This window comes from Mesoflavibacter sp. CH_XMU1422-2, assembly GCF_037029245.1.
Classification (GTDB): Bacteria; Bacteroidota; Bacteroidia; order Flavobacteriales; family Flavobacteriaceae; genus Mesoflavibacter; species Mesoflavibacter zeaxanthinifaciens.
The window spans coordinates 232,411-290,081 of the sequence record NZ_JAYMEE010000034.1 but is presented as its reverse complement, the minus strand read 5'-3'; the positions used below and the strand labels follow the sequence as shown (position 1 = coordinate 290,081).

The 57,671-nt window shown below is 32.3% G+C and carries 48 protein-coding genes and 1 tRNA gene (2 of these 49 only partly in view); 37 read left to right on the top strand and 12 right to left on the bottom strand.

Annotated features, from left to right (window positions below; all coding sequences use genetic code 11):
* From mzmL to WA340_RS05355, 10 genes are all read left to right on the top strand, one after another.
* Positions 1-870: the 3' portion of a quorum-quenching N-acyl-homoserine lactonase MzmL gene (mzmL, locus tag WA340_RS05400; RefSeq protein WP_336127732.1), read on the top strand. It extends 3 nt beyond the left edge of the window; only the last 870 of its 873 coding nucleotides appear in the window; its start codon lies off the left edge, out of view; it ends in the stop codon at positions 868-870.
* 6 nt (positions 871-876) lie between these two features.
* Positions 877-1,263: a hypothetical protein gene (locus WA340_RS05395; protein ID WP_336127731.1), complete on the top strand. Its 387-nt coding sequence runs from the start codon at positions 877-879 to the stop codon at positions 1,261-1,263.
* Positions 1,264-1,268: 5 nt separating this feature from the next.
* The gene (gene sufC / locus WA340_RS05390) at positions 1,269-2,021 is read left to right on the top strand and encodes a Fe-S cluster assembly ATPase SufC (RefSeq protein WP_304141047.1); all 753 of its coding nucleotides are present in this window, start codon (positions 1,269-1,271) and stop codon (positions 2,019-2,021) included.
* A 91-nt stretch (positions 2,022-2,112) separates the two neighbouring features.
* Entirely contained in the window at positions 2,113-3,426 is a 1,314-nt protein-coding gene (gene sufD / locus WA340_RS05385) for a Fe-S cluster assembly protein SufD (protein ID WP_304141045.1), read from the top strand.
* Positions 3,427-3,519: 93 nt separating this feature from the next.
* Entirely contained in the window at positions 3,520-4,734 is a 1,215-nt protein-coding gene (locus WA340_RS05380; protein ID WP_304141102.1) for an aminotransferase class V-fold PLP-dependent enzyme, read from the top strand.
* Between the two features lie 51 nt (positions 4,735-4,785).
* A complete protein-coding gene (locus tag WA340_RS05375) occupies positions 4,786-5,265 on the top strand; it encodes a hypothetical protein (protein WP_304141044.1) in 480 nt (159 codons plus the stop codon).
* Positions 5,266-5,344: 79 nt separating this feature from the next.
* Positions 5,345-5,770: a SufE family protein gene (locus WA340_RS05370; protein ID WP_027879150.1), complete on the top strand. Its 426-nt coding sequence runs from the start codon at positions 5,345-5,347 to the stop codon at positions 5,768-5,770.
* Positions 5,771-5,805: 35 nt separating this feature from the next.
* Complete coding sequence (locus tag WA340_RS05365) at positions 5,806-6,126, top strand: DUF59 domain-containing protein (RefSeq protein WP_027879151.1); 321 nt, start codon at positions 5,806-5,808, stop codon at positions 6,124-6,126.
* An 11-nt stretch (positions 6,127-6,137) separates the two neighbouring features.
* On the top strand, positions 6,138-6,641 hold the full coding sequence (locus WA340_RS05360) for a DUF2480 family protein (RefSeq protein WP_336127727.1): 504 nt from the start codon (positions 6,138-6,140) through the stop codon (positions 6,639-6,641).
* A 122-nt stretch (positions 6,642-6,763) separates the two neighbouring features.
* A complete protein-coding gene (locus WA340_RS05355; protein WP_336127726.1) occupies positions 6,764-7,669 on the top strand; it encodes a DUF3078 domain-containing protein in 906 nt (301 codons plus the stop codon).
* A 166-nt stretch (positions 7,670-7,835) separates the two neighbouring features.
* On the opposite strand, the gene hflX is transcribed toward WA340_RS05355, so the two are convergent.
* The gene (hflX, locus tag WA340_RS05350; protein WP_336127724.1) at positions 7,836-9,065 is read right to left on the bottom strand and encodes a GTPase HflX; all 1,230 of its coding nucleotides are present in this window, start codon (positions 9,063-9,065) and stop codon (positions 7,836-7,838) included.
* Positions 9,066-9,144: 79 nt separating this feature from the next.
* Here hflX and WA340_RS05345 point away from each other — a divergent pair, with 79 nt between their 5' ends.
* The 14 genes from WA340_RS05345 (at position 9,145) to WA340_RS05280 (ending at position 31,691) form a co-directional block, all read left to right on the top strand.
* Positions 9,145-10,110, top strand: a complete 966-nt coding sequence (locus WA340_RS05345) for an endonuclease/exonuclease/phosphatase family protein (protein WP_304141039.1) — start codon at positions 9,145-9,147, stop codon at positions 10,108-10,110.
* Positions 10,111-10,119: 9 nt separating this feature from the next.
* Positions 10,120-12,897: a helix-turn-helix and ligand-binding sensor domain-containing protein gene (locus WA340_RS05340; protein WP_304141038.1), complete on the top strand. Its 2,778-nt coding sequence runs from the start codon at positions 10,120-10,122 to the stop codon at positions 12,895-12,897.
* A 222-nt stretch (positions 12,898-13,119) separates the two neighbouring features.
* Positions 13,120-16,137 (top strand): SusC/RagA family TonB-linked outer membrane protein, encoded by a 3,018-nt coding sequence (locus WA340_RS05335; protein ID WP_336127722.1) that lies wholly within the window; start codon positions 13,120-13,122, stop codon positions 16,135-16,137.
* 14 nt (positions 16,138-16,151) lie between these two features.
* Positions 16,152-17,684, top strand: coding sequence for a RagB/SusD family nutrient uptake outer membrane protein (locus WA340_RS05330; protein WP_304141036.1), 1,533 nt, complete (start codon positions 16,152-16,154; stop codon positions 17,682-17,684).
* 11 nt (positions 17,685-17,695) lie between these two features.
* Positions 17,696-18,763: a LamG domain-containing protein gene (locus WA340_RS05325; RefSeq protein ID WP_336127718.1), complete on the top strand. Its 1,068-nt coding sequence runs from the start codon at positions 17,696-17,698 to the stop codon at positions 18,761-18,763.
* Between the two features lie 112 nt (positions 18,764-18,875).
* Entirely contained in the window at positions 18,876-20,258 is a 1,383-nt protein-coding gene (locus WA340_RS05320) for a glucoamylase family protein (protein WP_336127716.1), read from the top strand.
* Positions 20,259-21,611, top strand: coding sequence for a glucoamylase family protein (locus tag WA340_RS05315; RefSeq protein ID WP_336127714.1), 1,353 nt, complete (start codon positions 20,259-20,261; stop codon positions 21,609-21,611).
* 11 nt (positions 21,612-21,622) lie between these two features.
* The gene (locus tag WA340_RS05310; RefSeq protein ID WP_336127712.1) at positions 21,623-22,414 is read left to right on the top strand and encodes a prolyl oligopeptidase family serine peptidase; all 792 of its coding nucleotides are present in this window, start codon (positions 21,623-21,625) and stop codon (positions 22,412-22,414) included.
* Positions 22,407-24,743 (top strand): beta-glucosidase BglX, encoded by a 2,337-nt coding sequence (gene bglX / locus WA340_RS05305; RefSeq protein ID WP_336127710.1) that lies wholly within the window; start codon positions 22,407-22,409, stop codon positions 24,741-24,743. Before WA340_RS05310 ends, bglX begins: the two co-directional genes overlap by 8 nt.
* A 150-nt stretch (positions 24,744-24,893) precedes the next feature.
* Positions 24,894-25,781 (top strand): alpha/beta hydrolase, encoded by an 888-nt coding sequence (locus WA340_RS05300; RefSeq protein ID WP_336127708.1) that lies wholly within the window; start codon positions 24,894-24,896, stop codon positions 25,779-25,781.
* A 101-nt stretch (positions 25,782-25,882) separates the two neighbouring features.
* A complete protein-coding gene (locus tag WA340_RS05295; RefSeq protein ID WP_336127706.1) occupies positions 25,883-27,592 on the top strand; it encodes a sulfatase family protein in 1,710 nt (569 codons plus the stop codon).
* A gap of 1 nt (position 27,593) precedes the next feature.
* A complete protein-coding gene (locus WA340_RS05290; protein ID WP_336127704.1) occupies positions 27,594-29,447 on the top strand; it encodes a family 43 glycosylhydrolase in 1,854 nt (617 codons plus the stop codon).
* Between the two features lie 2 nt (positions 29,448-29,449).
* The gene (locus tag WA340_RS05285; protein WP_336127702.1) at positions 29,450-30,292 is read left to right on the top strand and encodes an endonuclease/exonuclease/phosphatase family protein; all 843 of its coding nucleotides are present in this window, start codon (positions 29,450-29,452) and stop codon (positions 30,290-30,292) included.
* 19 nt (positions 30,293-30,311) lie between these two features.
* On the top strand, positions 30,312-31,691 hold the full coding sequence (locus WA340_RS05280; RefSeq protein WP_304143907.1) for a sugar porter family MFS transporter: 1,380 nt from the start codon (positions 30,312-30,314) through the stop codon (positions 31,689-31,691).
* Between the two features lie 59 nt (positions 31,692-31,750).
* On the opposite strand, the gene WA340_RS05275 is transcribed toward WA340_RS05280, so the two are convergent.
* On the bottom strand, positions 31,751-32,083 hold the full coding sequence (locus WA340_RS05275; RefSeq protein ID WP_304143910.1) for a single-stranded DNA-binding protein: 333 nt from the start codon (positions 32,081-32,083) through the stop codon (positions 31,751-31,753).
* A 177-nt stretch (positions 32,084-32,260) separates the two neighbouring features.
* Between WA340_RS05275 and WA340_RS05270 the strand changes: the two genes are divergently transcribed.
* From WA340_RS05270 to WA340_RS05250, 5 genes are all read left to right on the top strand, one after another.
* A complete protein-coding gene (locus WA340_RS05270; RefSeq protein ID WP_106680328.1) occupies positions 32,261-32,911 on the top strand; it encodes a fused MFS/spermidine synthase in 651 nt (216 codons plus the stop codon).
* A gap of 40 nt (positions 32,912-32,951) precedes the next feature.
* A complete protein-coding gene (locus tag WA340_RS05265) occupies positions 32,952-33,488 on the top strand; it encodes a GNAT family N-acetyltransferase (protein ID WP_304143913.1) in 537 nt (178 codons plus the stop codon).
* Complete coding sequence (locus tag WA340_RS05260) at positions 33,485-33,832, top strand: hypothetical protein (protein WP_027879173.1); 348 nt, start codon at positions 33,485-33,487, stop codon at positions 33,830-33,832. The genes WA340_RS05265 and WA340_RS05260 overlap by 4 nt, the downstream gene beginning before the upstream one ends.
* Before the next feature lies 1 nt (position 33,833).
* Positions 33,834-34,919 carry a DUF2891 domain-containing protein gene (locus tag WA340_RS05255; protein ID WP_304143916.1) on the top strand — a complete coding sequence of 362 codons (1,086 nt, stop codon included), beginning with the start codon at positions 33,834-33,836 and terminating at the stop codon, positions 34,917-34,919.
* A 62-nt stretch (positions 34,920-34,981) separates the two neighbouring features.
* Positions 34,982-35,671, top strand: coding sequence for a hypothetical protein (locus WA340_RS05250; RefSeq protein ID WP_027879175.1), 690 nt, complete (start codon positions 34,982-34,984; stop codon positions 35,669-35,671).
* On the opposite strand, the gene WA340_RS05245 is transcribed toward WA340_RS05250, so the two are convergent.
* On the bottom strand, positions 35,668-36,135 hold the full coding sequence (locus WA340_RS05245) for a CBS domain-containing protein (RefSeq protein WP_027879176.1): 468 nt from the start codon (positions 36,133-36,135) through the stop codon (positions 35,668-35,670). The genes WA340_RS05250 and WA340_RS05245 overlap by 4 nt on opposite strands.
* Positions 36,136-36,245: 110 nt before the next feature.
* Between WA340_RS05245 and WA340_RS05240 the strand changes: the two genes are divergently transcribed.
* Positions 36,246-38,549, top strand: a complete 2,304-nt coding sequence (locus WA340_RS05240; protein ID WP_336127699.1) for a M28 family peptidase — start codon at positions 36,246-36,248, stop codon at positions 38,547-38,549.
* Between the two features lie 77 nt (positions 38,550-38,626).
* Positions 38,627-39,334: a hypothetical protein gene (locus tag WA340_RS05235; protein ID WP_336127698.1), complete on the top strand. Its 708-nt coding sequence runs from the start codon at positions 38,627-38,629 to the stop codon at positions 39,332-39,334.
* A 69-nt stretch (positions 39,335-39,403) separates the two neighbouring features.
* Here WA340_RS05235 and WA340_RS05230 read toward each other — a convergent pair whose 3' ends face one another.
* The 4 genes from WA340_RS05230 to WA340_RS05215 all read right to left on the bottom strand — a co-directional run bounded on the left by WA340_RS05230 (position 39,404) and on the right by WA340_RS05215 (position 46,172).
* Entirely contained in the window at positions 39,404-41,509 is a 2,106-nt protein-coding gene (locus WA340_RS05230) for a M13 family metallopeptidase (protein ID WP_336127696.1), read from the bottom strand.
* 101 nt (positions 41,510-41,610) lie between these two features.
* Entirely contained in the window at positions 41,611-45,051 is a 3,441-nt protein-coding gene (locus WA340_RS05225) for a T9SS type A sorting domain-containing protein (RefSeq protein WP_336127695.1), read from the bottom strand.
* A gap of 90 nt (positions 45,052-45,141) precedes the next feature.
* Positions 45,142-45,615 (bottom strand): nuclear transport factor 2 family protein, encoded by a 474-nt coding sequence (locus WA340_RS05220; RefSeq protein ID WP_336127694.1) that lies wholly within the window; start codon positions 45,613-45,615, stop codon positions 45,142-45,144.
* A gap of 35 nt (positions 45,616-45,650) precedes the next feature.
* Positions 45,651-46,172, bottom strand: coding sequence for a hypothetical protein (locus tag WA340_RS05215; protein ID WP_027879182.1), 522 nt, complete (start codon positions 46,170-46,172; stop codon positions 45,651-45,653).
* Positions 46,173-46,326: 154 nt separating this feature from the next.
* Between WA340_RS05215 and WA340_RS05210 the strand changes: the two genes are divergently transcribed.
* Positions 46,327-47,283 carry an NAD-dependent epimerase/dehydratase family protein gene (locus WA340_RS05210; RefSeq protein WP_223077693.1) on the top strand — a complete coding sequence of 319 codons (957 nt, stop codon included), beginning with the start codon at positions 46,327-46,329 and terminating at the stop codon, positions 47,281-47,283.
* Between the two features lie 271 nt (positions 47,284-47,554).
* The gene (locus tag WA340_RS05205) at positions 47,555-48,886 is read left to right on the top strand and encodes a vanadium-dependent haloperoxidase (RefSeq protein ID WP_336127693.1); all 1,332 of its coding nucleotides are present in this window, start codon (positions 47,555-47,557) and stop codon (positions 48,884-48,886) included.
* Between the two features lie 80 nt (positions 48,887-48,966).
* Here the strand turns inward: WA340_RS05205 and WA340_RS05200 are convergent.
* Both WA340_RS05200 and rseP read right to left on the bottom strand, forming a co-directional pair.
* A tRNA-Asn gene (locus WA340_RS05200) sits at positions 48,967-49,040 on the bottom strand.
* A 73-nt stretch (positions 49,041-49,113) separates the two neighbouring features.
* The gene (gene rseP, locus WA340_RS05195) at positions 49,114-50,454 is read right to left on the bottom strand and encodes an RIP metalloprotease RseP (protein ID WP_336127691.1); all 1,341 of its coding nucleotides are present in this window, start codon (positions 50,452-50,454) and stop codon (positions 49,114-49,116) included.
* 166 nt (positions 50,455-50,620) lie between these two features.
* On the opposite strand from rseP, the gene WA340_RS05190 reads away from it, so the two are divergent.
* From WA340_RS05190 to feoB, 3 genes are all read left to right on the top strand, one after another.
* Entirely contained in the window at positions 50,621-51,295 is a 675-nt protein-coding gene (locus tag WA340_RS05190; protein ID WP_106680557.1) for an SCO family protein, read from the top strand.
* A gap of 72 nt (positions 51,296-51,367) precedes the next feature.
* On the top strand, positions 51,368-51,601 hold the full coding sequence (locus tag WA340_RS05185) for a FeoA family protein (protein ID WP_336127687.1): 234 nt from the start codon (positions 51,368-51,370) through the stop codon (positions 51,599-51,601).
* Positions 51,598-53,697, top strand: a complete 2,100-nt coding sequence (gene feoB, locus WA340_RS05180; RefSeq protein WP_336127685.1) for a ferrous iron transport protein B — start codon at positions 51,598-51,600, stop codon at positions 53,695-53,697. The genes WA340_RS05185 and feoB overlap by 4 nt, the downstream gene beginning before the upstream one ends.
* Before the next feature lie 132 nt (positions 53,698-53,829).
* On the opposite strand, the gene WA340_RS05175 is transcribed toward feoB, so the two are convergent.
* Positions 53,830-54,651: a ZIP family metal transporter gene (locus WA340_RS05175; RefSeq protein WP_027879189.1), complete on the bottom strand. Its 822-nt coding sequence runs from the start codon at positions 54,649-54,651 to the stop codon at positions 53,830-53,832.
* Position 54,652: 1 nt separating this feature from the next.
* Positions 54,653-55,306, bottom strand: a complete 654-nt coding sequence (locus WA340_RS05170; protein ID WP_027879190.1) for a metal-dependent transcriptional regulator — start codon at positions 55,304-55,306, stop codon at positions 54,653-54,655.
* Positions 55,307-55,409: 103 nt separating this feature from the next.
* On the opposite strand from WA340_RS05170, the gene WA340_RS05165 reads away from it, so the two are divergent.
* Positions 55,410-57,662 (top strand): TonB-dependent receptor, encoded by a 2,253-nt coding sequence (locus tag WA340_RS05165; RefSeq protein WP_336127682.1) that lies wholly within the window; start codon positions 55,410-55,412, stop codon positions 57,660-57,662.
* 2 nt (positions 57,663-57,664) lie between these two features.
* On the opposite strand, the gene WA340_RS05160 is transcribed toward WA340_RS05165, so the two are convergent.
* On the bottom strand, positions 57,665-57,671 hold the end of the coding sequence (locus WA340_RS05160; RefSeq protein ID WP_336127680.1) for a hypothetical protein. The gene runs 404 nt beyond the window's last position; the window shows 7 of its 411 coding nt (coding positions 405-411); its start codon lies beyond the right edge, outside the window; it ends in the stop codon at positions 57,665-57,667.

Sequence of the window (57,671 nt, the reverse complement as noted above, 5' to 3'; positions counted from 1 at the left end):
AAAAAACTAATCATTCTTCTTATTACCCTTTCTTTATTTATTGCTTGTAAAAAAGATAAAAAAGAAACTAATGTAGAGCAAACAGAAACAGAGGTTAAAAAAGAGCCAATCAAAATGTTTATGTTTGATGGTGGTACTGTTCAAGTTAACATGCTTGAAATTTTTTCTCAAGATGATGCTTATAAAGGACAATCAAAAACCTTTGCAGATGCTTTTTATTTAATTCAGCATCCAGACGGTAACTTATTATGGGACGCAGGATTATCTGAAGATTTAATAGGAAAAGAACCATTTACAACTCCAGAAGGCGCTTTTACTGTAAGTAGAAAAACAGGAATTGAAGAACAACTAAAGTCAATAGGCTTATCAACCAATGATGTAAAATATATTGCCCTATCGCATACACATTTTGACCATTCTGGATCTGCATCTAAATTACCAAACGCCATTTGGATCGTTCAAGAAACCGAGTATAACTTTGTAACTAGCGAAGAACAAAAAAAACAAAGTCCAGACAACTTTAACGCGATAAAAAATTTAAAAGCTTTAAAGAAAATAAATGGTAACTATGATGTTTTTGGTGACGGAAGAGTTGTAATAGTATCAACTCCAGGTCATACACCAGGTCATCAGTCTTTATTTGTAGATTTAGAACAAGAAGGACCATTAATGCTTACAGGAGACATGTATCACATGGAAGAAAGCAGAGAAAACTCTAGAGTACCAATCTTTAATCATGATGTTGACCAAACTTTAGCATCAATGGAAGTTTTTGAAACATTTGCAAAAGAAAAAGGAGCACGTGTTATTATACAACATTCATCAAAAGATTATAACAGTTTAAATCCAGCACCAGAACCAATTCAATAGTAAAAAATGAAAAAAATAATTCTTATTTGTACTATCATATTAGCTTTTGGTTGTAAAGACGAAAAGAAAAACACTGAAACCACTTCAACAGATAAAGAAGTTGAAACCAAAAGATTAGTTGGAGAGTTTGTATATTATGCAGATGCAGCAGTTTTTCAAGTAAAAAATGATATTTACGGTGTTATTTTAGATGAAAAATCTGAAGCTTTAAATAAAGAAGCAGAACCTTATAAAAAAGAAGCAACAGATATGGTTATAGCAGATGTAGAGGCACAAATTATCCCAAAAGATAAAAATGAAGAAGGCTGGCCATACAAATTAAAAATAGAAAAAATACATAGTGTTAAAGCACTAGACCCGAATAAAAACGACGTTATTAAATTAGGAAAATAGACAGTATGTTAAAGATAAATAACTTACACGCAAGCGTAGAAGACAAATCTATATTAAAAGGTATTAACCTAGAAGTAAAACCAGGAGAAGTACATGCCATTATGGGACCTAACGGTTCTGGTAAAAGTACATTAGCATCTGTAATTGCTGGTAAAGAAGAATATGAAGTTGAAGATGGAGAAATCTTCTTAGAAGATGAAAATATAAATGAGCTTGCAGCAGAAGAGCGCGCACACAAAGGTGTGTTTTTATCGTTTCAATACCCAGTAGAAATTCCTGGTGTATCTGTAACTAATTTTATGAAAACAGCTATCAACGAATCAAGAAAAGCTAAAGGCTTAGAAGAAATGCCAGCTAACGAGATGTTAAAGCTAATTCGTGAAAAATCAGAATTACTAGAAATAGATCGTAAATTCTTATCTCGTTCTTTAAACGAAGGGTTTTCTGGAGGAGAAAAAAAGCGTAACGAAATTTTCCAAATGGCAATGTTAGAACCAAAATTAGCTATTCTTGACGAAACTGATTCTGGTTTAGATATTGATGCTTTACGTATTGTTGCAAACGGTGTAAATAAATTAAAAAACAAAGATAACGCTGTTGTAGTAATTACGCACTACCAACGCTTGTTAGATTACATCGTACCAGATTATGTACACGTGCTATTAAATGGTCGTATCGTTAAATCTGGAACTAAAGAATTAGCACACGAGCTAGAAGAAAAAGGTTACGATTGGATTAAAGAAGAAGTTGGTTCATAAGCACTTTCTAGCAAATTAAAATTATGTAGAATAATACAGCTTTAAGCAGCATTTAAAATGCGCTGAAGACTGAATACTGAAAACTTAACAAATGAGTTTAAAAGAAAAATTAGTTTCATCTTTTATGGCTTTTGAAGACCATGTAGACGTTGATTCTAAAATACATGATATTCGTACAGAAGCTATAAAGCTTTTTGAAGATAAAGGCTTTCCTACAAAAAAAGATGAAGCTTGGAAGTACACATCTTTAAACAGTATATTAAAACATGACTATAGCGTATTCCCTAAACAAGAAAACGCTATAGAATACAGTGATATAAAACAATATTTTATTCACGATATAGATACTTACAAGATTGTTTTTATCGACGGTAAATACTCATCTCATTTATCTCAAACTACACACGAAGGTCTAGATGTTTGTTTAATGTCTGCTGCGTTAACAAAACCAAAATACCAATTGGTTATAGAAAATTACTTTAACAAAGTAGCAGAAAAAGATGGATTATCATCTTTAAACACAGCATTTTCTCAAGAAGGCGCGTTTATTCACGTCCCAAAAAATAAAGTAGTTAACAAACCTATTCAAATTGTACATTTTTCTACAGGTAACGAGTCTGCACTTATGCTTCAACCTCGTAATTTAATTGTAGTTGACGAGAATAGTCATGTACAAATTATAGAGCGTCATCAAAGTCTTACAGACAACCCTGTATTAACCAATAGTGTTACAGAAATATTTGCCAACAAACGCGCAATTGTTGATTATTATAAAATTCAAAATGATAATCTAAATGCTTCTTTAATAGATAACACTTTTGTAGAGCAAAAGCAAGAAAGTTTTGCTTCTGTTCACACCTTTAGTTTTGGTGGTAAATTAACCAGAAATAACCTTAATTATTATCAAAACGGAGAGCGTATAGATTCTACATTAAAAGGAGTAACAATTATTGGTGAAAAACAACATGTAGATCATAATACATTAGTACATCATATAGAACCAAATTGCGAAAGTCACCAAGATTACAAAGGTATTTTTGACGATAACGCAACCGGCGTATTTAATGGTAAAGTAGTAGTTGAAAAAGAAGCGCAAAAAACAAATGCATTTCAATCTAACAACAATATTTTAGTTAGCGATAAAGCTACAATTAACACCAAACCACAATTAGAAATTTTTGCAGACGATGTAAAATGCTCTCACGGTTGTACAATTGGTCAGTTAGACGAAAGTGCTTTATTCTATTTAAAATCTAGAGGTATCCCAGAAAAAGAAGCAAGAGGATTATTAATGTTTGCATTTAGTAACAACGTATTAAGTTCGGTAAAAATACCAGAACTTAAACAACGCATTACTAAACTTATTGCACTTAAATTAGGCGTCAATATAGGATTTGATCTATAAAAAATTATTAGAAGCTAATCCCGCTATTCGCTATATCTTTTTTTCGTACCTCAAAAAAGGATGTCGCTACTATCGGGGCTAAACAAAACAGCTATGATTAATGTTGAAGACATACGAAAAGATTTCCCTATACTTAATAGACAAGTAAATGGTAAACCTTTAGTGTATTTTGATAATGCTGCAACGTCGCAAACACCACAACAAGTTATAGATGTAATAGTAGATTATTATTCTAATTATAACGCTAATATACATCGCGGTGTACACACACTAAGTCAAGAAGCCACAGATAAGTACGAAGCTGCACGTAAGACTATTCAAAATCATTTTAATGCTAAACATACTTATGAAGTTATTTTAACTTCAGGAACAACACACAGCATTAACTTAGTTGCTAATGGCTTTGCTTCACTTTTAAATGAAAAAGATGAACTTATAGTCTCTGCATTAGAACATCATAGCAACATTGTTCCTTGGCAAATGCTTTGCGAAAAAACAGGAGCTACACTTAAAGTGATACCTATGACTAATGAAGGTGAATTAGATATGCAAGCCTACACTAATCTACTTTCTAAAAGCACAAAATTAGTCTTCGTTAATCATATATCTAACGCATTAGGCACCATTAATCCAATTGAAACAATTATTGAAAAAGCGCATCAAGTTGGTGCTGCTGTTTTAATAGATGGTGCGCAAGCTTGTCCACACATAAAACCAGATGTACAAGCATTAGATGTAGATTTTTATGTAACCTCAGCTCACAAAATGTGTGGACCAACAGGCGTTGGTGTGCTTTATGGTAAAGAAGAATGGTTAAAAAAACTTCCGCCTTATCAAGGTGGTGGAGAAATGATTGACCAAGTTACTTTTGAAAAAACTACTTACGCGGGTTTACCTCATAAATTTGAAGCAGGAACACCAAATATTTGTGGCGGCATTGCTTTTGGAGCCGCAATAGATTATATGAATGCTATTGGCTTTGATAACATTTCTAATTACGAGCATGAGCTTTTAGAATACGGCACACAAAAACTTTTAGAAATTGAAGGTTTAAAAATCTACGGAACTTCAAAAAACAAAACATCGGTAATATCTTTCAATTTAGAAGGTATACATCCTTATGATGTTGGTACATTATTAGATAAAATGGGTATTGCTGTTCGTACAGGTCATCATTGTACACAACCTATAATGGATTTTTACAACATACCTGGTACAGTAAGAGCTTCATTTGCATTTTACAATAACAAAGAAGAAATAGATGCTTTGGTATCTGGAGTTAAAAAAGCAAAAATGATGTTAAGCTAAACTTTGGCGTCTTTTTTGTATTATTATAGTAAATAATAAATTTCAATAAAGATGAAAACCTATATCCTTTTATTTTTAACCTTGTTTTTAAACGCTTGTAACGCCTCTAAAACTATACAATCTGACTTAACTAAAAGTACCACAGAAATATCAACAAACGCTAAAACAACGCAATCAGACATTACGTCATTTGAATATTCTGCAGTTACTAGAGGCGGATATTTAATGGTAAAAGCTAATAAAGATAAAATTACATATCAGTTATCTCGTACGTCTAAAGAAGAAATAAAAGATTGCACAACTAAGAATTGGGAAACTTTAACCAACTTAGCTAGTAATTTTGACATTACAAAAATTTATGAATTTGAAGCTCCAAGCAAAGCACATCAATATGATGGAGCTGCAATTGCTAACTTAAAAATTTTTGTTGGAGAAAAAACATACGGCTCTCAATCTTTTGATGCGGGTAATCCTCCAAAAGAAATTGCAGAACTAGTTAACTATCTTTTAAACTTAGTGCCAAAAAATTAAGAACGGTTTAACGACAAGTCAATGCTTACAATAAAAGAATATTCATTAATTTTGTAACTGAAAAAGACAGAAACGACTTATGCCTAGTATAAAAGAAATACAAGAAGACATCATAGACGAATTTTCAATGTTTGAAGATTGGGAAGAGCGTTACCAATATATGATAGATCTTGGTAAAACCTTACCATTAATTGACGAGCAATACAAAACCGACGATCATATAATTAAAGGTTGTCAAAGCAAAGTTTGGGTACATGCTCAAATGGATGAAGATAAAGTTGCCTTTACTGCAGATAGCGACGCTATAATAACCAAAGGGATTATTGCTATTTTAATTCGTGTGTTCTCAAACCAACACCCAAAAGATATTATCGAAGCAGATACCGATTTTATTGATAAAATTGGATTAAAAGAACACCTATCTCCTACAAGAGCAAACGGATTAGTTAGCATGATTAAGCAATTAAAAATGTATGCAATTGCTTATCAAACACAATTAAAATAATTTCGCTTTCGCGGAATAACAAAAGAAAAAGAAAAATGAGCACAATAGATACAGCCGAATTAGGAGAAAAAATAGTAAAGGTCTTAAAAACTATTTACGATCCAGAAATACCAGTAGATATTTACGAATTAGGATTAATTTACGACGTATTAGTAAACGAAGATTACGAAGTAAAAATCCTTATGACCTTAACTACACCAAACTGTCCAGTTGCAGAAACTTTACCTCTTGAAGTAGAAGAAAAAGTAAAATCTCTTAACGATATTAAAGACGCTGAAGTAGAAATTACTTTTGATCCACCATGGTCACAAGACTTAATGAGTGAAGAAGCAAAACTAGAATTAGGAATGCTATAAAAGCAATCAAAATGGCAGACGAAATTATAAACCGTGTAGCCAATAGCAAGCTGCAAGTAATAGATCTAGAAGATTATTATCCATCTGGTAAACGTGTAGTTTTTGACATTAAAGATTGGCTTTATGAAGGGTTAGTCCTTAGAGAAAAAGATTTTAGAGAACAAGTTAAAGCATATGACTGGTCTCAATATAAAAACCAGTACGTCGCAATAACTTGTAGCACCGATGCTATAATACCCGATTGGGCATTTATGTTGTTGGTCGTTAATTTAGAACCTTTTGTCGAAAAGTGCCATATTGGAACTTTAGAGGAATTAGAAACTTCAATCTATCAAGATAAAATCGATCAATTAGACACCTCAATTTACCAAGATAAACCAGTAATCGTTAAAGGCTGTAGCAACAAGCCAGTCCCTATAAACGCTTACACTATGCTTACTTCTAAACTAAAAAAACACGCCAAATCAATAATGTATGGAGAAGCATGTTCTTCTGTACCATTATTTAAGCGTTAATAACTTTGTTAATTATTTAAATTATTGAATAACAGACTATTAAGTTGTTTTGGTAAATTCACATAAATCAAAAGTAAAACTTACCTTTGCATCCGCTTTATTAAAAACTAAAATAATTAGAAATGAAAAAAGTATTACTTATTGGAGCTATATTTTTAGGAATCGTTTCCGTAAATGCTCAAACTAAAGAAGAATTAAAAGCTGAAAAAGCTGAAAAACAAGCACAAGCTGATAAGTTTCAAGCAGAAGCAGATGCTATACAGGCTCAAATAGATGCTTTACCAGGTTGGAGAGTTGGCGCTTTTGGTACCATTGGAGGAAGCATCTCTGAATTTAACAATTGGTATGCTCAAGCAGCACCTAACAACAGTTCTGGTAATATTGGTTTTACTGTAAATGGTTACGCAAATTTAATTGAAGAGAAATTTTTCTGGCGTAATAACTTAAATGTGAATTTAGGTTGGGTAAAATTAGATGATAAAGACGATCCTACAGATAGCGATAAATTTAGAGAAAACACAGACGTTTTTAATATCACATCTCTTTACGGTAGAAAAATAAGCGACAAATGGGCAATTTCTGGATTAGGAGAATACAGAACAACACTTTTAAACAATTTTAACAACCCTGGTTATTTAGACCTTGGTGTTGGTGCAACTTGGACACCTATAGAAAATTTAGTAGTTGTAATACATCCATTAAACTATAACTTCGTTTTTGCTGATGAAGGTACTGTTTTTGAATCTTCTTTAGGAGCTAAGTTTGTAGCAGACTATACTAGACAAATTGGTAAAGTAAACTTTAAATCTAACTTTTCTGGTTTTGCTAGCTATAAAAGTGGTGACTACTCTAACTGGACATGGATTAACAGTTTTGGGTATACATTATGGAAAAACATCGGAGTTGGTTTTGACTTTGGTTTAAGAAGTAACAAACAAGAAGCTGCTGCTTACCAAGGTGTAAGTTTAGAGAACGCTGATAACGAATTACAATCTTACTGGTTATTTGGTTTAAACTACAAACTATAATAAACAATTAATATTTTAGATATAAAAAAAGTGCTTCCTAAAAAGGAAGCACTTTTTTTATGCGTTAGGGATTGAGCTATTGTTGGAGCACATCTTTGATTGCGACTAGCGAAAGCCCGACGCACTTTTGTCATTAAAAACAAAAGTGGGTAACGCCCAAATTATTTTATTCTTCTTCGCCTAAATTTTCGTAATCGTAATCTGGATACAAGAAGTGATTATAAGGAAAACGTGTAACGTGTATTTCTCTCACTTCATTATACACACGCTTTTTAAATTCTTCTAAATTCCTTTTATTTAATGCTGAAATAAATAACGCATTATCTTCTCCTACTCTATTCATCCAAGTCTTTTTCCACTCGGCTAAACTATAATGATCTGTAGTACGTTCGGCTGTTAAATCTGTCTCATCAAACGGTTCTGCCTTGTAAGCATCTATCTTATTAAATACCATAATTGTAGGCTTATCTGCGCTATCTATTTCACCTAAAATTTTATTTACAGAAGCAATATGTTCTTCAAAATTTGGATGCGAAATATCTACAACATGAAGTAATAAATCTGCTTCACGCACTTCATCTAACGTACTTTTAAAACTTTCTACCAATTGTGTTGGCAGCTTGCGTATAAAACCAACAGTATCGGTTAATAAAAATGGTAAATTCTGAATTACAACTTTTCTAACTGTAGTATCTAAAGTTGCAAATAGTTTGTTTTCTGCAAAGACTTCAGATTTACTAATGGTGTTCATCAAAGTAGATTTACCGACGTTTGTATAACCAACTAAAGCTACACGCACCATTTTACCACGGTTACCACGTTGCACAGCCATTTGCTTATCAATAGTCTTTATTTTTGCCTTTAACAATGCTATTTTATCACGTACAATACGTCTATCGGTTTCAATCTCGGTTTCACCAGGTCCACGCATTCCAATACCTCCTTTTTGACGCTCAAGGTGTGTCCACATACCTTTAAGTCTAGGCAAAAGGTATTCGCACTGTGCTAATTCTACCTGCGTACGTGCATAACTGGTTTGAGCACGTTGTGCAAAAATATCTAAGATTAAGTTGGTACGGTCTAATACTTTTACACCTAAAATCTTACTAATATTGCGTTCTTGTGCTGCGCTTAACTCGTCATCAAAAATAGCTGTACCAATTTCATTATCATCAATAAACTGCTTTACCTCTTCCATTTTACCTGTACCAATAAATGTTTTTGGATTAGGCATCTCCATTTTTTGGGTAAAACGTTTTTTTACTTCTCCGCCTGCAGTATAGGTTAAAAACTCTAGTTCATCTAAGTATTCTTTAGATTGTGCTTCGTCTTGTTCTCTTGTTACTACACCAATTAATACGGCGCTTTCTAATTCTATGTCTTTTTTCTCTAGCATATAAATATTTATATTGCAAATTTACATAATTGTAGCCACAATAAATTTGCTATTTTTAGACTTTTAAAATTCTATCCTTTTGAAGTTTAATATATTTAAATCTAAAACTAATAAACAAACTGTTGCTTTTTATAATATCGAAAATCTTTTTGATATTTATGATGATGAATTTACTCGTGATGATGATTTTATCCCTACTTCCAAAAAGCGCTGGACAGTTAAACGTTATAAAAATAAGCTACGTAAAATTGGTTATGCTATTTCTAACATTGGTAGAAAAGAAACCAACAGTCATCCAGCAATTATTGGTTTAGCAGAAGTAGAAAATGATGCAGTATTAAAGGATTTAATTGCTTCAAAACACCTTAAAGAGTATCCATATCAATTTGTACATTATGATAGTCAAGATGAGCGTGGTATAGACGTAGCATTTATTTACGATAGTAAAAAGTTTGAGGTTTTACATTCTGAAATTTTCACCTTTACTTTAACCGATGAAGATGGATTACCCGACTACACAAGAGATATCTTATTAGTATCTGGTTTATTTTTTGGTGAAAAAATACATTTTATAGTCAACCATTGGCCATCAAGAAGAACTGGTGATGTTGCTACAGAATTTAAACGTATTAAAGCATCAGAACAAGTACAAGCTATTATTTTAAGACTACAAGAAGATTATGATAATCCTAAAATTGTAGTAATGGGAGATTTTAATGATGATCCTTTTAGTAATAGTATAAAACAGTTGGTAGATAATATAGGTTTGTTTAACCCGATGGACACTCTACTATCTATTGATAGAGGTACAACAAGTCATAATTTTGAGTGGAATTTATTTGATCAGATTATAATTACACACAATTTTTTTGAAAGAAAACCCAAAACATTACGCTACGTAAAAGCAGATATTTATGATGCAGATTTTTTAAAACAATATGACGGTAAGTATAAAGGTAGTCCTTATCGAACTTATGTTGGTAAAAATTATAAAGGCGGTTACAGCGACCATTTTCCTGTGTATCTGATTTTAAATAAAAAATAAGTTTTTAAAATGAAATTAAAAACACTTTTAGTCTTTATTTGTATTCTGGCAAGTCCTTTTGCTAACGCTCAATTTACACCATATTTTGAAAATTATTCACTTTCAAAATATAATGCAAGTAACCAAAATTGGGGAATATCTAAAGGAGATGACGGTAAAATTTATGTTGCTAACAACAACGGACTTTTAATTTACAATGGATTAAATTGGAAAATTAAATCGTTACCTAATAAAACAACTATAAGATCTGTTTTAGCGGTAAAAGACAAGATTTACACTGGTTCTTATGAAGAATTTGGATATTGGACTTACAATGACAAAGGTCAAATTATCTATCATTCATTATCACATTTACTAAATAAAACTAAATCAACAAGTGAAGAGTTTTGGCAGATATTAGATTATAACGATAAGATCGTTTTTAGATCGTTTCAAAATATTTACGTTTATGAAAATGATAAAATCACCAAAATTAATTTACCATCTACAGTTATTTCTTGCAGTATAGTTAATAACACTTTATATGTTTCAACTTTAAACAAAGGTGTGTTTATACTTAATAACCAGTTACAACTAACTCCTTTTATACAAAGTGATATTATAGCAGGAGATAGAATAATATCTATTTCTAAATATAAAAACCAATTACTACTTACAACAGATTTAAAAGGTTGTTTTATTATTAAAAATAAAAAGTTAGAACCATTAAACTTACCCATAAACGAAACTTTAAAAAAATATCAACTTAATCGTTTTGGACAGCTTGATAACGGATATTTAGTTTTTGGAACTATCAAAAATGGACTTTATATAACCAATCATAATGGTGAAGTTGTTTATAATATAAACAAAGAAAATGGACTTGCTAACAATACTGTTTTAAGCATTTTAATTGAAAAAAATGAAAACATTTGGCTGTGTTTAGATAATGGCCTTTCTAAAATTAACTTAAAAAACAATATCTCTTATTACAATGATGTAACGGGTAAATTAGGAGCTGTTTATGATGTTATAAATTTTAATAACACCATCTATATAGGAAGTAATACTGGTCTTTATTATCTAGACCAAAACCATAATCTTAAATTTATTGAAGGTACACAAGGACAAGTTTGGGATTTAAAAATAATTGATGATCAACTATTTTGTGGTCACAATAACGGCACATATTTAGTTACAAAAGACAAAATTGAACTCATCTCTAACTTCACTGGTGGTTGGACTTTAAAAAAAATACCAGATACAGACATATATACCCAAGGTACCTATGGAGGTTTAGTTAAATTTAAAAAAGAAAATAATAAATGGCAAGTTAACCATTTAGGCAAAACGACTAATCCTACACGGTTTTTAGAATTTGAAAACAAACAACAAGCATGGGCTGCAAACGCTTATAAAGGATTAAGTAAAGTTGTTTTTAATACTAATCATGATTCAATAACAAAAGTTGTAGACTATAATCATAAAGGTTTAGAAACAGATTATAACGTAAGAGTTTATAAACTTAAAAACACCATTTGTTTCAAGACAAATAATGGTTGGAAAAAATACGAGCCCTTATTAGATAGCATAGTACCATATCCTTTTTTAAATGAAAAGATAGGCAAAAACTCAGATGTAATTTCAGAAGCGTCAACAAACAGTATATTTTTTAAAAACAATAACGGAATTATTAAACTAGATGAAGATAATTCTGTAAGAGAAATTTTAACAAGAAACTACTATGACAACCGTATTATCTTAGGTTATGAAAACGTATCAAAATTAAACGACTCCACATACACATTAAATCTTAACGATGGTTTTTTAATGTTTAATCCTAATCATAACTTTTCTGCTCAATCACCAAAAACTCCAGCTATAGAGCAAATAAAAGTTAATGATACTTATGTGAGTTTAGATAATAAAGTTATAGACATACCCAACAATGGTAATATCAATATTACTATATCATCACCTGGTTCAACTAGCCATAGTTTTGAATATAGCCTTACTACAGATCCAAATAAATGGGAAAAAGTAGATAATGAAAACCTGGTACTATCTAATCTAAAAAATGGTGATTTTGGAGTGCTTTTTAGAACCACTAATAAATCTGGACAAACATCTGATGTAAAATCATTAAAATTACACGTACTTCCTCCTTGGTATAAATCTAGTCTTGGATTTATACTATACTTTATTGCAGCATTAATCCTTACGGCTATTTTTTATTTTTTACACAAGCGTAAAATGTATAAAGAACAAAGAAGACTTGAAATTGAATTAAAAAAAGAACAACAGCACTTATTAAGAGAAAAAAACATAGAAAACGAACGCAAATTAGTAGAAATTAAAAATGAAGCTTTAGAAAGCGAAATTCAATTAAAGAGCAAACAACTTGCAAATACTGCAATTGCACTAGTTAAAAAGAACGAAGCTTTACTAGAAATAAAAAAAGATCTTCAAATTAACGAAGGGCAGTTTAACAATAAATTAATTAACAGAAGAATCCAGAAAAAAATAGATCAAACCATTGGCAACAAAGATCAATGGGAAATATTTGAATATAATTTTAACCAAGTACACAAAAAGTTTTTCAATCAGTTAAAAGAAAAACATCCAAAATTATCACCTAAAGATTTAAAGCTTTCTGCCTACATCAAAATGAATCTAACCACAAAAGAAATTGCACCTCTTATGAACATCTCTACACGAGGTGTAGAAACGCATAGATATCGTCTTAAAAGAAAACTAAAACTAGATAAAGAAGACTCTCTTACCGAATATTTACACAGTTTTAATTAGTACTTTTTTTAACAAAATAAGTCATTTTTAACATACGTCAAAACTACGTCACTATAACGTTTTAGTTGCGTATTTGCTAATTTTTTAATAGTTTAACAGTACGTCATACCTGTGTTTTTAACATTTTTACAATCATGACGTAATCAAAATGTATTTCCAAATAAAAGATTTAGTTAAATAGCTGTTAATTTTACTTCACTAACATTTAAAAACTAAAAGTAAATGAGAACAAAGATTAGCGTTTTATTCTTCTTCCTTCTTGGCATTACTTTATATGCACAAGACAGAACTATTACAGGTACTGTAACCAGTATGGAAGACGGATTGCCTATACCTAGTGCTAATGTCCTAATTAAAGGCACTAGTACAGGAACAAGTACAGACTTTGACGGTAATTATACAATTAGCGCCAAACAAGGTGATGTAATAGAATTTAGTTACATAGGCTTTAAAACAGTAGAAATAACTGTTGCAAACCAAAACACTTTAAACATAGCTTTAGAAACTCAAGTTTCAGACCTAGAAGAAGTTGTTATTATAGGTTATGGTTCACAAAAAAAATCAGATTTAACCGGAGCAATAACAACTGTAGACTCAGAGGTTATTGAAAAAACACCTAACAGTAACGTAATGCAATCTTTACAAGGTAAAGTACCTGGTGTGCAAATTACAAGTGCAGGATCACCAGGAGATTCTCCTAATGTAAGAATTCGTGGTATTAACACTTTAAACGGTAGTCAAAATCCGCTTTACGTAGTTGATGGAAACTGGTATGATAACATTGACTTTTTAGATAATAGCCAAATAGAATCTGTTTCTGTTTTAAAAGACGTGTCTTCTACAGCAATCTTTGGCCAAAGAGGTAGTAATGGTGTTATAATTATTAAAACTAAAGGCGGTAAAAAAGGGAGCAAACCTGTTATTACCTATAATGGATATACAGGTATTCAACATGCACAAAACGTACTAAAAATGGCTAACGCAGAACAGTTTGTAACTATGGTTTATGAGTCTGAATCTGCTGCAGATATTCAATATGTAGAAAATGCTATACAACGTTTTGGTAGAAGTCGTGTTAATCCTAACATCCCTAATGTAAACACAGATTGGTATAGAGAAGTTTTAAGAGATGCACCAATTACAAACCATAGTTTAGGTATTACAGGTGGAGGAGAGCACTCTAACTACGGTATAAACACAAGTTATTTTGCACAAGAAGGTATTTTAGACATGAAAAACGAATATGAACGTTTTAATATTCAAGGTAATATAGACATAGACGTATCAGATCGTTTTAAAGTAGGAGTTAATAGTGCGTTTAGTAATGCTACTAAATATAATCCAGAAAACGGAGCATGGTTTCAAGCTTATTTTGCAGTACCTATTTTACCAAAATATGATTATGCAAACACAGCTGCAGACCCAATACCTTTTTCAGACGCTACTTTACTTGGTTATAGAGGATCGCAAAACCCATTTCCAGCTATGACGTTTAATGATAATCAATTAAGAATAAGAAAGCTACTTACAAGTATCTATGCAGAGTATTACCTTATTCCTGATAAATTATCGTTTAAAACAACCTATTACAATGATTATTCAACAATATTAGAAAGAAATGTAAGATTACCTTACTTTATATCTGGTCAATCTCAAAGACAAGTTTCTAGTATAAGAAGAGCTAACCTAACAGTATCTAACCAAATGTGGGATAATCTTTTAACTTACTCAGACACATTTGGTAAGCATTCTGTAAAAGCAATAGCTGGTACATCATTTAGAGATTTACATTCTAACAGTTTCTCTGCTACTGGAGAAGATATTAGCGCTGTAGATTTTGAAAGTTCTTGGTATTTAAACTTTGCTGACCCAGATTCTTTTAACGGTAGAGTTTTTGAAAGTGCTAGCAGATTTTATTACATGTCTTATTTAGGTAGATTAGAATACGGTTTTGATGACAAGTATTTATTTAACGCAACCGTAAGACGTGAAGGAGACTCAAGATTCCCAAGAGAAATTTGGAAAACTACACCTCAATTTGGATTAGGTTGGGTAATTTCAAAAGAAAAATTCTTAAACGAAAGTAATTATATAGACTTCTTAAAATTAAGAGCTACATGGGGACAATTATCTAACGGTTCTTTATCAGGAAGCTCTGGTACAAACACAATAAACACAATCGTTACAGCAATAGACGATACACAAACTAATGGTATAATTGGTAGTACTACTTTTCAAAATCTTAAAAGAGAGATTATGGAAGAAACTAATATAGGTATTAGTGCTAGATTATTTAATAGTAGATTAAGTCTTGAAGCTGATTATTACATAAGAGATATTAAAGATTTAGTAGCATCAAGAGAAGTACCGATTACTGGTAACTTTGTTAGAGATAATATTGGAGAAATGAGAAACAAAGGGTTTGAATTTGCTGCTAATTGGAATCAAACTATCAATGATAACTGGAAATTCTCAATCGGTGGTAACATCGCAACTTTAGAGAACGAAGTAACTAAACTAGATAACGGTCGTGGTTACATAGATACCGGTAGTGCAGAATTTAGACAAAGAATTGAGGTAGGAGAACCTGTAAATTACTTCTTCGGATTAGAAGTTGCTGGAGTATACCAAAACGACACAGAAGTTGCTAATGATCCTGTTGCTGTAGATAATGGATTAGTACCAGGAGACTTTAAATATGTAGACCAAAATAACGATGGTGTTATAGACGATAATGATAGGGTAAACATAGGCTCTTATCTACCTACATTCAATTATGGTGCAAATCTAAAAGTATCTTACAAAAACTTTGATTTATCAATAGACATGCAAGGTCAATCTGGTAACCAAATACTAAATCGAAAAAGAGGTGAAGTAATTTTTACAAACGATACCAATATGGATGCAGATTTTGCTATCAATAGATGGCACGGAGAAGGTACAACAAACTCATACCCTTCTGCAGCAGGAAGAAGAAGAGCTTGGAACCAAAAATTAAGTTCATTTTTCATAGAAGATGGTGCTTACTTCCGTATCCAAAACATTCAATTAGCTTATACTATAAAAGCAGGAACATTACTAGGCGATAATATGCCAGAAACAAGAGTTTACTTTACTGCAGACAGACCATTTACTTTCTTTAATTACAATGGGTTTAATCCTGAAGTAGCAAATGGTGTAGACAGACAAACATATCCTGTACCTGCAGTGTACACCGTTGGAGTTAACGTAAAAATTTAAAAAAGAAAAGCTTTATGAAAAATTTAAAACAAAACTTTAAACAACTAACTTTATTGTTAGCAGTTGGGTTTACTTTCTTCAATTGTAATGACAAATTAGAAGAAATTGAAGGTCAAGTAGCCACAGACGACTTAGATTATACTATATCTAGCGATATGATTTTACCATTAATTGGTGCATACTCTACAACTTATACTAGAGGTTGGGAAGACCCATTATTAGTTGGTGTTAGAGGTGATGATGTTAATGCTGGCGGACTAGGTGACCAACCTTTATTTGCAGAAACAGATTTATACAATTATGATAATGGATTCTGGATGTATAACCAAGTTTGGAAAAACTTCTATGGAGATATTGTAGATGTATTAAATGCAGGTGAAATCATTCAAAGATATGGAGAATTTGCAACAGGCTCATACGTAGAATTAGCAAATCAATATGTTGCAGAAACTAAAGTACTTAGTGGTTTCCAGCACCTACAAATGTCTCGTCTTTGGGGTAATATTTATATTATTCAAAACCCTGCAGATCCTCAAATAGATATTGATAACGGAATTGATTCTAAAATGGAAGTTATGCAGTACGTATCAGATTTAATGGATGAAGCTATTCCTTACCTACCAGATGCAAGACCTAACGAACGTGAAGATGTTCCTGGTGGTGTAACAAAATATACTGCATTAGCAGTAAAAGCTTTAGCTAATTTAGAAATGGAAGATTACCAAGGAGTTGCAGAAGCTACAGAAGAAATTATTAGCTCAAATAAATTCTCTTTATTCCCAGATTATTACGAATTATTTAAAAAACCAGGAAAACTTTGTAACGAAAACTTATTTGAATTACAATTCTCAGATTACAATACCGATTCTGGAGATGTTAACAATCACCTTTTTGCGCCTTTTGGTCCTTCTAGCTGGACACCAGTCGTAGAAACTGCATCTGGAGGTTGGGGATTTTATGAGCCAAGTTTAAAATTTATCAAATTTATGCTTGATAGAGGTGATCAAACTAGATTAGTAACTAGTGTATGCTTCACACCAAGAGGTATCGACGAAATTATGGAAGACCCAGCATACGCAACGCTTCCTAATTATGTATCTAACACAACTCCTTCTGGAGACATTTTTAACGACTACCCAAGAGCAATGTTTGCTAGTGGTAAACACTACCTTCCTTCTACTCAATTAACACCTGGAAGAAATAGTTATGGATCAAGTAAAAACCTTATTGCTATTAGATATGCTGAAATCCTATTAATGTATGCTGAAGCTTTAACTCAAGGTGCTACAGGTACAGTAATGACAGCAGACGAAGCTGTTAACGAAGTACGTAATAGAGTTGGAATGACTCCATTATCAGGAGTTACCAACGACGACGTTATGGACGAAAAATTTGCTGAATTAGCAATGGAATGGGGCGTACGTTACTTTGACATGATAAGATTAAACAGATATGACGAATTAAGCTACGAAGGAAGAACTTTTACTGCTGACGACGAGTATTTACCATATCCACAAGCACAAGTAGACTTATTACCTCTTGAATAAAACACTAAATTATGAAAAAACTAAGCACATATATATTAGCCTTTTTAACCTTAGCGCTTACCGCTTCATGTTACGAAGGTATAGATCCAATAACACAAGTAGATCCAGGTCCTGACACAGAAATACCAACAGCAGAAATTATATCTCCTAACGGAAATGTAATTATCCCTTTTACAGATAATGAAGCAAACCTAAGCATAGAGATTGCTGCTCAAGATGACATTGAAATTAGTAATGTTACAATTATGATTGATGGTAGCATGTTTAAATCAATCAGTAGCTTTTTAGATTACAGAATATTTAACGAAATATTTGTGTTTGAAAATATGCAATTAGGACCTCACACTATAGAGCTAATCGTTACAGATACTGTAGGTAACAGTGCTACAGATAGTATTACTTTTATTTTAGACAATACGTATACTCCTATTCTAAATAGCGAAACATTTTATATGCCATTTTTTGAAGGTCTATACACAGAACTAATAAGTGAAACCGATCCAACTATAATAGGTAGTCCTGAAATTATTTCTGAAGGATACTCAGGTCAAGCTTACAAAGGAACTACAGATGCTTACTTAACATTCCCAACACAAGGCCTATTTGAAGACGATAATGGTTTTACTAATCAATTTAGTACGACATTTTGGTACAAAGTATCTGGAGAACCAACACGTTCTGGGATACTTGTTGTTGGTGATGACGCTACAGACCGAAATCAAGGTTTTAGAATATTCAGAGAAGGAAATGCCACAGAACAACGCATTAAAGCAAATATTGGTGTTGGCACTGGGGATAGTTGGAACGATGGCGGAGTTATAGATGTAGCTGCAGGAGCATGGGTACATGTTGCCGTTACTGTTTCAGAAACAGAAAGTAAAATGTATTTTAATGGAGAATTAGTTAATTCAAATACACTTTCTAGCCCAATTGACTGGACTAACTGTGATAATTTAACTATTGGTGCAGGTGGACCTACATTTAGCTATTGGAATCACTTGTCTGATTCTAGCCCAATGGATGAATTACGCTTATACAATGTAGCACTTACTCAGGAACAAATACAAGACATGTTATAACCGTAGATTAATTAATAGCAAACATTAACATTTTAGATTAGTCTATTTTTTCACTCTTTAGCTGTATTTACAATCGCGTAAATGCAGCTAAAGTTTATCTTAATTTTTTCTAATGAGATTAAACCATCAAAATAACATTTTTGTTTTGACAGCTATACTATTATCAATTTTTAGCTGTAAAAACAATACCAAAAACAAAGAAAACTCTGAGTTAGCTTTAGCTAATAATACTAAAGTTGAATTAACCGAAAATCAACTATTAGACACTATTCAATATCAGACGTTCAATTACTTTTGGGATGGTGCCGAACCTAATTCTGGTATGGCAAGAGAGCGTCTTCATATGGATGACGTCTATCCTACTTCACCAAAAAACACAGTAACAACCGGAGGAACTGGCTTTGGTCTTATGGCTATTTTAGTTGGTGTAGAACGCGGTTGGATTACTAGAGAACAAGCCTTCAATAGATATACTAAAATCGTTAACTTTCTTGAAAACGCAGACCGTTTTCATGGTGCTTGGTCACATTGGATAGATGGAGAAACCGGCAAAGTTTACCCATTTGGAAAAAAAGATAATGGTGGCGATTTGGTAGAAACAGCTTTTCTAATTCAAGGGTTACTTACAGTTTCAGAATATTTTAAAGACGGAAACAAACAAGAGCAAGAATTAGTAGCCAAAATAGACCAATTGTGGCGAGAAGTAGAATGGAATTGGTACACCAAAGGAGGCAAAGACGTATTGTATTGGCATTGGTCACCAGAATACGGTTGGGATATGAATTTTCCTGTCGGTGGTTATAACGAATGCTTAATTATGTATGTACTAGCTGCTGCCTCACCAACACATCCAATATCAAAAGAAGTTTACGAAAAAGGTTGGGCAAGAAACGGTGCTATTGTTTCTAAAGATTCATATTATGATGAAGAATTAGTTTTAGACTATTTTGAACATAGCGACGCACCAATAGGTCCGCTATTTTGGGCACATTACTCTTACTTAGGCTTAAACCCTAAAGGCTTAACAGATCAATTTGGTGATTATTGGAAATTAACCCAAAATCACGCAAAAATTCATTATAAATACGCTATAGATAATCCAAAAAACTATAAAGGATACGGTAAAGATATTTGGGGATTTACCTCAAGCTATTCAGTAAAGGGTTACGCTGGTCATAGACCAGGAGACGATCTTGGTGTTGTATCACCTACAGCAGCACTATCTTCTTTTCCTTACACACCAAAAGAGAGCATGCAAATGCTAAAAAATCTTTATAAAAATCACGATAGTTTGATTGGAAAATATGGTCCTTATGATGCTTTTAGTTTTGAGCATAATTGGTATTTACCAAGATATTTAGCAATCGATCAAGGTCCAATTCCGGTAATGATAGAAAATCACAGAACAGGTTTATTCTGGAAATTATTTATGAAAAATAGCGATGTACAAACAGGATTAAAAAAGTTAGGTTTTAAACACGAAAACAAGAATTAGATGAAAAATTTCAGTTTACTAGTTTTAATAACATTTTTTCTAAATTGTGGTAACAATGATGGTCCTGGCTATCAAGAACCTTACAACGCAAATGATGACGATCCTGTGGTAGTAGATCCCTTAACGGATGAAGAAATTCTGGATTTAACCCAGCAAGAAACCTTCAAGTATTTTTGGGATTATGCTGGTACTAATTCTGGTGCAGCTAAAGAACGTTACCATCCTAACAATCCGTCAGACAGTCAAAATGTAATTACAACTGGAGGAAGCGGTTTTGGCCTTATGGCTATTATAGTAGGCATAGAACGTGGTTATATTTCTCAAACTGAAGGCGTACAGCGTTTAACACAAATACTAAACTTCTTCGAAAATGCAGATCGTTTTCACGGAGCTTGGTCACATTGGATAGATGATGCTTCTGGCGCTACAATACCATTTAGCACACTGGATAATGGAGGAGATATTGTTGAAACAGCATTTTTTGTTCAAGGCTTAATTTGTGTGAAAGAATATTTTAAAAACGGAACTACCGAAGAACAAGCTTTAGCCAATCAAGCTGATATACTTTGGAAAGGTGTCGAGTGGGATTGGTATACTAATAACCAAAATAAATTATTATGGCATTGGAGTCCATCAGATGAGTTCGCCATAAACTTAGAATTAAAAGGCTATAACGAAACATTAATAGCATTTATCCTTGGTGCAGCATCGCCTGATTATCCAATTTCAGCAGATGTTTACCATCAAGGTTGGGCAAGTAATGGTAATATAGTATCATCATCAAGTCAATATAGTATTCCATTAATTTTAGATCATGCAGGTTCGGGTACTGGTCCTTTATTTTGGGCACATTATTCGTATTTAGGACTTAATCCAACCGACTTAAACGATCAATATGCTAATTATTGGGATTTAAATGTTAATCACACCAATATTAATTATCAGCATTGTGTTAGTAATCCAAATAATTTTGCCGATTATGGTCCAGATTGTTGGGGATTAACAGCAAGTTACACACGTAATTCTGATGGTTCTGTAGGGTATTCTGCTCACGAACCAGAAAATGATAATGGTACGATTTCGCCAACTGCAGCAATAAGCTCTATTCCATATACACCAGAAAAATCCTTAGCAGCAATGCATTATTTCTATGAAAATGAATTAATGGGACCTGCTGGTTTTTATGATGCATTTAGCCCGCAATATAATTGGGTGACTGAGCGCTATTTGGCAATAGACCAAGGTCCGCAAATCATCATGATAGAAAATTACCGTACAGGTTTACTGTGGAATTTATTTATGCAAAACGAAGATGTACAAAACGGATTAGACACACTAGGATTCACCTATTAAACTCACTAAGAATGAAACACATTAAAACACAAATTACTTTTTGTCTGCTACTAATTACATCACTAGCATTTGCACAAAAAGATCTTTATAAAGAAAAGATTCATATTAAAGGCAAAGACACGCTTAAGTACCGTATTATGTACCCTGAAAATTTTTCTAAAGACAAAAAATATCCTGTCGTATTATTTCTTCATGGTGCTGGCGAACGTGGTAGCGACAACCAAAAACAGTTAACCCATGGTAGTAAATTGTTTTTAGATAAAATGAATAGAGGCGCATTTCCTTCAATAGTCATTTTTCCTCAATGTCCTAAAGAAGATTATTGGGCAAATGCAAATGTAGACAGAAGTTCTTACCCGCTAAATATAACTTTTCCTGAAAACGAAGCACCAACTACAGCCTTAAGTTTGGTAATGAACTTAATGGATGACATGGTAAAAAAACCTTATGTACAAACTGATAAAGTTTATGTTGGCGGATTATCTATGGGAGGAATGGGAACTTTTGAAATCCTTTACCGCAAACCAGATATGTTCGCTGCTGCATTTGCTATTTGTGGTGGCGGTAATCCAGATACTGTAACGTCTTTTGCTAAAAAAGTACCAATGTGGGTTTTTCATGGTGCAAAAGATGATGTGGTAACACCTCAACATTCTGTAACAATGGTTAACGCTATTTTAAATGCTGGTGGCACACCAAATTTTACACTTTATGCAGATGACAATCACAATAGTTGGGATTCTACATTTGCAGAACCAGAATTATTAACATGGCTATTTTCTAATACAAAAACTAATGAATAAAATAATTAACATAAAAAATACCTTAGTCGCAATTATTGCTGTTTCACTAATTAGCTGTAATACAAGCAATGTTTCAACTTCTAAAAAAACTTCAGAAAACCCATTTAAAACTCAAGTAGATTCTATTTTAAATCTAATGACTTTAGATGAAAAAATAGGTCAGTTAAATCTTCCTGCAACTGGTCCAATTACAACAGGTTCTTCAAAAAGCACGGACGTTGTTAAGAAAATTGAAGACGGTTTAATTGGAGGACTTTTCAATATAAAAGATCACAAAAACATATACGAAGTTCAAAAAATAGCAGTAGAAAAAAGCCGACTTGGTATTCCGCTTATTTTCGGAATGGATGTAATTCACGGTTTTAAAACCACATTCCCAATTCCTTTAGGTTTATCTGCCTCTTGGGATATGGACATGATTGAAAAAACAGCACAAATTGCAGCTAATGAAGCAAGTGCAAACGGTATTAACTGGACCTTTTCGCCAATGGTAGACATTTCTCGCGATCCACGTTGGGGACGCGTTTCCGAAGGAAATGGTGAAGATCCGTTTTTAGGTAGCGCTATTGCTCGCGCTATGGTTCGTGGTTATCAGCAAGATGATATGGCTGCAAATAATACCTTAATGTCTTGTGTAAAACACTTTGCATTATATGGTGCGCCAGAAGCAGGTAGAGATTACAATACAGTAGATATGAGTCGTATTCGAATGTATAACGAATATTTAGCGCCTTACAAAGCTGCTGTAGACGAAGGTGTTGGCTCTGTAATGGCATCGTTTAACGAGATTGATGGTGTGCCTGCAACTGGAAACAAATGGTTATTAACCGATTTACTTCGTGATGATTGGGGATTTGATGGTTTTGTAGTGTCTGATTATACTGGTATTTACGAAATGCGTGCACACGGAATGGGTGACGAATACGATGTAACTTCGCTAGCATTAAAAGCTGGATTAGATATGGATATGGCTGGTGATTCGCCAAATATTAAAGCCTCTTTTACCCATGCTTTAAAAGGTGCTTTAGACCAAGGTAGAATTTCTATGGAAGATATTGATACTGCTGTTGCACGTGTGTTAACCGCAAAATACCAATTAGGTTTATTTGACGATCCGTACAAATATTGCAGCGAAGAACGTGCTAAAAACGAAACTTACACACAAGAAAATAGAGATTATGCACGTCTTGTTGGTGCAGAATCTTCAGTATTATTAAAAAATGATAATCAGCTTTTACCATTAAAAAAATCTGGTACTATTGCTGTTATTGGTCCTTTAGCTAAAGCTAATAATAATATGGCTGGTACTTGGTCTGTATCTACAGATCATCAAAGTTCTATTTCAGTTTGGGACGGTTTACAACAAACCGTTGGTAACAATGTTAATTTATTATATGCTAAAGGAAGTAACTTAGATTATGATTTAGACCTAGAAAAACGCGCTACAATGTTTGGTAAAGATATACCAAGAGATGGAAGAACCGATCAGCAAATGCTTGATGAGGCTTTAGCAATCGCTAAAAAATCTGATGTTATTGTAGCTACAATTGGTGAGTCTGCTGAGTTTAGTGGCGAAAGTAGTAGTCGTACAAATTTAGGTATTCCGCAAGTTCAAAAAGATTTATTACAAGCCTTATTAAAAACAGGAAAACCGGTTGTTTTAGTACTGTTTACAGGTAGACCTTTAACGTTAGTTGAAGAGAGTGAAACCGTTCCGGCAATCCTTAATGTTTGGTTTCCTGGTAGCGAAGCTGGTTTATCTATTTCAGATGTGCTGTTTGGTGATGTTAACCCTTCAGGAAAATTAACGGCAACATTCCCAAGAAATGTTGGTCAAGTTCCGTTATTCTATAATCACAAAAATACAGGTCGTCCATTAGGAAACGACGAAGGTCGTTTTGAAAAATTCAAAACCAATTATTTAGATGTTCGTAACGAACCTTTATATCCGTTTGGTTACGGATTAAGCTACACTACTTTTGAGTATGGTGATCTTAAACTAGATAAAACATCAATGTCTCAAAACGATACAATTAATGTTTCTGTAGATATTACAAATACTGGTGATTACGACGGAAAAGAAGTAGCACAATTATACATAAGAGACTTAGTTGGTAGTGTAACAAGACCAGTAAAAGAGCTTAAAGGCTTCCAAAAAGTATTTATTAAAAAGGGCGAAACTGTAACAGTTACTTTTAAAATTTCGGTTGAAGACTTAAAATTCTACAACTCTAATTTAGATTTTGTTGCAGAACCTGGTGAATTTCAAGTAGCTATCGGAACAAACTCTGATGTTGCATTAAAAAATTCATTCAAACTTTTAGATTAATAGCAAACTATTATACCACACACAAAATATAAGACGTTTTCCCTAGTTTTAATGGCGTGTGTGGTTTTTTTTAATGATAGCACTTTCTGAAATAAATCGAAGTGTTTTAAGAGGTTTCGACTGCGCTCAACCTGACAAACATGAATTTTTATGAAAAACATACTAACATCATTAATCTTACTAATAGGCTTTTCCCTTTTGGCACAAAACAAAGTGACTTACACCTACTCGATCAAAGGAAAAGACACATTAAAACTAGACGTTTACACACCAGAAAACATCAAAAAAACAGACACGTTACCTGTATTGCTTTGGATGCATGGTGGCGGATTTTCAGGTGGTCATAGAGAATACATAGATGATGAAAATTTAGTTAAATATGCAGCGAAAGAGCAGAATTACATTGGTATTTCCATTTCGTACCGTTTGCTAAGAAAAGGTACAAAAACAGGTTTTGGTTGCGATTGTAGTAAGGACGAAAAGCTTGAGACCTTTAAACAAGCTGCTATCGATTATATGGATGCAGCAAAATATGTGGTTGAACACGCTAACGAGCTTCAAATTGATACTACAAAAATCATTGCTGGTGGTAGTAGCGCTGGTGCTGAAGGTATCCTAAATGCAGTGTTTATGCGCGAGTATTTTATAGATAATGCCGAAGCGTATAGCGATGTTAAATTCGCGGGCGCTTTTTCGTGCGCTGGTGCTATTGTAGATGCAAGTTATATGACGCCAGAAAATGCTGTGCCAACGGTGTTGTATCACGGTACAAAAGACCAACTAGTGCCTTACGGAAATGCGCCACACCATTATTGCGCACCAACAAAAGATGGTTATATAATGCTAGATGGTTCTAAAATTATTGCTGATAAATTAGAGGAATTTGAAACGTCTTTCTATTTCAATATTGTAAAGGAAGCACGTCACGAAATTTCCAGAATTCCTTATGAAGAATTAGATAAGGTCTTCAACTTTTTTGAGCGTACAGTAATTAACGATGAAATCATTCAAACTAAAATTATAAAAACTAAAGAGTAATGGATTCTTTGAAAACATATAAAATCGTCAGTTCGAGTATTTCGACCCAAAAGTCGAAATGTATCGAGAACAAGAGTATTAGTAACTCTCTATTTATATTTTTGTTTTTAGCTTTTTTATTTGTGGTTTTAGGTTGCAAAGAAAACAAGTCAGAAGCTGTCAATACTGAAGTAACTGAAAACTCAAAACGACCAAACATCATTTACATTATGGCAGACGACCACGCAGCGCAAGCCATTAGCGCGTATGGTCATCCTATTGGTCAACTTGCACCAACACCAAACATTGATAGATTGGCAAAAAACGGTGCGATTTTCAAAAATAATTTTTGTACCAACTCTATTTGCGGACCAAGTCGTGCTGTAGTGTTAACAGGAAAACATAGTCACGTTAATGGATTTAGAATGAATGGCGACCGCTTTGATGGTTCGCAACAAACGCTTCCAAAATTACTAAAAGAAGCAGGTTATAACACTGCAATAGTCGGTAAATGGCATTTACACGGTTATCCTGAAGGTTTTGACCACTGGAATATTTTAAACGATCAAGGTAACTATTACAATCCACAGTTTATTAAGATTCAAGATACGGTTCACATCAACAAAAAACACATTGATACCACTGCGCATTGGACAACCAAATTACCAGATACCACTGTGGTTAAGGGCTATGCAACCGACTTAATAACAGATTACGCAATTGATTACATAGATGAAAAGAAAAACAGCGACCAACCTTTCTTTTTAATGATACATCACAAAGCGCCACATCGTAATTGGATGCCAGCTTTACGTCACGTTAATAAGTACGATTCGGTGCAATTTCCGTTACCTGATACGTATTTTACAAAGCACGAAAATTCAACAGCATCAAAAGAGCAATTGCAAACCATTTATCGTGATATGTACGAAGGTCATGACCTTAAAATGACCAAAGAAAAAGGCAATCCAGAATTGGCTTGGAATCCTTGGAAAACTGATTTTGAACGTATGACACCAGAGCAACGTACTGCTTGGGATAAAGCCTATCAACCAAAAAATGATGCCTTTCATGATGCTAATTTATCTGGAAAGGCGTTAGCAGAATGGAAAGGACAACGTTATTTACAAGAATATTTATCAACGATAGCTTCGGTAGATGAAGGTATTGGGAAGATATTAGATTATTTAGATGCTAATGGTTTAACCGAAAACACCATTGTTGTGTACACGTCTGACCAAGGTTTTTATTTAGGCGAAAAAGGATGGTTTGATAAGCGTTTTATGTATGAAGAATCCTTAAAAATGCCATTATTAATTCAATATCCTGAAAAAATTAAACCAGGAACTGTTGTTGAAGGCTTAACCCAAAATCTAGATTTTGCTGAAACATTTTTAGATTTTGCAGATGTTGATATACCTAATGATATGCAAGGAAAATCCTTTACAGGTTTATTAGATGGCACTGAAAATAATGAAGATTTTAGAGATGCGGTTTACTACCATTATTACGATTATCCAGCATTCCATATGGTAAAAAAGATGTATGGTATACGTACCAATCGTTATAAGTTAATTCACGTGTATGACGATATTGATGAATGGGAATTATATGATTTACAAACCGACCCAAAAGAGTTAACTAATCTTATCGATGACGAAAATTATGACGAGATTGAAACCAAACTAAGAACACGTTTAGCCGAATTACAGCAACAATATAAAGTTACCGAAAAAGAATTTGAAAAAGCGCCAAAGCAGCGTGTAGATAATGCTTACAAGCAATTTGACAGATTAAGAGGTAACACAGGATCAAAATATCATCATCATTAAAATGAAATTAAGACACACTATACAACTCGCATTCGTAATTACAGCAATGGTATCTTGTAAACAAAAACAAGAAAATACTATTGTTTCAGAGGATGATAAAGCTGAAGCAACAACAATAGATACCACACAAACTTACATCAATCCGTTAGACATTGATTACACTTATATGGTTTACAATTCTGCCAGAAACAAATCCTATCGTTCTGGTGCAGATCCAGCTGTAATTGAGTTTAAAGGCGAATATTATATGTTTGTGACACGATCATTTGGGTATTGGCATTCCAAAGATTTAGTCAACTGGAAATTCATAAAACCACAACAATGGTTTTTTGAAGGTAGCAATGCACCAACAGCTTTCAACTACAAAGATTCGTTAGTTTATTTTGCTGGTGATCCAGCAGGTTACGGAAGTATTTTATATACCGACGACCCTAAAAAAGGGTTATGGACACCAACTGCTTCCATTTCAAATAACATTCAAGATTCTGAGTTGTTTATAGATGATGACGGCAAATCGTATTTATATTGGGGAAGTTCTAACGTGCATCCTATTCGTGTAAAAATGCTGAATAAAGATGACCGCTTTTTAGAAACTGGCGTTAGAAAAGAGCTAATAAATTTAGATGAAGAAAAACACGGTTGGGAACGTTTTGGCGAAAACAACTTTCATCCAACTTTAAAAGAAGGTTATATGGAAGGTGCGTCAATGACTAAACACAACGGAAAATATTACTTACAATACGCTGCACCAGGTACACAATTTAATGTTTACGCAGATGGTGTTTATATTGGAGATTCACCACTTGGACCTTTCACCTATATGAAAAATAATCCGATGAGTTTTAAACCTGGTGGATTTACCAATGGTGCAGGACACGGTATTACAGTAAAGCAAACCAACGGTCAATACTGGCATTTTGCGACGATGGCGTTGGCATCTAACGCGCAATGGGAACGTCGTTTATGTATGTTTCCTACCTATTTTGATGAAGACGGTTTAATGTACAGTAACACATCGTACGGCGATTATCCACGTTATGGCGCTAATCATCCAACAAAAGCCGGTCAACATAACGGTTGGATGTTATTATCGTATAAAGGCAATGTAACAGTTTCATCTTCGCTTCAACAAATAATGAAATTTACGTCTAATGATGACGAAGTTGAAGTCAAAGAAATCCCTACAGAAACCAATGCTAAAGGACAAATAACTTCAAAAGTTTTAACCGACGAAAACCCAAAAACCTTTTGGGTTGCTGAAGCTAATGACGATAAACAATGGATGACTATTGAATTGTTAAATGAAGGAACTGTACACGCTATTCAGTTAAATTACCACGATCACGAATCTGGAATTTACACACGTGTTGAAGGTTTAAAACATCAATTTACTATTGAAACTTCTGAAGATGGAAAAAACTGGAAAACCGTTGTAGATAGAAGTAAATCTGAGATTGACGCACCAAACGCCTATCTTGTTTTAGACAAACCTGTAAAAGCAAAATACGTTAGATATAATAACATTAGAGTACCAGGAAACAACTTTGCCATGTCCGAAGTTAGAGTTTTTGGTTTAGGTTTAGGTGAAGCACCAAACAAGGTGTCAAATTTCAAAATTAATCGCGAAAAAGACCGTAGAGATATTTCATTCTCTTGGGATAAAGTTGAAGGCGCTCAAGGCTATAACATACGTTGGGGAATTGCACCAAACAAATTGTACCAATCTTGGCAAGTTTACGATGCTAATTCTCATTTTATGCGCTGCTTAGATAGAGATACACCGTATTATTTTACCATAGAAGCATATAATGAAAACGGAATTTCGGAACAAATTGAAACTATTTATGTAGAATAAAGATGAAAAATTTTATAACACTTTTAGTTGTTTTAACTTCATTTTCGGTCTTATCTCAAGACTTGAAAATAATGAGCTACAACATCAAATTAGATTATCCAAAAGAAGGTAAAAACAGTTGGACAAACCGTAAACCATTCATGGTTAATCAAATCAAATTTTACGAACCTGATGTTTTAGGTGTGCAAGAAGCTATGCCAAATCAGATGAAAGATTTAGATAGTTTGTTAACTGATTATAGTTTTGTTGGTGTTGGTCGTGATGATGGTAAAGACGAAGGTGAGTATTCCGCAATATTTTATAAAAAAAATGACTTAGAAGTTGTGAAATCTTCAACCTTTTGGTTGTCACAAACACCAAACAAAGTAAGTATGGGTTGGGATGCAGTTTGTAATCGTGTTTGCACTTATGCTTTATTTCAACATAAAAAGACAAAAGAAACATTTTGGGTATTTAATACGCATTTTGATCATGTAGGTGAAGTTGCTAGACAAAAAAGCGCGACATTAATTCTTGAGAGGATAAGCACATTAAACACAAAAAACTATCCAGTTTTATTAATGGGAGATTTTAACTTAGAACCTGATAGTAAACCTATACAAATAATCACATCTACTTTAGACGATAGTAAAAATATTGCGAAATTAGCATTTGGACCAGAAGGTACTTTTAATGGTTTTCATTTTGATAAAACTGTTAAAAGAAGGATAGATTATATTTTTGTTACAAAATCATCTATTTTAGTAAAAAAATATGCAGTTTTAAGTGATAATTGGGATTTAAAATATCCTTCAGATCATTTACCTGTTTTTTATTACTTTTCAGTTTTTAAAAAAAGATACTAACTAACACTAATAGATTAAAATGAATAAAAAAGTTTTCTTATTACTAATCACAATAGTTTCTGCTTTAGGTGGATTACTATTTGGTTATGACACAGGAGTTATTAACGGCGCACAATTTTACTTAAGTAAGTATTTTGAATTAGACGCAGCTATGAAAGGTTGGGTTGTTGGTAGTGCACTTTTAGGTTGTTTTGTAGGGGCAATTGTAGCTGGACCTTTAAGTATTAAACTAGGACGTAAGTATTCTTTGATTATCTCTGCAATACTATTTACAATTTCTGCATGGGGGTCAGGTTTACCTTCATTTTTTGAAGAATCTGTAACCTTATTAGTTATTTTTAGAATTATTGGAGGTTTAGGTATTGGTATAGCTTCTATGAATGCACCTATGTATATTGCAGAAATAGCACCAAGTAACATTAGAGGTAAAATGGTTACTTATTACCAATTAGCCATAGTTGTTGGTTTTTTTGTAGTGTTTTTAGCTACCTATTTTATTGGAAATAATTTAACAGAAGCCGAAAATATAGATTTTGGATGGCGACGTATGTTTTGGTCAGAATTAATCCCAAGTGGTTTATTTTTAATACTATTATTCTTTGTACCTAAAAGCCCACGTTGGTTAGCATTAAAAGGAGATGATAGTGCTGCGTTACAAATTTTAAATAAAATACATGGTGTAGAAGAAGCTAAAAAAGAAATTGTTGAAATAAAAAATTCTTTTGTAAAAACTGAAAACAAGGTAAAAGTTAATTATTTTTCTAAAGGGATTTTAGCTATAATAGTTATTGGAACAGCATTATCTGTTTTACAACAATTCACAGGTATTAACGCTGTATTATACTATGGTGCAGATATTTTTGAAAAGGCTTTAGGATTTGGTAAAGAAGATGTTTTAGCTCAACAAATATTATTAGCATTTGTAAATCTTGTATTCACCTTTATCGCTATGTTTACAGTAGATAAGTTTGGTAGAAAACCTTTATTATATATTGGTTCTATAGGTATGATTCTAGGATTTTTACTTTTAGGAGTATCATTACAGCAAGATGCAGTAGGCTTTATATCTTTATTAGGAGTTTTAATTTTTATAGGCTCTTTTGCTATGTCTATGGGTCCAATTGTATGGGTTATTTTATCTGAAATGTTCCCTAATAAAATCCGTAGTGTAGCTATGTCTGTTGCTGTAGCAGCACAATGGGCTGCAAATTATTTAGTCTCTCAATCATTCCCTATGGTGATGGAAAGTGAAGCTAACAATAGCGCTCCTTGGAATGGATCAATGCCATACTTTATATTTATCGCGTTTATCCTAGTGATTTTATTTTTAACTTATAAATTTATACCAGAGACTAAAGGAAAATCTTTAGAAGAAATTGAAGAATTCTGGAAAGAATAATAACAATAAAAAAGGCTCGCTTAAAGCGAGCCTTTTTTATTTAATTTGATATCTAAAACTTATTTACTAAGCATCAACAACTCGTTACATACTACCTCTGTAACATAACGCTTGTTACCTTCTTTATCTTCCCAAGTACGGTTAGTTAATTTACCTTCTATAGCTATTTCTTGACCTTTAGTAACATAGTCTTCAACTACTTTAACTAAACCGTTTTTAACAACTATATTGTGCCAATACGCACGTTCTACTTTGTTACCATTTTTGTCTTTGTAGCTATCGTCTGTTGCAAGACTAAATTTAGCCATTTTGTTTCCGTCGTTAAAGGTTACAATTTCTGGATCTTGTCCTAATCTACCAATCAACTGTACTTTGTTTTTTAATGCGTTCATAATTATAATTTTTAATGTTAAACAGTTAATACTATCGAGTTCTTATGTTTCGACAGTGCAAAGATCAGACAGCTTGCAAATTTTATTCGGTTGTTACCTATTTAATGTCGAATGTAATCGTTTGTTGTCGTTTGTAAATGTTTTTTATTTAAAACAAAAAAGCTACTTTTACCAGTAATGAAAAGACTTTTAAGCTACTTCTACCCGATTACTAAAAAAATAAAATCTAAGTATAGCGATACTTTAGAAATTACTTGGTACAACGGAAAAAAACATTTAAACACTAAAAATGCTAACTATTCTTACGGTAGTTTACAGCAAATTTTGAAATTTGGATTAAAGCAAATCCAACTAAAAACCGTAGAGAATATTTTGGTTTTAGGTCTTGGTGGCGGAAGTGTTATTGAAACATTACGAAAAGATTTCAACTATAAAAAACAGATTTACGGAGTAGATATCGATCCTGTAGTTATTGATTTAGCTAAAGAAGAATTCAGCTTAAAAACAGATCAAAACCTTAAGATATTTTGTCAAGATGCTGTTGATTTTTTAGATGAAAATACATTGAATTTTGACCTCATCATCATAGACATTTTTATTGATACCAAAGTACCAAACTTTGTTTTAGCAAACAATTTTTGGACAGCAATTATAAAAACAGCTTCGGCTAAAAACCAAATCATTTTTAATGCTGCTTTACATGAAAATAACGACCAGAAGTTAGCTAGCATTATTTCAATTTTAAATCAAAACAAGTACAAAACTGAAACTTTAAATAGAGTAAATGGTACCAATACGATATTAATTGCAAAACGTAATCATTTGTAAACGAATAATTTTTGTAATTTACTGTCTTTAAATTTCAATTATGACCTTTAATATAGAAACCGAGCGTTTACTACTTCGCGAAATGCGTGACGAAGATCTTGATGGCTTGTTTACTTTAGACAGTAATCCAAACGTTCATAAATATTTAGGTAATAGACCAATAAAGACAAAAGCTGAAGCGCAAAAGGTTATAGACAGTGTAAAACAACAATATAAACAACGTGGTATTGGCAGATTTACGGTCATAGAAAAAGCTACGGGTAATTTTGTGGGTTGGTCTGGTTTACGACTTAACACCGAATATAATATGAATGGCTTCACAACATATTATGACATTGGCTACCGTTTAATTGAAGACTATTGGGGAAAAGGCTACGCTACCGAATCTGGTAAAGCTGCTGCTAAATTTGCGTTTGAAGTTTTAAATTTAAAACGTCTTTATGCTACAACGCACATAGATAATCAAGCATCACACAATGCGTTATTAAAAATTGGTTTACATTATTTAAACGATTTTTATTTTCCGCCAGAAAAAATGACTTTACGTTGGTATAAAATTAATAATCCAAAACTATGAGTAAAACCTGTCCAGAATGTGGCGACAAAATAGTTGGAAGAATTGATAAAAAATTCTGTTCTGATGGTTGTCGTAACGCGTATAACAATAAATTAAACAAAGACGGAAAAAATTTAATCAGAAATATAAACAACCGTTTACGTAAAAATTGGCGCATATTAGAGGCTTTAAATCCAGATCAAAAGACAAAAACTACACGTACAAAATTGATAGAAAAAGGATTTGATTTTAACTACTTTACTAGCATTTACACCACCAAAGCAGGAACAATCTATTACTTTGTGTACGATCAAGGGTATTTACCTTTAGACAATGATTTTTACGCACTTGTAAAACGACAATAATATGAAATACACACTACTCTTTTTAGCACTAATAACACTTAGCTGTAATGACAAAAGTCAACAAACTGATACTGAACAAATAGTAAAACCTATTACTATTGACACAAAAAAAGCAGACTATTTATACACGTTTGCCTATACTTGTATTGATCAAGAATACCCAAACAAATTAGGGCAAGTTTTAGGAGACAGTACGTATTTAAAAACACCTAAAGAATTACATCCTACTTTTTATGGTTGTTTTGACTGGCATAGCGCTGTGCACGGTCACTGGACACTAGTTAACATACTTAACACGTACCCAGATTTTAAAGAAAAAGATGAAATTATAAAAAAACTACAAACAACAATTTCTAAAGAAAATATTTTAAAAGAAATTGAATACTTTGATGATGTACATAACAAAACTTTTGAGCGTACTTACGGTTGGGCTTGGCTATTAAAATTAGCTAAAAGCTTAAAAGAATCTAATATTCCTGAGTTAAAAGCATTAGATAAAAATTTAGAACCTTTAACCCAATTAATCGAAAGTAAGTGTATCGAATTTTTTAAGAAATTAAATTATCCAATCCGTGTAGGAGAACACCCAAACACTGCTTTTGGAATGAGCTTTGCTTTAGATTATGCTGAAAATTACAGTCCAGAATTAGCGAAAGTTATTAAAGAAAGAGCTAAAGTCTTCTATCAAAATGATAAAGGTTGTCCCATAAATTGGGAACCTGGCGGATTTGATTTTTTATCACCATGCTTAGAAGAAGCTACTTTGATGTTAAAAGTATTACCTAAAGAAGACTACTTAACATGGCTGGATCAATTTTTACCTGGGTTTAGAACACAACCATCGCAATACATATCTCCTGTTGAAGTTGTTGATAAAACCGATGGTAAAATGGCACATTTAGATGGGTTAAACTTTAGTAGAACATGGTGTTTATACCAAATAGGAAAAGCACTAAATAACAATAAAATGATTGCATTAGCTAATACACATTTTAATGATAGTTATTCAAAAATGGATACTGGCGAATATGCTGGTGCACATTGGTTAGCTTCTTTTGCATTGCATGCTTTAAAAGCTGGAAAATAACTGTAACTAACATCTATAAAACGCTACTTATACAGTACAATTAAACGCTTTTAATTATCGTAATGGAAAAATCTATCATAATCATCTCTATTGTTTCTGTTGTTGCTATAATTATTTTTTTAATCTACTATTTTAATCCAAAGACCATTATTTTACGTCGGCTTAAAAAATTACGTTTTAGTAAAATAGGTAGTTTACAAAATCATCATTATTCTAAAGTTGAAGGCAATGCTCTTAACGTTAATCAACCTTTAATTGCTCCTTTAAGTCAACGCGAATGTGTGTTTTATCAAATTGTTATTGAAAAGAAAGTTAATAGCGGAAAAAACTCACATTGGAAAACTATTGTTGATGAGGAGAAAATTCAAGATTTTTTTGTAGAGCAAACTGGTGAAAGATTGCTTATTTTCCCGAAGCAAAATCCTAAAAATTATTACGCCTATTTGGTGTCTGATAAAAAAGCAAATTCAGGAACATTTAATGACCCAACACCAGAGTTTCAGTCGCTTTTAGATAATTACGGCATAGAATCGACAGGACTTTTTGGGTTCAACAAACAATTACGTTACCGCGAATCTATTATAGAAGTTGGCGAACGTATTACTGTTGCTGGCTACGTAAAATGGGTAGAATTAGAACAGCCTGTTTCAGATTATAACTATTCTCGTGTAGCAACACTAGTGGCAAAAGACAAAAATAAAATTTTAATTACGGATGCTACAGAAGCTTTAAAACCAAAACACGGTCGTTAAGGTTTCCAGTTATGTCCTTTTAATTGCATAGCCGCTTTTAAAATATCTTTTTGGCTTATTTGTCCAATTAATTTACCATCTTCAATAATAGGAAAACGTCTGCGTTTAGCGCTTAAAAACTTATTGGCAGCATCAAAAATATTTAGGTTACCATCAATAGTTTCAACATTTTTTACCATATGGTTTTCTACATGACTATCTTGGGTTGGTGAGTTGTAGTATCTACTTTCACTAATTTGTTTAATGCAATCACCTTCAGAGATAATTCCTATTAATTCATTGTTTTCATTCACAACTGGTCCACCTGAAATTTTGTGTTTAATTAAAATTTCTACAACTTCTTCAACACTTTGTGTAGGTTTAAAAGTAATTAAATCTTTAGTCATGTAATCTTTAACCTGTAAAGAGGTATCATCTACTTGCTGTTGTCCTTTTCTAGAACCTTCAAAACTTTTAATTCCCATAATTTTTAATTTTCGGTTTAACTAAAGTTACTTATTTTCAATCACTTATCCTAAAATATTTATACACACAATTATTTCTTACTTTTATACTGCAAACCAAAACCTTCAAAATGTTTAAAAAACTAATTGCTATTCTTGTATTGTGCTTAGCTGTATATTTAAGCTTCGATGCACTTCTTCCTAATAAAATTTCAAACTTAGATACGCCGTTATCACAATTCTCTACAGATAGAGCTTTAATGCATTTAGCAGAAATTTCTAAAGCACCTCATTTTACAGGAAATAAAGAGAATGCGCGTGTTAGAAATTATATTATTTCTGAACTTGAAAAACTAGGTTTAATTACCGAAACTCAAGAAGGTTTTACCAATAGTCAATGGAACAACTTTACAAAACCTGTCAATATTTTAGCACGAATTAAAGGCGAAAGTAACAGCAAAGCTTTAATGCTGTTAACGCATTACGATAGTAATCCACATTCGTCTATCGGTGCAAGTGATGCTGGTTCTGGCGTGGTTACTATTTTAGAAGGTTTGCGTGCGTATTTAGCTGAAGGAAACACACCTAAAAACGATATTATTGTTTGTATTACAGATGCTGAAGAACTAGGATTAAATGGTGCCGAATTATTTGTAAATAAACATCCTTGGGCAAAAGATGTTGGTTTAGTTTTAAACTTTGAAGCTAGAGGAAGCGGCGGACCAAGTTATATGCTTATTGAAACAAATGGCGGAAATGCTAATTTGATGAAAGAATTTGTAGCTGCAAACCCAGAATATCCAGTAGCCAATAGTTTAGCATATAGTATTTACAAAATGCTGCCAAACGATACCGATTTAACCGTTTTTAGACGTGATGGTAATATTGAAGGTTTTAATTTTGCTTTTATCGATGATCATTTTGATTACCATACAGCTAATGACAATTACCAGCGTTTAAACCGAAATACATTAGAACATCAAGGCACGTATTTGATGCCTTTATTAAAACATTTTAGCCAAGCTAATCTAACCAACTTAAAAAGCACTGAAGATTATATCTATTTTAATGTTCCTTTTTTTAAGACAGTTACTTACCCATTTAGTTGGATTATACCAATGTTAGTTATTGCTTTTGTAGCTTTTATTGCATTATTAATTTATGGATTTAAACAACGACAATTAAAAGGGAAAGATATTGGTAAAGGTTTTATTGCCTTTTTATTAAGCCTACTAATTTCAGGACTTGTTGGATTTTTTGGATGGAAATTAATTTTAACCATCTATCCAGAATACAACGAAATTTTACACGGTTTTACCTATAATGGTCACACCTACATCTGGCTTTTTGTATTACTAACTTTAGCCATCAGTTTTTACGTTTACGGTAAAGTATATAAGACTAATAATGTTAGCAGTTTACTTATTGCACCACTATTTTTTTGGTTGCTAATTTGTGCTTTAACAGCTTTTGGTCTAAAAGGTGCAAGCTATTTTATTATCCCAGTATATTTTGGGTTAATAGCGCTTTTTGTGTTAATAAGACAACAAAAACCTAGCCTTATTCTGTTGGCATTTTTATGCATACCTGTATTATCTATTATGTCACCATTAATAAAAATGTTTCCTGTTGGATTAGGGCTAAAAATATTATTTGTAGCTGCTATAATATTGGTGCTTATTTTTGGACTTTGCCTACCTGTCTTTGGATTTTTAAAACATAAAAAAAGATGGAGTTATGGCTTTTTTACTTTAGCAATTATTAGCTTTTTAGTAGCGCATTTCAATTCGCAATTTACAGAGGATTCACCAAAACCAAATAGTTTAGTTTACGCATTAGATGCAAATAAAAATACTGCAGTTTGGGCAACCTACGATAAAATATTAGATACTTATACGACTAATTTTTTAGGTGAAACTCCTGATAAAGCTAGGGCTTTTGGCAATAATACCTTTGGTAGCAAATATGGCACAGGTTTTAGTTATTCTAAATCTGCACCGATAAAAAATATACCTCAACCAAAAATTGAAATTTCTAATGACACTATAATTGGTAATTTACGATCATATAATATTTGTATTGTCTCCCAAAGACACATTCAACGTATAGAGCTGTTTTCTGACACCACAAATGTGTTTCATAGTTTTAAAATAAATGGAGTTAAAATTGAAAAGAAAACTGAAGAAGATTCTGCTGTGTTCAACCATAGAAAAAGCAATAGATTATTCTGTTATTATGTAACAAATGACGAGCCTTTAGAGCTAGAAATTTCTGTCCCAAAAAATCAAAAAACTAGCATAGAACTTTATGAAGCATCTAATGATTTATTAGACAATGAATTATTTAGCATTCCTAAACGATCTAAAGATATGATGCCTAAACCTTTTGTGCTGAATGATGCTATTATTGTTAAAAAGACAATTAGCTTAGAATAATTAACGCTTATTTCACTTATTTTAAGCCTAATAAGTGAAATATTTTTTTAGTTTTGAGCCACAAAAATTTTTAACAAATGAAACACATAATTTATTTATCTATTTTTTGCTTTAGCCTTAGTCTTACGGCTCAAAATAATGACGCTTTAATAAAGCATTACGAAGCGTATTACCAACAAATGCAAATGCAAGGTGACGTACAAGGTATTATTAATGCAATGACGCATTTAAATATTTTAAAACCATCTGAAGCAAGAAAAGATACTTTAGCTTACATCTATCTTCAAAACAATAAATTTTCGCAAGCATTAAATACTATTGGTATTGACAATAATGACTCAGATTCTGATATTGCAATAGAAGTAAAAGCTGTAGCGCTAAAAAACTTAGGTGAATTTGAAAGAGCAATTCCTTTTTACACTAAAATTTACAACAAAACAAAAAATGCTTTAGTGGCTTATGAAATTGCAGAGCTTAATCTAAACATTAATAACCTAACACAAGCTAAAGCCTATGTTAACTTAGGTATAACTGGTATAAAAGAAAAACAAGGAAAAACGTACTACGAAACGCAACAACCTTACACAGTGCCATTAAAAGCAGCTTTTAACTATTTAGACGCATTAGTTAAATACAATCAAGATAAAGCTGCAAATATAGATTTAGCTATTAAAAAGTTAGATGAAGCTTTAGCTTTAGCTCCTAATTTTAATATGGCTAGTTTAGCTAAAAATGCTTTAACACAACAAAAAGCAGCAAAAACAACTACAGAAACTAAAGAGTAGTTTTAAATTGAAATTATAAAAAAAGCCTTCAGGTAACTGAAGGCTTTTTTATTTTTAAATCTTTATCGATTACCAAATTCTAACTCGGTCTTCTGGAGCAATGTACATTTTATCTCCTTCTTTAATATCAAAAGCTTTGTAAAAAGCATCTACATTAAGTAAAGGTTGTACAGCTCTTGTCATACCTGGTGAGTGTGGATCTGTTTTAATTCTTGTTTTTAAAGCATCATCACGCATTTTTGTACGCCATACTGTTGCCCAACTCATAAAGAAACGTTGTTCTGGTGTAAATCCATCAATAGTTTCTTCTGGTCTACCATTTTGCTCGTAGCTTAATTGTAAAGCATCGTAAGCCGCTAAAACACCTCCTAAATCACCAATGTTTTCACCTAAAGTAAACTTACCGTTAATTTTTGTTTCTGGTAACACTTCGATTTCTGAATATTGATTTGCAAGGTCTTCACCTAAAGCTTCAAATTGTTTTAAATCTTCGTCTGTCCACCAATTGTTAAGGTTTCCGTCTTTATCGTAACGCGCACCAGAATCGTCAAAACTATGAGAGATTTCATGACCAATTACTGCTCCTATTCCACCGTAATTTACAGCATCATCTGCATTAAAATTATAGAAAGGTGGTTGTAAAATAGCTGCTGGAAAAACAATCTCGTTATAAGATGGATTGAAATATGCATTTACAATTTGAGGTGCCATGTACCACTCTGACTTATCAACTGGTTTGTCTAATTTATTGATGTCTTCATTAAAGTTCCAAGCTCTTGCATTTAAAGAGTTTTGTAGGTAAGATCCGCCTTCTTCTACACTTTTAACATCTAATTCAGAATAATCTTTCCATTTGTCTGGATACGCAATTTTAACTTTAGTCGCTTTTAGTTTTTCGATAGCTTTTTGTTTTGTTTCTGGACTCATCCAGTCAAGCTTTTCTATACGTTTTTCAAAAGCAAGAATTACGTTTTTAATCATTTTCTCTGCTTTTTCTTTAGCTTCTGGCGGAAACTTTTTATCTACATATAATTTACCTAAAGCTTCTCCTAAAGTTCCGTTTAAAGCTGCTAAAGCACGCTCTTCTCTTGGTCGCTGTGCTTTTGCACCGTTAAGTTCTTTTCCGTAAAACTCCCAATTAGCAGTTTCGATATCTGTACTTAAGTAGCCTGCAGCACTTCTAAATGTATTCCATTTTAAGTAGGCTTTCCAGTTATCTACATTATTATCTGCTAATACTTCGTGTAATCTTTTAAAATAACCTAAATCGCCAACAATTACGGTATCTAAATCTTTTAAGCCTACACCAGCAAAGAATTTTTTCCAGTCTACTTCTGGAACCATTTCTTGTACTTGCTCTATAGATCTTGGATTGTAACGTTTACGAGCATCACGTCTATCTACTTTATCCATTTTAGCTTCTTCAAGACGCGTCTCAAAAGCTAATATTTGTTCTGCTTGTTCTTTTGCTTCTTCTTCTGAGTCTCCTAAAAACTGTAACATTCTAGTAATGTGTGCTACATACTTTTCTCTTTTTTCTTTAGAATCTGCATCATCTTTTACATAATAATCTCTGTCTGGTAAACCTGTACTACCACCACCTAAATAAGCTACATTACGGTCACTATCTTTAGGATCTGCACCAACACCTACACCATATAAACCACCGCCACCAGCTGGCTCCACCTCTATCATATAGTTTTGTAAGTCTTCAATGTTATTTATTGCTTCTACTTTAGCTAAATATGGCTTTACCGGGTCTAAACCTGCTTTATTACGACCTACAGTATCCATAATAGTTTGGTAGTAAAACACTGCTTTTTCTTGATCTGAACCTGGTACAACTTGGATACCTTTTAAGTCCTTATCATTAGACATAGCCTCTTTTAAGATTGCTAAAGCATCTTCGTCTGTTTTTTTTCTTAACTCGTTAAAACTACCCCAAACTGTTCTATCTGCAGGAATCTCGTTAGTGTCTAACCACTTTCCGTTTACGAATCTAAAAAAGTCCTCGCTAGGCTTTACAGAAGTATCCATATACTCTGTATTTATACCAGGCAAAACTTCTACTTGAGCTGTTTCCATCTCTTCAGCTTTTTTTTCTTCTTTACAACCAAGAAGAAAAACACCGCCTAAAGCACTCAATAATGCTAAATTTTTAAAGTTGAATTTCATTGTTATAAGTATTGACTATGTTAGTTATTACGCGACTCAAGATATAAAAAAAGCGCCTGACATAAGTTTGAAAGGCGCTTTTTTTAAGTTTATATTAACTTTTATTTAACTATTAACTTTTTAATTGTTGTTGATGTTGAAGTTTTAATATTTAAAATATAAATACCTGAGGAATAATCACTTAAATCTATTTTATAATTATTGTCTTGAATATTTACGTTTTGTTGATTAAATATTTCTTTACCTGTTATATCTATTACTGATATACTTAATTGCTGAACGCTATCAGTCTTTAAATTAAATATACCTGTAGAAGGGTTTGGATATACTTTAAATGTTTCACTATTAAAAGTTTCTGTACTTAAAGGTGTACCAGATATGATTGGGTTATCTATAATCACGCCTTCTTCATTAACAACTTGATCTGAATGAAATACGAATCTGTACATAAAGTTAGTCTCCGTACCAAACGCAGATAAATTATAAGTATAGTGTGTCATAGTTGTATTAACACCAGTCCACTGTCCTCCTGGACAATTATAACAAGTTTCGTTTTCTCCTGATGTTAGTCCATTATTATACCAGTTTACATCTGTACTTGAGCCTAGTAAACTCCACGTTGCACCTTGATCTAAAGAGTATTCTACATATACAATATCCCAATCTTGTTCTAAATCAAAAGCCATATCAAATTCTAACGTTGGTGATGACACTGTTGTTAAATCAAAACATTCTGATACTAAATAACTTTTAGTATTATCTGCATAATTACCTGATAAATTAGTACCATATACATTTGTACTGTTAACAGTGCTATTTAAGGTTGTACCACTTGCTAAACCTCTTTGCCAGTATTGATTTGTAGTACCTTCGTCATAAACTAATAATGCTTCTTCAGGTGTTTCAAAAGTATTAACTACAAGTGTTGCTCCAGACGCGTTAGCTTTTATGTATGAAGTTTCTGAGGTATTATTTTCGGCAAAAGTATCATTATTTATTGTAGATGACACGTTAAATGAATGTGTTCCTTTTGACAATGTTAATGAAGGTAAAGTTACTATTACAGAAGTTTCTGATGCTAATGTACCGGTCCAAGTAAACATATTAGGTGTGCCATCTATATTATAAGTTAAGTCGATAGATGTAATCGTATTTTGTCCGTTGTTATAAAGCTCTACTTGTGGTGCTAAATTTGCGTTACATTCAATTGTTTGTCCTATTCCAGAAACCGAAACTAATTTAACGTCATCCTGAGGTAACTCATAAGGAATACTTGATTGCCAAATACCTCTTCCATATGTTGCTGCTGTAATGTTATTATCTATTAGATTAATTTCTATATCTCTTACAGATACGTTTGGTAAGTTATTATTAAATAATTCCCACATTAAAGTATCATCATCATACCTGTATACACCTAAACTAGTTCCTAAAAACAAAGGGTTTTTAGTATGTAATGCCTGATGTTTAATGCTGTTTTTTGTCACATTTGGTAAGCCTGTTGAGATACTTGTAAAATTAATCCCTCCATCTACAGATTTATAAACTTGACCTGCAACACCAGATGTTGTAACATAAATAATATTGTTATCTGTATTATTAACTTCTATAGAAGTAATATTTGAAGAAAACGAATAAGTAAAATTAAATGTTACACCATTATCTGTACTTTTATATAATGAAGAATTAGTACCTACGTAAATATTATTAGGATTAATTTCGTCTATTTCTAAAACATCTATATTAGTTCCAAAAGAAGGTGAAACTGTTACCCAACTTCCACCTTGTAATTTGTAAAGGCTATTATAACCTGAAAATAATTCGCCATTAGCACTCATAGCTAAAGGTGTTATCCAGTTACCACTTTCTCCTGCAGGAGCACTTACATTACCTGTTAGTGAAGCACCTGCATTTGTAGAATAATACAATCCTCCTCCATTTTGTGTAAAACCATAATATAAGTTAGAATTATTAGGGTCTATTGCAGTATCCATACCATCTGCACCATAATAGTTTTGCCATTGTCCATTAGAAAAAGCGTGTCCACCGTTATCTTGTAAACCGCCAACCATTTTACTTGAAGATTGTTTTGATACAGATATACGGTAAAACTGACTTATTTGCATACCTGCAGTAAGGTCTGTAAAACTTGTACCTCCGTTACTTGATTTATAAAAACCTCCATCTGTTCCTGCAAACAATTCTCCGTCAAAAAATCTTAAAAAATGAATATCTGCATGCGTATAAGAACTAGAAAAAGGAGAACTCCAATTATTTATTTTAGTAAAAGTTGCTCCACTATCTGTAGTTTTCCAGATATTAAGTACTCCAGTATACACTTCGTTTTCATTAGTATCTGATACAGTCATTGCCATATCATACCATGCTTGTGGAGATTCAAATATATCTCCGACAGTAAGAGATGAAGCTACGTTTGTGAAAGAATTAGCAGAATCTGATGATTTATATAACCCTAAAAAGTTATACGAATTATCTGCTGCTAACGCATAGACAACATTAGGATTAGCAGGCGTTACATCTATTACATATCTAGAAACGCCGTTATTAGGTAAGCCACTTGAAACTAAACTAAAGCTTTCTCCGCCATTAGTTGATTTATAAATTCTGCTACTAGAAGCTGCATAAATAATGTCTGGGTTTGTTGGATGTATTTTTATGTCTTTAATATTTAATCCAGCTGTACCATTACTTCCTCCTAAAGAGTTTTGATTAGACCAAGTCACACCAGCATCTGTAGTTTTAAAAACACCACTATTAGTTGCTACCCATAAGATATTAGAGTTAGATGGATGCATGTATATGTCATTCATAGAGCTTGGTGAGTTACCAGGATTTAAACCTGTAGTATTCCATGTTTGACCACCATCTGTAGACTTCATAACACCAACACTGTAAGAATCTCCTGCATCATCATCTCCTGTTGCTATGTAAATAATATTAGAATTATTGACATCTACCGCAATTCCTGAAACACCTATTTGAGGTAAATTATCGGTTGTTGTATTCCATGTTAAACCAGCATCTGTAGATTTCCATATACCTCCAGCAGGTGCTCCTACATAAAATATTGATGGATTATTTGGATCTTTAACGATAACATTAACTCGTCCTTGACCAGAAGACCAAGAACCTGTATTGGTGTGTGTAAATGGGCCTATTGGCATCCAATTACTTTCATCTATTAGTACATTACTACTACGTAAGTTTTGAGATTGATTTTGTACTAATTGATAGGTATCCCATAATTCTTCCGAAGTAGGTAAAGTCCCGTCTTCTTTTACAAAGTTAGACCAATACGCTTCCCATCTTTTAAATGGTTTGTATCCACTTCCCTTTTGATTTTTATCGTGTGTTAACCAATAATTATTGAAAGCATCTACAATTTGTTGAAATTTTAAAGGATTGTCACTTGATCTGTTGGATGTATTTAACATTTTCATCCAAGGAGCGCTTTCGTTAAATTGTGCTTGGATAGAAACTGAAAGTAATAATGTAAATACAAAAAGTAATACTCTTTTCATTTAACTTATTTTTAAAACAAAAATATAAGATTTTATTTAAAAACCTGACAAACAGATAAAAAAATAAGCTAAAATCCAAAAAACGATTTTTTATTCGGTTTTTGGTTTAAGCTTTTGCTTTAACAAACTATCTGTGTCTTTTTTGATATTTACGACATTTTTAACTTTTGGGTTTGGAATTGTAATAGATAAAACATAATGCTTTATTTTCCATCCATTTTCAGTTAATACAACAACACCAGATCCTCTGCATAGTCCCATTTGCGTATCTAAAATTTCGTCAAACCAAGCTAGATTTTTGTTACTATTTAAATAAATGTTACGTTCTAAAGAAGTAAAACTCCAAGCCTTTCCTTTATCAAAATAAGGTTTAGAAAACTCTTTAAATTCTTCTAACTGCCAATTTTCAGTAGCGTCTGTACCAATAAATACAGCATCTTCTGTCATTAAATTAAAATAAGAATCAAAGTCTGCATTTGCAGCTGCTTCATGCCAAGCATCTATTGTTTTATAAATTGATTTTTTTGTTTTAGTATCGTTTTGGCTTAGTAATGTGCATGACATTAACATCAAAAATATTAGAGCATAATGTTTCATAACTAATAAGGTCTTTCTATATTTTGACTATCTTTTTCTAGCTTTTTATTAATCTGTAAGTTAAGGTTAGAAAAAGCAACAAAAACTTCTTTTGTTGCAAAAAGAATATCCTTTTTATCTATAAAATCAAGGCTATTTACATCTTTTAGATTTAACAATTTTGTTTTAAAAGCTAAAACTCTTGCTTCTATAGACTGTGTTTTAATACTTGGTGGAATAGTTTGTTCTAAATCTTTTATGGCTGTTGAAAAAACTTCAATATCTGTATTAAAAAAAGAATAATCTGCTAGCTTTAGACTTTGAACAGCATCTGATAAAGTTTGATAAGCTTGCCATGTAGGCATAATTGAATTTGTTTTGGCGTCCAACCCAATATCTACATAATTTATTTTATTAATATCCTCTTTTTTTATATTTAAAGAGTCAGATTGTTGACTTTGTTCTGCGACTAAAGATTGATCTGTTTTATCTTTACAACTAAAAGATAAAGCACACAAAAGCAAGATGATAAATAGATGTTTCATAACTTAAAATATATCTTAAAACAAATATATAAGATACTAGTTTTAAACCTTAATTTTTAACTAATCTTTTATTCTAACTTTTAGCATTTATTTATTGAAATATCTTTAAAATTGTTCTTACTTTTGAGCTGAAATTTGCATAATCCTTTAATAAATGAGCGAAAAAATATTAATTATCGGGGCTTGTGGCCAAATAGGATCTGAGCTAACTTATAAACTGAGAGAAATTTATGGCAATAAAAACGTTATTGCTAGTGATATTAATTACAATAACGTAGAGTTAGTTAATTCTGGTACTTTTGAAATTATTGATGCTATGGATTATGCATCACTTAAAATTTGTTGCGAAAAACACAACATAGATACCGTTTACTTAATGGCTGCAATTTTAAGTGCAACAGGAGAAAAATACCCTATGAAAGCTTGGGATTTGAATATGCAATCTCTTTTTCATGTTTTAAATCTTGCAAAAGGCAAAGCCATAAAAAAAATCTTTTGGCCTTCAAGTATTGCCGTTTTTGGACCTACTACTCCTAAAAATAACACTCCACAAAGAACCGTAATGGAACCAACAACTGTTTATGGTATTACAAAACAAGTAGGAGAACGTTGGTGCGAATATTATCACGAAAAGTATAATGTAGATGTAAGAAGTATAAGATATCCAGGTTTGATAAGTTGGAAGACCTTACCTGGAGGCGGCACAACAGATTATGCTGTAGAAATCTATCATGAAGCATTAAAAAAAGAATCTTATGAATGTTTTTTAAGTGAAAAAACAGCACTACCAATGATGTATATGGATGATGCTATTGATGCAACGGTTAAATTAATGACTGCTAAAGAAGAAGATGTAAAAATCAGATCCTCTTATAACCTAGCCGGAATTAGTTTTACTCCAGATGAAATTGCTAATTCTATAAGAAAGGAAATTCCAAATTTCAAGATATCTTACCAACCTGATTTTAGGCAATCAATTGCAGATACTTGGCCAAGTAGTATAGACGACACTGAAGCACAACAAGACTGGAATTGGAAACATAAGTTTGATCTAGATGCTATTACAAAAGAGATGCTAACTAATCTTAAAGAAAAAAATAAGACTAGTTAATCAATTAAAGTAATAAAACTCTTTAATACTTTATAATATTTTACAGAGACAATAAAAAGCTTCTTGAGTAAATTCAAGAAGCTTTTTTATTTTGTTATAACAATCAAAAACTTCTCACTAATTATATAACCGCAATAAAAATGTTAACATTTTTAATTAAAAATAAATAAAAACACAAAAAACAACAATAAAACAATTTTTTTAATAAAAATTGTAAGAAACATATATTTCATTTATTTTGCTTAACGCTAAAAATTAAATAGCCATTTTAATGAAATATTCTCTGAAAATTTTAATAACAATTAGTGTAACTCTGTTCTTATGTAGCTGTAAAACTAAAAGTAACAAACAGATAATTATAACACCAGAACAATACCATGCTTCTGTAAATAAAATAATAGATATTATGATACATGATATCTTTTCTCCTCCTGTAGCAAGTAGAGTTTTTGTGTATCCAAATATTGCTGCATATGAAATTTTAGCACAAGACCACCCTAAACTTTTAACTTTAGATAAAAAACTTAATCAATTTACAACAATACCAAAGGTTAGCACTACAGAAGGTGTAAACTTAAAATTAGCAGCACTAATAGCTCATCTTGAAATTAGTAAAAAACTAATTTTTTCTGAAGATAAATTAGATCATTATAAAGATAGCTTGTACACAGAGTGGAAAAAAATTAACAAAGAAGAATTTACTATTACAAAAAACTATTCTGATAAAGTAATTGGTCATGTCACTGTGTGGATGAATAAAGACAATTACAAGGAAACTAGGACTATGCCAAAGTTTACTGTAGATATGGAAGACCCTTCAAGATGGCAACCAACACCACCTAGTTATATGGATGGAATAGAGCCACATTGGAACAAAATAAGACCTTTTATATTAGACTCTGCATCACAATTTAAACCTATTCCTCCTCCAGAGTTTTCACTTAAAAAAGATTCAAAATTTTACCAAGAACTATTAGAGGTTTATAACGTTAGTCAAGAAATAACAAAAAAGGGAGATAAAACTGAAGAAATTGAAATTGCACAGTTTTGGGATTGCAACCCTTTCGTATCTGTAACTAGAGGTCATTTTATGTTTGCTACAAAAAAAATATCTCCAGGCGCACATTGGATTTTAATTTCTCAAATTGCCTCTAAAAAAACAAAATCTAGTTTTGAGGAGACAGTAAACACATATACAAAAACCTCTATCGCAATAGCAGATGCTTTTATTAGTTGTTGGGACGAAAAATATAGAAGTAACCTTATTCGTCCAGAAACAGTAATAAACCAACACATTGATCCAGATTGGTTACCTATTTTACAAACACCACCTTTTCCGGAGTATGTTAGTGGCCATTCAGTAGTTTCTGGATCCGCATCGGTAGTTTTGACTAAACTATTTGGTGATAACTTTGCTTTTAATGATACTTCAGAAATCCCTTACGGTTTACCGCCAAGAAATTTTAAATCTTTTTATGATGCATCAGCAGAAGCAGCTTTAAGTAGACTTTATGGTGGTATTCATTATAGGGCTGCTATTGATAATGGTTTAGATCAAGGTAAATCTGTTGGTCATTTTGTAGCCAATAAACTAGGACTTTAACAAATTCAACTTTAAACAAGAAAACATTAGTAATTGACCACAAAAAAACCCGATACTACAATGTATCGGGTTAATTTTTGCTCCCCCTCTTGGGCTCGAACCAAGGACCCTCTGATTAACAGTCAGATGCTCTAACCAACTGAGCTAAGGAGGAGTGTTTATTTTCGCTGTTGCGAGCGCAAATATATATGTTTTTTTAAATACTACAAATAATAATTTTAAAAAATTTAATTAAAAATTGCTTTTACTATATCATTACCATTTGCAAACAGCACTAAAGCTATTAAAATGAAGAAACCAACCATTTGAGCTTTTTCTAAAAACTTCTCTCCAGGCTTACGTCCTGATATCATTTCGTATAATAAAAACATTACATGACCACCATCTAATGCAGGTATTGGTAATAAATTTAAAACACCTAACATTATAGATAAAAATGCTGTTAAACCCCAAAAGGCTTGCCAGCTCCAGGTGCTTGGAAATATATCGTAAATAGCTTTAAAACCACCAACACCTTTATATGCACCTGTTTTAGGATTAAAAATTGCTTTTAATTGTCCAAAATATGATGTGATTTGACTGGTAAACTTTTTAAATCCAACGCCAAAACTTTCTCCGAAAGAATAATTTTTTGTTATAATTTTTAAATAACCTAATTCTTCAAAGGTTTTTAAACTTCTTATTGTTACAAGATCAAGTTTAGCATACTGATCAACTTTTAAATCTCTATTAATTGTAGTATTACCTCTTTGTATAGTTACATTAATAGTTTGCCCTTTTGTATCTTCTAAAATCGGAGCTACTTGATCAAAGTATTCTGCTGGTTTACCATTAATGGATTTAAAAATATCTCCTTTTTGTAGATCAACAGATTTATTTAAAGAAGTATCCATTATCTTTTCAACTATAAAAGGTTGACGCAAATCAAATAAAGATCTATCATCACTTGAAGATAATTGTCCTAAAAAATCTATTGGTAATTCTATTGTTTTTTCTTCTTCTCCTCTTTTTATAGTAACGTTATTAGCACCTATAATATTTCGTCTTATATCAGATTCATATGTTACAGGCTCTCCATCTACCTCAACAATTTTGTCTCCTGTTTTAAAACCTATTTTAGTTAAGATTGGATTTTCTATTACAAACCCATCTTTTAAGCTTGAAGCAGATATATCTGTATCTCCGTAAACAAAAGATGCTACAATATAAATAACTAATGCTAATAAGAAATTTACAAAAACACCACCTAACATTATTATTAGGCGTTGCCATGCTGGCTTAGACCTAAACTCCCAAGGTTGTGGTTCTTGCGCCATTTGCTCTGTATCCATACTTTCGTCAATCATACCAGAGATTTTCACATAACCTCCTAATGGCAACCATCCTATACCGTAAACCGTTTCGCCTATTTTCTTCTTAAAAAGAGAGTATTTTACATCAAAAAAAAGATAAAACTTTTCGACTCTGGTTTTAAATGCTTTTGCTGGGATAAAATGTCCTAATTCATGTAAGACAATTAGTAATGACAGACTTAATAAAAACTGTCCAATTTTTATGATAAATTCCATTTAGTATTGTTATTCGATAGTAGTCGGCAAAAGTAAGTATTTAAGCTTAGTATAAAAAACTTAATACCTTATGCTTAAGTATAATTAACAAATTTTATGAGCTATATCATGTAGTTAATCCTCTTTTTACTCGTATTTTTGTATTCCGAATTTAAATTAACTTGGTATGCTTAACTTTTTTAAAGCTTATAAAAAATTTGCTATCGTATTTGCTATTATTTCAATTATAATTATTTCAATTTTTTACAACATTTTGAAGGTAGACAAACCTTTACCTATCTATCAACCTGCAGATGTAAGTACTGAGTTGGTTGATAGCACCATTCAACATAAAATAAAATATCATAAAATAGCAGATTTTAGTTTAATCAACCAAAACGGAGATACGATTACCCAAGAGACTTATAAAGATAAAATTTACGTTGCCGATTTCTTTTTTACAACCTGCCAAACCATTTGTCCCATTATGACAGATAACATGGTAGATATTCAAAAAGAAATTAAAAATGATGATGAAGTTATGCTGCTTTCTCATTCTGTAACACCAAAAATTGACAGTGTTGCACAGCTAAAACGCTACGCCATTAAAAAAGGTGTTATTGATAGTAAATGGAATTTAGTTACCGGAGATAAAGGAGAAATTTACCGATTAGCCAGAAAAAGTTATTTAGCTGTTAAAGACGATGGAATGCCAGACGATTATGGCATGGTACACACCGAAAATTTTATGCTAATAGACAAAAAGAGACAAATAAGAGGCTATTACGATGGTACCAAAAAAGATGAAATTAAACGTCTTTTACAAGATTTAAAAACTTTAAAAAAAGAATATGAAGATTAGTTTTTAGCTTTCAATTTTTTTATGCTAAAATTTTCCATTACTTTTGCTTCTTTAAAATCAATCTAAATAAGCTTGAACAATACACTAGACACATTAAAAAAAGGAGAAATAGCAACTATAATAGATGTTTCTTCAAAACATATACCTCTAAAACTTCTAGAAATGGGATGTTTACCCGGTAATAGTGTTCAGTTGGTTCAATTAGCGCCTTTTGCAGACCCAATGTATTTAAACATTAACGGTAGTCATCTGGCAATTAGAAAAGAAACTGCTATTCATATTTTAATTAAAAAAGAAACTGTATGAGTAAGCAAATTAATGTCGCTTTAATAGGTAATCCTAATACTGGAAAAACTTCTGTTTTTAATGCCTTAACAGGTTTAAATCAAAAAGTTGGAAACTATCCAGGAATTACTGTAGAAAAAAAAGAAGGTATCTGTAAATTACCAAGAGGCGTTAAAGCGCACATCATTGATTTACCGGGAACTTACAGTCTAAATGCATCATCCTTAGACGAAAATGTAGTTATCGAGCTTCTTTTAAATAAAAACGATAAAGATTTTCCTGACGTTGCTGTCGTAGTAAGTGATGTAGAAAATTTAAAACGTAACCTTTTACTTTTCACACAAATAAAAGATCTTGAAATCCCAACCATTCTTGTTATTAATATGGCAGACAGGATGAGCTACAAGGGTATTTCTTTAGATATTCCTTATTTAGAGCAAGAGTTAAACACTAAAATTGCCTTAATAAGTACAAGAAAAAAACAAGGTATCGAAGGTTTAAAAGATTTAATTTCTAATTTTAGAGAATTGTCTACAGAACCGTGTTTACATGCATCTGAGATTGATCCAGATTATTTTAACAAACTACGCAAAGCCTTTCCTAACCAACTCCTTTATAAACTTTGGTTGGTAATTACACAAGATGTTAACTTTGGTAAAACAGATAGAAATGAAATTGAAGCTATTGCTAGTTTTAAAACCAAATCTAAAAGCGATTTAAAACGACTACAGCAAAAAGAAACTATTAAGCGCTATCAATTTATAAATAATACCTTAAAAGTTGGACAAACCATAGATGTTAGTCAAGCTAAAGATTTGCGTACAAAATTTGACCGTATTTTAACCCATAAAGTTTGGGGATACGCCATCTTTTTTATCATTTTACTTCTAATTTTTCAAGCAATTTACGATTGGTCTTCAGTTCCTATGGATTTTATTGATAATGCTTTTGCTAATCTTAGTGATTGGGTTAAAAACACATTACCAGAAGGCGCATTTACTAATTTATTAGCAGAAGGAATAATATCTGGACTTGGCGGAATTGTCATTTTTATACCACAAATTGCATTTTTATTTCTCTTCATAGCTATACTAGAAGAAAGTGGTTACATGAGTCGTGTAGTTTTCTTAATGGATCGTATAATGAGACGATTTGGATTAAGCGGTAAAAGTGTTGTCCCTTTAATTTCTGGAACCGCATGTGCCATTCCTGCAATTATGGCAACTCGTAATATAGAAAGCTGGAAAGAGCGCCTAATCACCATTTTAGTAACACCTTTTACAACGTGTTCGGCTAGACTGCCTGTCTATTTAATTATCATCTCTTTAGTAATTCCAGAAGGACGATTTTTAGGATTAAGTTACCAAGCATTAACCTTAATGCTGTTGTATTTACTAGGTTTTGGTACTGCAATTATTTCAGCATACATTTTAAATAAAGTGCTTAAAATTAAAAGTAAAACCTTTTTTGTGGTAGAAATGCCAAACTACAAATTACCATTGTTTAAAAATGTTGGCTTAACGGTATTAGAAAAAACAAAGTCGTTTGTTTTTGGTGCTGGTAAAATTATTTTAGCGATCTCTATTATACTTTGGGTTTTAGCATCCTATGGTCCTGGTGAAAACTTTAATAATGCTGAAGACATTATTAAAACCGAATACGCGTCACAAAATTTAAGTGAAGACGAATTAAGCCAAAAAATAGCTGCTCAAAAATTAGAACATTCCTTTATTGGTATTGCAGGACATGCAATAGAGCCTGCTATTAGACCTTTAGGTTACGACTGGAAAATAGGAATTGCAATTGTAAGTAGTTTTGCTGCTCGCGAGGTCTTTGTTGGTACATTAGCAACCATTTATAGCGTTGGTAATGATGATGAAGACACTATAAAAAACCGAATGGCAGGAGAAGTAAATCCAATACTTGGCGGACCTTTATTTAATTTTGCATCTGGTATTTCTTTATTATTATTCTATGCGTTTGCAATGCAATGTATGAGTACGTTGGCAATTGTAAAACGAGAAACAAACAGCTGGAAATGGCCAATTTTACAGCTTGTAATTATGACCTCAATTGCTTATATTACTGCTTTAATGGCATTTCAATTTTTAAAATAAAATGAACACTTTTCAAAACATATTAGTTTTTTTAACCTTTGGTTTAGCTATTTCATTTTTAATCAAAAAATTCTTCTACAAAAAGAAATCGAAAAAAGCTTGCGGAACTGATAATTGTGGATGTAGTTAGCTCTATCCTAAAGCCACATCCAAGGTCATCATAACAATAAATCCACCAATAAATCCAAGTGTGGCTATGTCTGTATATTTATCTCGTTGCGTTTCTGGCACAACTTCTTCAACAACTACAAAAATCATAGCACCTGCAGCAAAAGCTAATGCATAAGGTAAAATTGGAATAAAAAAGGTGACTGCAACAGCACCAATAACTGCAAAAATAGGCTCGACAATTGCACTCATTTGTCCATACCAAAAGCTTTTAAATTTACTTACGCCTTGACGTCTTAATGGCATAGAAACAGCTAAACCTTCTGGAAAATTTTGTATTCCAATTCCCAATGCCAAAGCAACAGCACCACCAATACTAGCTTCTGGTATTCCTGCAGCAACACCTCCAAAAAGCACACCAACAGCTAAGCCCTCAGGTATGTTATGTAATGCAATTGCTAATACTAATAAGGTTGTTCTGTGCCAAGGTGATTTTACGCCTTCTTTTTCGCTTTCTTTAAAATTGATGTGTAAATGCGGTAATACTTTATCTAATCCAAAAATAAATAATGCGCCTAAAGCAAATCCTACCGCAGCAGGAATCACTTTTACAAAACCTTCGCCAGGACTCATTTCTATTCCTGGTGCTAATAAGCTCCAAAAACTGGCAGCAACCATAACGCCACCTGTAAAACCTAGCATACCATCTAACAAGGCTCTATTCATTCCCTTAAATAAAAATACTAATGCAGCGCCAGATGCTGTTAAAATCCATGTGAATAATGAGGCGTACAATGCACCTAATATAGGATCTATACTTTCAAAATATTGAATAATGCTATCCATTTTATACTAGTTTTATGTAAATGTTATTTGAAATTAATTTAGAAATTTGAAGTGTTTTGTCTTCAATTTTTATAGTCATTGAGTCGTCAAACTTTTCTTTTCCAACCACTTCTATAGAAGTTCCTAAGGCTATATTATGTTTACTTAGATATTTTAAAAAATCTGATGAAGAATCGTTTACACCAACACAAACACCAACACTATTAATGCTTACTTTAGATAAAATTGTTTTTTCTCTAGTAACCATATTTCCGTTTTTATCCGGAATAGGATCTCCATGTGGATCATGCGTAGGAAACTCTAAAAACGCATCCAATTGGTTGACTAATTTATCAGATTTAATATGCTCTAATTGTTCTGCTACATCATGTACTTCGTCCCAAGTAAAATTTAGCTTTTGCACTAAAAACACTTCCCAAAGTCTATGTTTTCTAATAATTGAAGTCGCTACAATTTTACCATCTTTTGTTAGGCTAACACCTTGATATTTTACGTAATTAACCAAGTCTTTTTCGGCTAATTTTTTAACCATATCGGTTACAGAAGACGCTTTGGTCTCCATTTGCTCTGCAATTGCATTGGTACTTACCGCAGTAGTTCCATGCTTACCAAGATGATAAATTGCTTTTAAATAATTCTCTTCAGATAAAGTCACTAGTTCATTTTTAGATAAACAAAGATACAAATTTTTACATTCAAAAACATATTTTTAGACAAGACTAAAAATATATTTATATTTGCGTAAAAATAATTAACTAATGAAGCTAGTTTCGCTCTTAATATCTCTTTTTTCAATAATATGTGTTGCACAAAATACTTATACAATTTCTGGTACAGTTTCTTCAGAAAACGCAAGTATACCTTACGCTAACGTTTATTTGGAAAACACCAAAATTGGAACTACAACAAATGCAAACGGTTATTTCGAAATTAAAAACATCGCAAGTGGTAATTATACAATTGTTGCATCTTACGTTGGTTTTAAAATTGAAAAGAAAGAAATTATAGTTGATAAAAACTTTAAAAACCTATCATTTCAACTTATAAATGACCAATCTTTAGATGAAGTCGTAGTTTCTGGAACATTAAAAGCTGTAAACCGATTAGAAAGTGCTGTTCCAGTAGAAGTGTATACGCCAACATTTTTCAAAAAAAACCCAACTCCAAATATTTTTGAAGCGTTGCAAAACGTAAACGGTGTAAGACCTCAACTTAATTGTAATGTGTGTAATACAGGCGATATACACATTAACGGACTTGAAGGTCCATACACCTTAGTAATGATAGATGGTATGCCAATAGTTAGTGGTTTATCTACTGTTTATGGTTTATCTGGTATTCCAAATTCTTTAATAGAACAAGTCGAAATTGTTAAAGGTCCTGCATCTTCTTTGTACGGTAGCGAAGCAGTTGGTGGATTAATAAATATTATCACGAAAAGTCCAGACAATGCGCCAACGGTTTTTGCAGATAGTTTTATAAATTCTTGGGGCGAACTTAATGTTGACGCTGGTTTTAAAGCAAAAGTTGGTGAAAAAGCAACGTTGCTGTTTGGAACTAACTACTTTAAATATGATAATCCAATAGATAAAAACAACGATAATTTTACCGATTTAACACTTCAAGACCGAATTTCAATATTTAATAAATGGGATTTTAAACGAAAAGACAACCGAAAATTTTCGATTGCTGGACGTTATTTTTATGAAGATCGTTGGGGAGGAGAATTACAATGGAATAAAAATTTTCGTGGTGGAAACGAAGTTTATGGCGAAAGCATTTACACTAGCCGATTTGAAATTTTAGGTAAGTACCAATTACCTGTTAATGAGCATATCAATCTACAATTTTCATATTCTGATCATGATCAAAACTCAGTGTATGGAGATACGCCATATTTAGCAAAACAACGTATTGGTTTTACGCAATTGGTTTGGGATAAACCTTTAAAAAATCACGATTTATTATTTGGTGCAGCGTTACGATACAACTATTATAACGATAATACAACTGCAACTATAAATGCAGATGAAGTTACTATACCTTCTCTTTTTGTTCAAGATGAAATTAAGCTAAACGATAAACAAAATTTATTATTAGGATTACGATATGATTATGATAACCGACATGAATCAATCCTAACACCTCGTATTGCTTACAAATACAAACCAACTGAAGACGATATTATTAGACTAAATGCAGGAACAGGTTTTAGAGTTGTAAACCTTTTTACCGAAGATCATGCTGCACTAACTGGAGCAAGAGATGTAATAATTGAAGAGACATTAGATCCAGAACAATCGTACAATATTAACCTTAACTATCTAAAGAAATTTTACACTAAAAAAGGTATGATTTTCACTTTAGATGCTTCGGCTTGGTATACTTATTTTACTAATGCAATTTTACCAGATTACGATACTAACCCTAATCAAATTATATACGACAATTTAGATGGACATTCAGTTTCTAAAGGAATTAGCCTCAATGTAGACGCTACTTTTGCTGCTGGTTTTAAAGCTAATGTTGGTGCAACGGTACAAGATGTTACACAAACTGAAAACAACATAAAGACACGACAAATTTTAACCGAACGTTTTACAGGAACTTGGGGAATATCATATAAACATTATCCAACGCATTTAACCATTGATTATACAGGTAATGTTTATGGACCAATGCGTTTACCAACTTTAGGCGATTTAGACCCAAGACAAGACTACTCGCCTACTTGGAGCATACAAAACATACAATTAACCTACGATAAGTTTAAAAACCTTGACATTTATGGAGGCGTAAAAAATGTATTGGATTGGACACCAAATAAAGGCAATCCTTTTATCATTGCTAGAGCAAACGATCCTTTTGACGAGAATGTTCAATTTGATAGTAATGGTAATGTTGTTGCGACACCAGATAATCCTTATGCATTAACCTTTGATCCTTCTTATGTCTACGCACCAAACCAAGGAATTAGAGTATTTTTTGGGATGCGTTATACCTTGAAATAATTCTATTGT

Excerpts from the sequence above, each read along its gene's own strand:
- WA340_RS05395 (WP_336127731.1), top strand. The coding sequence starts at position 877 with ATGAAAAAAATAATTCTTATTTGTACTATCATATTAGCTTTTGGTTGT.
- sufC (WP_304141047.1), top strand. The coding sequence starts at position 1,269 with ATGTTAAAGATAAATAACTTACACGCAAGCGTAGAAGACAAATCTATA.
- sufD (WP_304141045.1), top strand. The coding sequence starts at position 2,113 with ATGAGTTTAAAAGAAAAATTAGTTTCATCTTTTATGGCTTTTGAAGAC.
- WA340_RS05380 (WP_304141102.1), top strand. The coding sequence starts at position 3,520 with ATGATTAATGTTGAAGACATACGAAAAGATTTCCCTATACTTAATAGA.
- WA340_RS05375 (WP_304141044.1), top strand. The coding sequence starts at position 4,786 with ATGAAAACCTATATCCTTTTATTTTTAACCTTGTTTTTAAACGCTTGT.
- WA340_RS05370 (WP_027879150.1), top strand. The coding sequence starts at position 5,345 with ATGCCTAGTATAAAAGAAATACAAGAAGACATCATAGACGAATTTTCA.
- WA340_RS05365 (WP_027879151.1), top strand. The coding sequence starts at position 5,806 with ATGAGCACAATAGATACAGCCGAATTAGGAGAAAAAATAGTAAAGGTC.
- WA340_RS05360 (WP_336127727.1), top strand. The coding sequence starts at position 6,138 with ATGGCAGACGAAATTATAAACCGTGTAGCCAATAGCAAGCTGCAAGTA.
- WA340_RS05355 (WP_336127726.1), top strand. The coding sequence starts at position 6,764 with ATGAAAAAAGTATTACTTATTGGAGCTATATTTTTAGGAATCGTTTCC.
- hflX (WP_336127724.1), bottom strand. The coding sequence starts at position 9,065 with ATGCTAGAGAAAAAAGACATAGAATTAGAAAGCGCCGTATTAATTGGT.
- WA340_RS05340 (WP_304141038.1), top strand. The coding sequence starts at position 10,120 with ATGAAATTAAAAACACTTTTAGTCTTTATTTGTATTCTGGCAAGTCCT.
- WA340_RS05335 (WP_336127722.1), top strand. The coding sequence starts at position 13,120 with ATGAGAACAAAGATTAGCGTTTTATTCTTCTTCCTTCTTGGCATTACT.
- WA340_RS05330 (WP_304141036.1), top strand. The coding sequence starts at position 16,152 with ATGAAAAATTTAAAACAAAACTTTAAACAACTAACTTTATTGTTAGCA.
- WA340_RS05325 (WP_336127718.1), top strand. The coding sequence starts at position 17,696 with ATGAAAAAACTAAGCACATATATATTAGCCTTTTTAACCTTAGCGCTT.
- WA340_RS05320 (WP_336127716.1), top strand. The coding sequence starts at position 18,876 with ATGAGATTAAACCATCAAAATAACATTTTTGTTTTGACAGCTATACTA.
- WA340_RS05315 (WP_336127714.1), top strand. The coding sequence starts at position 20,259 with ATGAAAAATTTCAGTTTACTAGTTTTAATAACATTTTTTCTAAATTGT.
- WA340_RS05310 (WP_336127712.1), top strand. The coding sequence starts at position 21,623 with ATGAAACACATTAAAACACAAATTACTTTTTGTCTGCTACTAATTACA.
- bglX (WP_336127710.1), top strand. The coding sequence starts at position 22,407 with ATGAATAAAATAATTAACATAAAAAATACCTTAGTCGCAATTATTGCT.
- WA340_RS05300 (WP_336127708.1), top strand. The coding sequence starts at position 24,894 with ATGAAAAACATACTAACATCATTAATCTTACTAATAGGCTTTTCCCTT.
- WA340_RS05290 (WP_336127704.1), top strand. The coding sequence starts at position 27,594 with ATGAAATTAAGACACACTATACAACTCGCATTCGTAATTACAGCAATG.
- WA340_RS05285 (WP_336127702.1), top strand. The coding sequence starts at position 29,450 with ATGAAAAATTTTATAACACTTTTAGTTGTTTTAACTTCATTTTCGGTC.
- WA340_RS05280 (WP_304143907.1), top strand. The coding sequence starts at position 30,312 with ATGAATAAAAAAGTTTTCTTATTACTAATCACAATAGTTTCTGCTTTA.
- WA340_RS05275 (WP_304143910.1), bottom strand. The coding sequence starts at position 32,083 with ATGAACGCATTAAAAAACAAAGTACAGTTGATTGGTAGATTAGGACAA.
- WA340_RS05270 (WP_106680328.1), top strand. The coding sequence starts at position 32,261 with ATGAAAAGACTTTTAAGCTACTTCTACCCGATTACTAAAAAAATAAAA.
- WA340_RS05265 (WP_304143913.1), top strand. The coding sequence starts at position 32,952 with ATGACCTTTAATATAGAAACCGAGCGTTTACTACTTCGCGAAATGCGT.
- WA340_RS05260 (WP_027879173.1), top strand. The coding sequence starts at position 33,485 with ATGAGTAAAACCTGTCCAGAATGTGGCGACAAAATAGTTGGAAGAATT.
- WA340_RS05255 (WP_304143916.1), top strand. The coding sequence starts at position 33,834 with ATGAAATACACACTACTCTTTTTAGCACTAATAACACTTAGCTGTAAT.
- WA340_RS05250 (WP_027879175.1), top strand. The coding sequence starts at position 34,982 with ATGGAAAAATCTATCATAATCATCTCTATTGTTTCTGTTGTTGCTATA.
- WA340_RS05245 (WP_027879176.1), bottom strand. The coding sequence starts at position 36,135 with ATGGGAATTAAAAGTTTTGAAGGTTCTAGAAAAGGACAACAGCAAGTA.
- WA340_RS05240 (WP_336127699.1), top strand. The coding sequence starts at position 36,246 with ATGTTTAAAAAACTAATTGCTATTCTTGTATTGTGCTTAGCTGTATAT.
- WA340_RS05235 (WP_336127698.1), top strand. The coding sequence starts at position 38,627 with ATGAAACACATAATTTATTTATCTATTTTTTGCTTTAGCCTTAGTCTT.
- WA340_RS05230 (WP_336127696.1), bottom strand. The coding sequence starts at position 41,509 with ATGAAATTCAACTTTAAAAATTTAGCATTATTGAGTGCTTTAGGCGGT.
- WA340_RS05225 (WP_336127695.1), bottom strand. The coding sequence starts at position 45,051 with ATGAAAAGAGTATTACTTTTTGTATTTACATTATTACTTTCAGTTTCT.
- WA340_RS05220 (WP_336127694.1), bottom strand. The coding sequence starts at position 45,615 with ATGTCATGCACATTACTAAGCCAAAACGATACTAAAACAAAAAAATCA.
- WA340_RS05215 (WP_027879182.1), bottom strand. The coding sequence starts at position 46,172 with ATGAAACATCTATTTATCATCTTGCTTTTGTGTGCTTTATCTTTTAGT.
- WA340_RS05210 (WP_223077693.1), top strand. The coding sequence starts at position 46,327 with ATGAGCGAAAAAATATTAATTATCGGGGCTTGTGGCCAAATAGGATCT.
- WA340_RS05205 (WP_336127693.1), top strand. The coding sequence starts at position 47,555 with ATGAAATATTCTCTGAAAATTTTAATAACAATTAGTGTAACTCTGTTC.
- rseP (WP_336127691.1), bottom strand. The coding sequence starts at position 50,454 with ATGGAATTTATCATAAAAATTGGACAGTTTTTATTAAGTCTGTCATTA.
- WA340_RS05190 (WP_106680557.1), top strand. The coding sequence starts at position 50,621 with ATGCTTAACTTTTTTAAAGCTTATAAAAAATTTGCTATCGTATTTGCT.
- feoB (WP_336127685.1), top strand. The coding sequence starts at position 51,598 with ATGAGTAAGCAAATTAATGTCGCTTTAATAGGTAATCCTAATACTGGA.
- WA340_RS05175 (WP_027879189.1), bottom strand. The coding sequence starts at position 54,651 with ATGGATAGCATTATTCAATATTTTGAAAGTATAGATCCTATATTAGGT.
- WA340_RS05165 (WP_336127682.1), top strand. The coding sequence starts at position 55,410 with ATGAAGCTAGTTTCGCTCTTAATATCTCTTTTTTCAATAATATGTGTT.